Below are 55,800 nucleotides of genomic sequence, written 5' to 3'. Positions count from 1 at the left end.
CGCGATCCAGTCGGGGGCGGGCATCTCCAGCGGATGGCTTTCGGCCAGCAGGCGGCCGCCAAGGCGGAAATCCTCATCCGCAAGGATCACGCGCGCCCCGGTCCGCGCCGCCGTCAGCGCCGCCGCAAGGCCCGCCGCGCCGCCGCCGATCACCAGCAGGTCGCAATGCAGATAGCCCGCGTCATAGCTGTCGGGATCGGGTTGGTGGGTCAGGCTGCCCAGACCCGCGGCGCGGCGGATCATCGGCTCATACAGCTTTTCCCAGAAGGCTTTCGGCCACATGAAGGTCTTGTAATAGAAGCCCGCCGCGAAGAAGGGCGACATCAGGTCGTTCACCGCCAGAAGGTCGAAGCCAAGCGAGCCGACGCGGTTCTGGCTTTTCGCCTCGAGCCCGTCGAAAAGCTCGGTCACGGTGGCGCGGGTATTCGGTTCCTGCCGGGGGCCGCTGCCCAATTCGACCAGCGCGTTCGGCTCCTCGGAACCCGAGGAAAGGACGCCGCGCGGACGGTGATACTTGAAGCTGCGGCCCATCAGCCGCACGTCATTGGCCAGAAGCGCCGAGGCCAGCGTGTCGCCGGTATGGCCCTGATAGCTTTTGCCGTCGAAGGTGAAATTCAGGCTTTGCGAACGATCGACCAGCCCACCGGAAAGCCGCGTCATGCCGCACCGCCCTTCTTCGCGTCGCGGGCCAGTTCCGCACCCAGGATCTCATGCGTCAGGGTGTTGCGGGTCACGACCAGCCAGGACCGGTCGCCCTGTTCGTGGAACCACAACTCGCGGTGGATGCCTGCCGGGTTGTCCCGCAGATGGACATATTCATGGAAGCGCGCGGCCGCGTCCGCGGCCATGCCGTCGGGCCGGTTGAGCAGCGAGGCATCGCCCAGATAGCTGAATTCCGAAGAATCGCGCGGGCCGAGAAGGGGATGAGGGATCAGCATGTCGGGCTTCGGTCCAGGATGGCTTCAGTGCAGGTTGGGCGTGGCGCCCATGCCTTTTTCGTCGATGGGATAGCCGCGCTCGAACCGGTCGAGGCGCAGGAGGCGCGCGGTTTCGTGCGGGGTGTCGGTCGCCAGCAGATGCGCGAAGGCATAGCCGCTGGCCGGAGCCGCCTTGAAGCCGCCATAGCACCAGCCGGCATTCAGATAGAGGCCCTCGATCGGGGTCTTGTCGATGATCGGGCTGCCGTCCATCGACATGTCCATGATCCCGCCCCAGATGCGCAGCAGGCGCGCGCGGCCGATCATCGGCATCAATGCCATGCCGCCCTGAGCCACGTCCTCGACCACCGCCATGTTGCCGCGTTGGGCGTATGAGTTGTAGCCGTCGATGTCGCCCCCAAAGACCAGCCCGCCCTTGTCCGACTGGCTGACATAGAAATGGCCGGCGCCGAAGGTGATGACGCCGTCGATCGTGGGCTTCAGCCCCTCGGACACGAAGGCCTGCAACACGTGGCTTTCAATCGGCATCCGCATCCCGGCCAATGCCATGACGCGCCCGGTCGAACCGGCAACGGCGACGCCGACCTTGCCCGCCGCGATATGGCCGCGCGAGGTGTCGAGGCCAAGGATGCGCCCGTTCTCGATCCGCATTCCGGTGACTTCGCAATTCTGGATCAGGTCGACGCCCGCCCGGTCCGCGCCGCGCGCATAGCCCCAGGCCACACCGTCATGGCGCGCGGTTCCGGCGCGGCGCTGCATCAGCGCGCCCTTGATGGGGAAGCGGGCATTGTCGAAATTCAGCCAGGGATACATGGCGCGCACGCCGTCCTGGTCCAGAAGCTCGGCATCGGCGCCCGCCAGCCGCATTGCGTTCCCGCGCCGGCGATAGGCGTCGCGCTGCGCGTCGGTATGCAGCAGGTTCAGGATGCCGCGCTGGCTGACCATCGCGTTGAAGTTGAACTCCTGCTCCAGCCCTTCCCAGAGCTTCATTGAGAATTCATAGAAGGGCTCGTTCCCCGGCAGCAGGTAGTTCGAGCGGATGATCGTCGTGTTCCGCCCGATATTGCCCGAGCCGAGCCACCCCTTCTCCAGCACCGCAATGCGCGCCTTCCTGAAGGTGTGCGCCAGATAATATGCGGTCGCAAGACCATGCCCGCCGCCGCCCACGATCACGTAATCATAGGCGGGTTGCGGATCGGGATTGCGCCAGATCGGCTTCCAGCCCTTATGGCCGGTCAGCGCCTCCTTGATGACCCTAAGCCCCGAATATCGCACGGTTCCTGCTTTCTCGCGTCGTTGTTCCCGACCATCAGACTAGCCGCGGCAAAGGTGCTCCATTTGCCTTTGAGGGACAGGTTCTTGCCTGTTGCGGACGGGCCGGGATATATTTTCGCGAAGACGAGGTTTCGCCATGCCCACGCCCGCCCCGGCGCCCCTGCGCGTCGGCTTCGTCCTGACCCGGGATTACTCGCTGATGTCGCTGACCTCGGCGGTCGAGCCGCTGCGTGCGGCGAATCATCTGGCCGGGCATGAGCTTTACCGGCCCGGCTATTACTCGGTCGAAGGCGGCTTCTCGGCCTCGACCTCGGGCGGGGGGTTCCCGACCCTGCGGCTGGCCGAGGCCGGGCCGATGGATCTTGCCTTCGTCGTCGCCGGCGGCAACCCGCTGCGTTACGAGGATGCGGCGCTGGCCCGCGGCCTGCGGGCGCTGCAGGCCGGCAAGGTCCGGCTGGGCGGGATTTCGGGCGGGGCCGCGATCCTTGCGCGGCTGGGACTGATGGAGGGGCGGCGCTTCACCCTGCACTGGGCCCATATCGATGCGCTGGCCGAGGACATGCCCGATCTGCTGATCGACCGCGCGCTCTATGTCGTGGACCGCGACCGCTATACCTGCGCTGGCGGCGTCGCGGCGCTGGACATGATGTGCGCGCTGATCGCCCGCGACCACGGGGCCGAATTCGCGCGCAGCGTCGCGGACTGGTTCATCCACCCCCGCACCCGCGGCGCCGATGAACCGCAGCAATCGCCCGCCGCCGAACGGTTCGACCTGCGCCATCCGATGCTGGCGGCGGCGGTCGATTTGATGTTCAGCCACCTCGCCGACCCGCTGTCTCCCGGACAGCTGGCCGCGCAGGCCGGATGCAGCCCGCGCCAGTTGCAGCGCCTGTTCAACGACCAGCTTGGCTGCTCGATGATGCAGTTCTATCGCGAGATGCGGCTGAAAAAGGCCGATGAGCTGATCCAGCAAAGCGCGCTTTCGGTCCTCGACATCGCCATCATCACCGGATTCGTCAGCGCCGCGCATTTTTCGCGTTCTTTCACAGACAGATACGGGGTCAGCCCCAGCCAGCGCCGGCAGGCCGCGCGCCCGCGCCGCAAGCCCGCCTGACCGGCGGGAGAGACTGTCCCGACTGGCCTGCACAGGAAAATAATATTCCTGAGTGTAAGTTTTTCTTGCCTGACGGGGTCTTTCGGCCCAGCCTCCGCCAAGGGTGAGGCGCGACGAAATGACGCAGTGCGGCCGGGAAAACCGCTTGCCGTCGCCAAAGCCCCAGCGGGAACGACGGTCCGGGAAACGAGGCCGCGGCCCTGAAAACGATAACAATGGGGAACAAGTCTGATGGAGAGGGTGTCATGTCTTCGGTGTCTACCGAGACGTCTTCGGCCGTGGTGGAGGATCAGGGCTCACTGATCCGGTCGCTCAGCTGGAAAGGCGCGTTCTGGATCGCGGCGGGCGTGCCGCCGCTGGTCCTGTTTTCGATCGGAGGGATCGCCGGGACCACCGGCAAGGTCGCCTTCGTGGTGTGGACGGTGTCCATGTTGATGGGTTTCCTGCAATCCTTCACCTATGCCGAGATGGCGGGCATGTTCGGCAACAAGTCGGGCGGCACCTCGGTCTATGGCGCGACCGCGTGGCTGCGCTATTCCAAGCTGATCGCGCCCCTGTCGGTCTGGTGCAACTGGTTCGCCTGGTCGCCGGTCCTGTCGCTGGGTTGCGCCATCGCGGCGGGCTATGTGCTGAACGCGCTGTTCCCGGTGCCGCTCGCGACCTCGCAGCCGGTGCTGGACTGGGTCGCGGCCCATCTGGCCAGCCTGCCGCCGGGCAGCCCGCGCATCGCGGAATACCTTGCCGCCAATCCCGGCATCCCCGAGGCCGACGCGATCCGGTCGCTGCTGACCACGGATGCGGTCGCCGCGCTGACCCCCGCGATCCGAACCTGGTCGGCGCTGGAGCTGCCCATTCCTGGCCTCGGCTCGCTGCATCTGAACGCGACCTTCGTGATCGGGACGGTGCTGATGCTGCTGATCATCGCGATTCAGCATCGCGGGGTGGCCTCGACCGCGGCGGCGCAGAAATGGCTGGCGATCATCGTGCTGGTGCCCTTGCTGCTGGTCGGGCTGGTGCCGATCTTCACCGGGGCGATCGACTATTCGAACGTCACCGCGCTGGTCCCGCCGACCGCCGCCTATTCGGGCGAAAACGGAAGCTGGGACATCGGCGGCTGGACGCTGGTGCTGGGCGGGCTTTATATCGCGGCCTGGTCGACCTATGGGTTCGAGACGGCGGTTTGCTATACCCGCGAATTGCGTGATCCGCGGCGCGACACGTTCAAGGCGATCTTCTTCTCGGGTCTGCTCTGCTGCGTGTTCTTCATCCTGATCCCCTTCTCGTTTCAGGGCGTCCTGGGGCTGGAGGGTATGCTGGCGCCGGGCATCATCGACGGCACCGGCGTGGCCGAGGCGCTTGGCGGCATGATCGGGGCGGGGCCGGTGATCGCGCAGCTGTTCACCATCCTGATGATCCTGGCGCTGTTTCTGTCGATCATGACGGCCATGGCGGGATCGTCGCGCACGCTCTACCAAGGCTCGCGCGATGGCTGGCTGCCGCATTACCTTGGCCATGTGAACGAACAGGGCGCGCCGACCAGCGCGATGTGGACCGACTTTGGCTTCAACTTGTTCCTGCTGGCGCTGGCTTCGGATGCGAGCGGATATTTCTATGTCCTCGCGATTTCGAACGTCGGCTATATCATGTTCAACTTCCTGAACCTGAACGCCGGCTGGATCCATCGCATCGACAGCCCGCACCTGCCGCGTCCGTGGAAGGCGCCGGTGCTGCTGATCGGGCTGAACACGGTGCTGGCCTTTGTCAACGCGCTGTTTTTGGGCGCGGGTGCCAAGGTCTGGGGCTATTCCAACGCGCTGATCTCGGGGCTGATCTTTGCCGCGCTGATCATCCCGGTCTTTTGCTGGCGACATTACATCGTCGACAAGGGCCGCTTCCCGAAAGAGGCGATGGAGGATCTGGGTCTCGGCAATGACGATTCGAGCCTTGGACCGCGGCGCGCGGGCATCCTGCCCTATCTCGCGCTGATCGCCGGGGCCGTGCTGGTGGCCTGGGCGAACTGGTTCTTCGTGCTGCCCGCGTAGACGAAAGGGGCTGGCCGCAATGGCCAGCCCGCCCCATCCCGACACCGCCGGCTGTCTCAGTCCGGGTAGATGCCCGGAGAGGTCGGCGCCCCGTCATCGAAGCGCGACAGGTAGTCGACGATCATCGGGCGGTTCACCAGAAAGCCCTTGTAGGTCGCCAGATCCTCGGGCAGGTCGCGCAGCACGCGGTGGAGCCTGCGCCCCCATTTCGGCACCGTCACCAGATCCTGCAACGAAATCAGATAGCAGCGGATCGGAAATGCCAGCCCGTTCGAGCGCGGCAGCCGCCAGAAGGATTGCAGCTCGACCCGCAGATATTGCTTCTCACCAAGGTTGTCGGGCGTCAGGCTGCGCTTTTCCGGGCCCCATTCGGGATAGGTCTCGGGGCTGGTATCCAGCCGCGGGTTCACCGTCATGGTCCAGTTCAGCCGCCGCGCGGGCGTGTCCTGGCGAACGTTCAGCAGGAATTTCAGCGCCCGCTGAAAGATCCCCATCTCGGCGGCGCGCGGCACCGGGGCGTGCCATTCGAAGAAGTTCATGCCGATGTCGAAATCCAGGCTCCAATCCGCCTGGCTGGTGACCATGCCGGCATCCATCCACAGGTTGCCGTCGCGCTGGTCGAGGACCGCGAAATCGCCCTGGGTCTGGCGGGTGATGTATTCCATCGGGCCATGGGGCAGGGTGGCTTCGTCAAGGAAGGTGAAGGTCTCGTCGATCCCCAGCGGCCGGTTGATCCAGCGCCAGCGGTCGCCGTCGCGATGCAGCGCGAAATGCTCGGGGTAATCCTCGGCCTTGCTGGTCATGATCAGTTCCAGCAGATCCCAGCCCGCCAGCGTCATGTGCGGCAGCGACTGGCAGCGGCCCGGATCGCGCGTCAGGGTGATGGCGCGGTCCTCCATCTCGGCGACATAATGTTCGTCGACATCGAAGCGGGCCTGAAAGACGCTGCCGTCGGGGCCGCCCTTATGCGGCTCCATATTGACCGAATACATGTATTCGTCCCGGTCGAAGGGAAACGGAAAGCGTCGGATCGCAGCGGGAGAGTTGTAGTAGCTGTAATCGCCGCGGAAGGTTTCTTTGTTGAATTGCATGATCATCACGGGGGATTCCCTATCGGTCGATGGTCAGAAGCCTGCCCCGGAAGCGGGAAACGCAGGGCATGATCTTGCGCTGGCGTTCCTCGGGTTCCAGCCAGTGGTCGTGATGGTCGATCGCCCCGTCCGAGGCCAGGACGTCGGTTTCGCATTGCCCGCAGGCACCGCCACGGCACAGCCACGGCGCGTCGATCCCCGCCGCCTCAAGCGCCTCGAGCAGGCTTTGATGCGGGCCGACGGTCAGGGTCCGGTTCGACCGCGTGCAGGCGACCTCGAAAGGTTCGCCCGGCGCGGGGGCCAGGAATTCCTCGGCATGGAGCGCATCGCCCGGCCAGCCAAGCGCGGCGGCGGTGCCGAGCACCGTCTCGATCATCCGGGCCGAGCCGCAGACGTAAAGATGCGTGCCCAGCGGTTGCGAGGACAGGATCGCGTCAAGATCCATGCGCGAGCCTTCGACGCTGACATGCAGCCGCGTGGTATCGGGCAGCAGCGGCAGGGCGGCGGCCTCGTCCCGCGCACGGACCGCGTAATGCAGTTCATAGGCCGCGCCCAGACGCGCCAATTCCGGCAATTGCGCCAGGAAGGGCGTGATCCCGACCCCGCCCGCGATCAGCAGATGCTTGCGCGCGGCCAGGTTCAGCGCGAACAGGTTCACCGCCGGGCCGATCTGCATCAGCATTCCGGGCCGGGCGTCGCGATGCATGAACAGCGAACCGCCCCGGCCATGATCTTCGCGCTGGACGGCGATTTCATAGCCCGAGCAGTCCCGCGGGTCCGAGATCAGCGAATAGGCGTTGCGGCGCAGGACGGGGCCGTCCTGCATCTCGACCATGACATGGGCGCCGCCGGAAAAGACCGGCAGGGGCGCGCCTTCGGGATGTTCAAAGCGGAACCGGGTGATGCGGGGGGAAAGCGGTTCCTTGCGGGTCAGTTTCAAGGTCTGCATCAGAACCGGATCTCCACGGCTTCGGGGACTTCGCCTGGGGTTTCGGCATCGATGCAGACGCCCTGGAACGCCCCCAACCGCCGCGAGAAATGGTCGCGCACATAAAGCGCGCGCCCGCAGCCGGGGCAGGTATAGGGATCGGTGGTCACGTCTTCGGCCAGGGTCTTGCAATGGACGCATTGCATCCGCCGCGCGGCGGTGCCGCGATGCTCGGCCTGAATCGCGCCTAGCGGCACGCCCGCGGAAAGCAGTTGCGACTGGACCTGCGCGATCAACCCCTCGGCACCGGCCAGAAAAACCTGTAGCCCCATGCGGGCATCGCCAAGCAGCGTCGAAATCGCCGGGGAAAGCCCGGCGGTCGAGGCGGGCTGCAAAAGCCGCGCCGCCCCGCGCGCCTGCAGGGCAGGGGCGTGTTCGGCCGCACCGCACAAGACCACGCTGGCCTTGGGCATCAGTTCGGGCGCGTCATCGGCCAGCGCCAGCAGGGCGGCCGCGCCGGATTTGTCCGCGACCATCAGCGCGGCCCCGCAAGGCCGCGCCTGAAGGCGGGCATAGCGGGGCCGGCTGGCGATCGGTTCAGGTGGTGGTGGGGTGGCGCTCATTCCAGTCATCCCTGGCAGGTTGCAACAGGCTGCCGGAGGGAGTTGCGAACGCCCCCCGGCCAGGGGGGCCTATCCTTTGGCGGTGCGCCGCTTCTTCTCGGGGTCGAAAAAGGGCATGGTCCCGGTCGTCGCCGCGATCGGGCCATGGGTGGCGCAGTTCACGGTCAGTCTGGTTCCGTCATTCGCGCAATCGACCGGCAGGCGGGCAATGGCGACGGTCCAGTCGTTCAGCGGCGAATGCATGGCCTGGGTCACGACGCCGACCTGCTTGCCGTCGCGCATCACCGGGGCGCCGTTCCCCGGCACCTTGTCACCGTCGAGCTTCAGGCCCCAGATCTTGAAGCGCTCCTTGCCCTTCAGGCGGTAATGCTCATCGGCGCCGCGGAAACCCTGCTTGCCGGGCGAGACGGTGAAGTCCAGCCCCAGTTCCCACAGCGTGTCGCCACCGGGCTGATCCTCGAAGGGATACATCTCGGAATTGTCATAGGGGAAGAACAGCAGGTAGCTTTCGGTCCGAAGCATGTCGAGCGTGGTGAAGCGGCAGGGGATGATCCCCATCTCGGCCCCTTCCTCGAGGATGCGGTCCCAGATCATCGGCGCGTCCTGACCGCGCACGAACAGTTCATAGCCGCGCTCGCCCGTATAGCCGGTGCGCGAAATCATCGCGGGCTTGCCAAACAGCGAGGTCTGCAGATGCGCGAAATAGGGCAGGTCGCGGATGCCCGGCACATGCCTGGCCAGATAGTCGACGGCCAGCGGTCCCTGCAGCGACAGGTCGTGCAGGTTGTCGTCAAAGCGGATCGCGACATCGCGGCCATTCGCCGCCATGCTCAGCTGCTCGAACCCCTGTCCCGAGCCATGGACGACCATGAAGGCGTTCGGGCCGGTGCGATAGATGACGCAATCGTCGATGAACTTGCCCGCGTCATTCAGCATCGTGGCATAGACCGAACGGCCCGGCATCAGCTTTTCCATGTTCCGCGTGGTGGCGCGGTCGATCACATGGCTGGCGGCGGGGCCGGCGATATGGACCTTTTTCAGGCCCGAAACATCCATCAGCCCGGCCTTGGTGCGGATGGCCATGTATTCGGCATCGGGGTCGCCCTTGGCATAGGACCAGGCGGTTCCCATGCCGCTCCAGTCCTCAAGCTCGGACCCAAGCGCGCGGTGGCGGTCGGCAAGGGTCGAGAAGCGCCAGGATGCTGTCATGTTCTTTCCTCCGTGTTGTTTCCGACGCCGCGCCCGTCTCAGGACCGCGGCCGTTCCTTTTTCGGGTCATAATGCGGGAAGGCGGTGATGCGCGCAGGCAGGCGCTTTTGCTGGCCGTCCAGCTTGCCGACCTCGATCCCGCTGCCCTCGGCGGCATGGGTCAGGTCGACGCGGGCCAGCGCGATCTGGCAATCCAGCAGCGGCGACCACATGGCCGAGGTGATCTCGCCCACCTGCGCGCGCCCGACATGCAGGCAATCGCCGTGATGGGCGGGAATGCGGCTGTCGATGACCAGCCCGACCAGCTTGGTGCGGGGGTTTTCCTTGCGCCGGATCAGCGCCTCGCGCCCGACGAAATCGTCGGTCTTGGATTTCAGCGGCACGGTAAAGCCCACGCCCGCCTCGAACGGGTCGGTCTGGTCGGTGAATTCGTAATCGGCAAAGACCAGCCCGGCCTCGATCCTGAGCAGATCCAGCGCGGCAAGGCCCATGGGCTTGATCCCACGCGGCGCGCCCGCCTTGAAGACGGCGTCGAACAAGGCCGCCCCGTCCTTTGGATGGCAGAAGATCTCATAGCCCAGCTCGCCGGTATAGCCGGTGCGCGAGACGACGACCGGCGCGCCCTCGGGGCCGCCGATGCGGCCGGGGGTCCAGCGGAACCAGCCCAGCTCCGGGATCGCGGTCTGGTGCGGCGCGGTCCAGATCATCTCGTCCACAAGATCGCGGCTTTTCGGGCCTTGCACCGCGAGGTTGTGAAGCTGGTCGGTCGAGGCGCGGATCATCACGTTCAGCCCAAGCGCCTCGGCCTGTTCGCGCATCCATTCGCCGCCGTAATCGCTGCCGCCGATCCAGCGGAAGCGGTCAGGCCCCATGCGGAAGAGCGTGCCGTCGTCGATCATGCCGCCATGCGGATAGCACATCGCGGAATAGACCACCTGTCCATTGCCCAGCTTCTTCACGTCGCGCGTCAGCACCCATTGCATCAGCGCCTCGGAATCCGGGCCGGTCACCTCGAACTTGCGCAGCGCCGACAGGTCCATCGCCACCACGCCTTCGCGGCAGGCGCGGTATTCTTCCTCGGGGCTGGAATTCGGGAAGGTGCTGGGCAGCCAGAAGCCCTTGTATTCGACGAAATCGCGGGTCAGCGCGGCGAACTGGTCGTGAAAGGCGGTCTGGCGGGTCATGATGGGTTCGGAATCCGGCATGGGGCGCCAGGCGACGGCGCGTTGGAACCGCTCATTGGCGGCGTAGCTGCGGACATGGATGTCGCTCAGGTGCCAGCCATTGGCCGGCGAGGTGTCGTCAGGGCAGGCCGAGGACACGCAGACGATATCGGTCAGCGCCCGCATCAGGACATAATCGCCGGGCCGAGACCACGGTTCGTCCGTCATCAGCACGCCATGCGCGTCGATCCAGGTGTTGAAGAAGAAATTCGCGGCCATCCAGCCCTTGCGGGCATCGACGCCATAGGGCGCCAGCGCGGCGTTGAAGTTGTCCGAGCAGTTGGCGTGGCCCGGATAGCCGATATCGTCGTAATACTTGGCCGCGCAGGCCATGGCAAAGGCGTCATGCCGCCCGCAGGTGTCCTGCACGACCTCGATCAGCGGGGTCGTGTCCTGGTCGAAATATTTCGAATGCAGGCCCGGCATGGCATAGCTGTGGCCAAGGATGGTCCGGGTCGTGGTGACGTCCAGGGGGTGCTGGATGCCGCGATCCAGCTTCCTCGCGTCGAAGCACTGGAAATCGGTGCATTGGCGCCCGTCGACATCCAGGACCTGGATATATTCACCCGCCCGGACCAGATAGGCGCTGGCAGTCGCGGACTTGACGCGGATGTCGAGGATCGGGTCGGCCAGCGGGTCGGGCGGCTCGAACCCCTGCGCCGCGCGGGGCCGCGCGCGCCGGATCAGCAGCGTCAGGGGCGTCGCCGTCTCGCCGCTTTCGGGAACCATCGGTTCGGCCGGGGCGGCGACGATCAGCCAGCCGGGCTGGGTCGCCGTGAATTCGGCCCGGTCGCCTGCCGGGCTGTCGGCGCCGAAAAGCACCGTGGCGCAGGGCTTGCCAAGGTCGATCCCGCGCGCGGCGATGCCGCGGCGCAGCCGGGTCAGGCTGTCGTCACCCGAGGTCAGCGCGCGGCGCAACCCGTGGGGTTCACCCTGCGCGGGAACGCCCAGAACCGTGCCATCGGCGCGTCCGTCCATGCGGGCGGCGACGATCTCGGCCCGCTGGGCGCCTTCGGCATTGATGACGGTGATGTGGTCGCCCTCGGCCAATGCCAGAAGAAGCCCGCCGCCGCCGGAGACGGTGTGGCGTTCTTCCGCGGGGGCCTTGCCCACCGCCGATGCCACGCGCAGCCCACTGGGCTGCGGCGGACCGGGACGGAACAGGGGGGGATAGGTGACGCTGGTCATAGCACCATGCCTTGCAGAAAAAGAGAAGCGGTGGGGAACCTCCGCTCCAGTAAGGGATCAGTTGCGAAGATAGGCTTCCATCGAATCGTCCAGCGCATCCTTCCACGGGGTATGATGCGGGGGCGCCATCGTCCCGGTGATGACCGAGCGATAGGAATGGTTGCGGAAGCCCATGATGTCGTCGACCTTGTGATGCTTCCATTCATAGAAAGCCTCGCAGGCGCCATCGACGTCGAAACTGGGATAGTCGGTCTCGGCGATCAGTTCCTTGACGTAGTCGCCCTGATATTTGATCGCATATTTCACATCCTCCTCGGCTTCTTCGCGCGCCTCGCGCTCGGCCACGTCGGCGATCAGGGTCTGCTTGTCGGCCGGGATCTGGATCCGGTCCAGGATGATGTCGCGGACATACCAGGCCTGGGCGTCGAACATGTTGAAGGTGAACCACTGGTCCTGCATTCCCAGATAGAAGAGGCGCGGGTTGTGGACATAGACGACCCCTTTATAGAGATCCGCCGCGGCCAGCCGGTTCGCCGTCTTGAGCCGCAGGTCATCGGGCAGGAACGGGAAGTAATGGCGGTAGCCGGTGCACAGGATGATCGAATCGATCGCCTTGCTGCTGCCATCGGTGAAATGCGCGGTCTTGCCCTCGACCCGGACAAGCGCGGGCTTTTCTTCCCAGTTGTCGGGCCAGGCAAACCCCATCGGCGCCGAGCGATAGCATGAGGTCACCGATTTCGCGCCGTATTTCCAGCATTGCGAACCGATATCCTCGGCCGAATAGGACGAGCCGACGACCAGCACGTCCTGTCCCTCGAACTCGCGCGCGTCGCGGAAGTCATGGGCATGGGTGATGCGGCCATAGAATTGCGAGAAGCCGGGATATTCCGGCACGTTCGGGCTGGAGAAATGGCCCGAGGCGATGATGACGTTGTCGAAGCGTTCCTTGTAGACATGGTCGCTCGCCATATCGTGCAGGGTCATGGTGAAGTCGTCGCTCTCGGCGTCATATTCGACCCAGCGGACCACGGTGTTGAAGCGGATCCAGTCGCGGACGCCGGCCTTTTTGACCCGGCCCTCGATATAGTCGACCATGACGGCGCGCGGCGGATATGAGGCGATCTGCTTGCCGAAATGCTCTTCAAAGGAATAGTCGGCAAATTCCAGACCTTCCTTGGGGCCGTTCGTCCACAGATAGCGATACATCGAATTGTGGACCGGTTCGCCATGTTCGTCGGTGCCGGTGCGCCAGGTGTAATTCCACAGGCCGCCCCAATTGGCCTGTTTCTCGAAACAGACGATTTCGGGGATCTCGGCCCCTTTGCGGGCGGCCGACTGGAAAGCCCGGAGCTGGGCCAGACCAGAAGGCCCGGCGCCGATGACGGCGACGCGTTGCGACATTTCAATCTCCCCGACTTTTGGTTTGGACCAGTGTTCGATTCCGATCCATTTGGTGTAGTCCAATTGAGCGATCAATTTCCGCGTCGGTCAAGAATTTTTCCTTGGCAGAATAATTGATGCGTCAAATTTTGCCTTCCGGGACTATTCTTCGCGATCTAGGATCATGCGATGCGCATATCCCTTGCACAGCGTCTTTCGGTCAGCGGCAGCCTTCCGCGCGCCATGCGCAAGGCGCCGGCTGCGGTGCCCATCGGTTTTCTTGCGCCGCTGACCGGACCCTCGGCCCCATGGGGGCGTCCGGGGCTGGAAGGTTGCCAGCTTTGGGCGGATTGGGTGAATGAACATGGGGGCTTAGCGGTCGGGGGCCTGCGCCTGCCGGTCCATATCGTCGCCCGCGACGCCGCGATTTCCGATGCCGAAACGGTGATCGCCGCCCGCGAGCTGGTCGAGCAGGCAGGCGTGCGGCTGGTCCTTGCGCTTGGCGGCGACAGTCTGGCCCCGGCCTTGCCCTGGCTGATGGCGCGCCGCGTGCTGACGACCACGCTGCTGCCTTTCGACCTGTCGCCCCACACGCCCAGCCTGATCGCCCCGGCCGAGGTGCATCCGCTGTTCTCTGTCACCGGGGCCGAATGGCTGGCGGCGAATCGGCCCGGTTTTCGCCGGGTCGCGCTTTGCAGCCAGGAGGACATGATGGGCCTGCCCTCGCTTGCCACCTATCGCGCGGCCTTCGCTGCCGAGGGGATGTCGGTCGTGCGCGAGATCCGCTATCCCCCCGACTGGCGCGATGCGGGGGCGATGGTTCAGGCCATGCTGGCCGCTGATCCGCAAGTCCTGTGCTGGTGCTCGTCCGAGCCGCATATGGTCCATGCCCTGACCGAAGCCGCTTTCGCGGCGGGGTTCAACGGCCCGATCCTGTCCTGCACCGGGGACAATTACCGGCGGCTGGTCGATGTCACCTCGACCGCCTTCATGCAGGATTTCATCTTCCAGTTCCCGGATTTCGACGATCCGCTGCTGAACGGGACCGCCTTTTTCTTTCGGCAACCGCAGGCTTTCCATGCCGATTTCCGCCAGCGTTTTCCGGGGCATTGGTCGGCGGTCAGCTGGGAATACGCCTCGATCCTGGACCTGTGGCAATCCGCGGTCGAGATCTGCGGCCGGACCGAGCCGATGGCGGTGCTGGACGCGATGAAGCGCGGCGGGCAGATGATGCAGGCATTCGGTCCTGCGCGCTGGTATGGCGATGCTCTGTTCGGCATCGACAATGCGCTGATCGGGTCTTGGCCGGTGGTCAGGGTCGAAAACGGCATGGCGCGGATTCAGGAATTCCGCTCGGTCCTGGATTGGCTGGGGCGGCACGAGGCGCTGCTGTTGCGGGAAATGGCCGGGCTGGGGCTGCTGTGGCAGCAGCGCGCGCTCAGTCCTCCTGCATGAGCTGGCGCTGCTCGTCGATCAGGCCCTGCTGCACCAGATCCAGCGCGCGCGAGATGTCGCGATCGGAAACGGCCCCGGCAAGTGCCCCGTAATCCGCGCGCAAGCGGGCGATATTTTCGGGCGTCAGCCGCCGGCGCTGCAATCCGGCGCGATGGCGCTGGCGCCCGGCCTTGACCAGCAGGCCATAGCAGGCGAGCAGCAGCGGATTGCCGGTCCCTTCCGCCAGTTTCAGGCGGAATTCTTCTTCCAGACGGGCGAAGCGCGCGGGGTCGATGGCGGTTTCCATGCGCTGGACGATTTCGTTCAGCTGGTCGATGGCCGAAGGCGGCATGTGGATCAGGGCCAGCCGGATCATTTCAGGCTCAAGGATGCCGCGCATGACTTGCAGATGCAGGGGACCGGTAGCGGCGGCGATCGGCGCGGCCTCGTCCCAGGTGCCGGGATCGGCGACATAGGAGCCCGCCCCGGCGCGGCGGGTGATCAGGCCCTTGCGCGACAGAAGGTCCAGCGCCTCGCGCAGGGTATTGCGGGCGATGCCGAGACTGGCGGCAAGCGCGCGTTCCGCCGGCATCCGGCTTCCATGCGGATATTCGCCCGAGGCGATGCGCTGACCCAGGGTTTCGGCGACCATCTGGACGGTAGGGCCCGAGACGGGAGTGTCGACGAGGGCCGTTGGAACATTGCGCGGCAAAGAGGTCACATCGCCTCCGGGATGCTGGTCAGCCCGATTGAAACCGGACCGGACCTTTTGCGCAAGGGACGATGAACCAATTATACCAATTAAGTTCTCCGCCGTGGCTTCCGGGTCAGATATCCAGCGTGTTGTCACGTTCCCATTGCGACAGATGCGCGGAATAGGCGTCCCATTCCTTGGTCTTCAGCTTGACATAGGCGTTGGAGAAATCCTCGCCCATCGCCTGCTTCAACTCGGTATCCGCGTCAAAGACCCGGATCGCGTCCAGAAGGTTCAGCGGCAGCTTGGGCGCATCCTTGACCATGTGACCCTCGGCATACATGTCGATGTCCCAGCGCTTGCCGGGATCGGCCTTGGATTTCAGGCCGGAAAGCCCCGCCGCGATGATGACCGCCTGCAGAAGATAGGGGTTCACCGCGCCGTCGGGCAGGCGCAGCTCGAACCGGCCGGGGCCGGGGACGCGCACCATATGAGTGCGGTTGTTGCCCGTCCATGTGACCGAATTCGGCGCCCAGGTTGCGCCCGAGCTGGTGCGCGGGGCGTTGATGCGCTTGTAGCTGTTGACCGTCGGGTTGCAGATCGCCGCCAGCGCCGAGGCGTGCTTCATGATCCCGCCGAGGAAATGGCGGCCGCTGTCGGACAGGCGCAGTTCCTTGCTGTCATCGGCGAAGGCGTTCTGGCCGCCGGCGATGTCCCAGACCGAGATATGGGCATGGCAGCCATTGCCTGTCATGCCCATGATGGGCTTCGGCATGAAGGTCGCGCGCATCCCGTATTTCTCGGAAATGGCGCGCAGCATGAACTTGAAGAAGCTGTGCTTGTCGGCGGTCCTCATGGCCGAGTCGAACTTCCAGTTCATCTCGTACTGGCCGTTCGCGTCCTCATGGTCGCATTGATAGGGTTCCCAGCCCATCTCGAGCATGTAATCGGTCAGCTCGGCCATCATGTCGAAGCAGCGCAGCACGACTTGCTGGTCGTAGCAGGGCTTGACCGAGCAGTCCTTGCCGTCGAACAGCGCCTGGCCTTCGAGGGTCAGCAGAAAAAATTCGGGCTCGACGCCGGTTTTGACATCGAGCCCGAGATCTGCTGCCTGAGCCACCAGGCGGGAAAGCACGTTGCGTGGTGCCTGGCTGAGATCCTCGTCGTTCATGATGCAACGGGCGGGAACCCAGGCGACGTCTCGTTTCCAGGGCAACTGGACCGCGGCGGAGGGGTCTGGAACCGCCAGCATATCCGGGTGGGCGGGGGTCAGGTCCAGCCAGGTGGCGAAGCCCGCGAAGCCGGCCCCGTCCCTTTCCATGTCGGCGATGGCCTGGGCCGGCACGACCTTGGCGCGCTGTGCGCCCATCAGGTCGGTGAACGAGACCATGAAATACTTGATCCCGTTCTCGTGGGCGAAATTGGTCAGCCGGCTCGCCTTGCTCTTTCCATGATTGAATGTACTGAGGTCGGTCATCTCTAATCCTGTTGGGTTAGTGGAGACGGCTTTTTCGCCGTCTCTCATTCACATCAGAAGCCTGACTGACCGGGGATCCAGCTGGTCCCGGCAAGGGGTACGCCCGCCATGGCGGCCGCTTCGATCGTCAGGGCGCAAAGGTCTTCGGGTTCCAGATTGTGGACGTGGCTTTTGCCACAGGCGCGTGCGATGGTCTGACATTCCAGCGTCATCACGGCAAGATAGTTGCGCAGTCGGCGCGCCGCCTCGACCGGGTCGAGGCGCTTCATCAGCTCGGGATCCTGGGTGGTGATGCCGGCCGGATCCTTGCCTTCGTGCCAGTCGTCATAGGCGTCCGCGGTGGTGCCGAGCGCCTCGTATTCGGCGGCCCATTTCGGATCGTTTTCGCCCAGGGCGATCAGCGCCGCGGTGCCGATGGCGACCGCATCGGCGCCAAGCGCCAGCGCCTTGGCCACGTCCGCGCCAGAACGGATCCCGCCCGAGACGACCAGCTGCACCTTGCGGTGCATCCCGAGATCCTGAAGCGCCTTCACCGCGGGACGGATGCAGGCCAGGGTCGGCTGGCCGACATTCTCGATGAAGACGTCCTGGGTCGCTGCGGTTCCGCCCTGCATCCCGTCCAGCACCACGACATCCGCGCCCGCCTTGATCGCCAGCGCCGTGTCGTAATAGGGGCGTGCGCCGCCGATCTTGATATAGATCGGCTTTTCCCAATTGGTGATCTCGCGCAGCTCAAGGATCTTGATTTCCAGATCGTCCGGCCCGGTCCAGTCCGGGTGGCGGCAGGCCGAGCGCTGGTCGATCCCGACCGGCAGGTTGCGCATGTTGGCGACGCGCTGGGTGATCTTCTGACCCAGCAGCATCCCGCCGCCGCCCGGTTTCGCGCCCTGACCGACCACGATCTCGATCGCGTCGGCGCGGCGCAGGTCATCGGGGTTCATGCCGTAGCGGCTGGGAAGATATTGATAGACCAGCTTTTCGGAATGGCCGCGTTCCTCGTTCGTCATGCCGCCATCGCCGGTCGTGGTCGAGGTGCCGGCCAGCGTGGCGCCACGACCCAGCGCCTCTTTCGCGGGGCCGGACAGTGCGCCAAAGCTCATCCCCGCGATGGTGATCGGGATCTTCAGTTCGATCGGCTTCTTCGCGAAGCGGGTGCCGAGCACCACCGAGGTGTCGCATTTCTCACGATAGCCTTCCAGCGGATAGCGGCTGATCGAGGCCCCGAGAAACAGCAGGTCGTCGAAATGCGGAACCTTGCGCTTCGCGCCACCGCCACGGATGTCGTAGATCCCGGTATCGGCGGCGCGGCGGATTTCGGCATTGATGCCGGGGGAATAGGTCCAGCTGTCACGCGGCAGGGTCTGCGGGGGTTTGTCCATGATGTCTCTCATCAATAGGCTCCGGCGTGATCGACGTGGAAGTTGTAAAGCTTGCGGGCAGAACCGTAGCGCTTGAATTCCTCGGGCCTGGCGTCGGCGCCCGAACGCTCCAGCAGGTCGCGCAGGATCTCCAGATGTTCAGGCCGCATTTCCTTTTCGATGCAGTCCGAACCCAGCGACTTGACCGAGCCGCGCACGAACAGCCGCGCCTCGTAAAGCGAATCTCCCAACGCGTCTCCGGCATCGCCCAGCACCACCAGATTGCCCGATTGCGCCATGAAGGCCGACATGTGGCCGATATTGCCGAAGACGACGATGTCGATGCCCTTCATCGAGATCCCGCAGCGGGACGAGGCATTGCCCTTGATCACCAGCAGGCCGCCATGTCCGGTCGCCCCGGCATATTGGCTGGCATCGCCGTCGATGACCACGGTGCCCGACATCATGTTCTCGGCCACGCCCGGACCGGCCGAGCCGGTCACGCGGATCGTCGCCTGCTTGTTCATCCCGGCGCAGTAATAGCCGGTCGAACCCTTGACCGTCACCTCGATCGGGGCGTCAAGGCCGACGGCCAAAGCATGGGCGCCCTTGGGGTTCTCGATCACCCAGGCGGTCTGGTTGGTCGCGGCGGCCTGAGCCTGAAGGGCGCTGTTCAGTTCGCGCAGCGGCGTGTCCGCAAGATCGATGGTCTGCATCTCAGCGTTCCCAGAAATAGACGGTGGCGGGTTCGGGTTCCCAGACGCGGGCGGTCTCGATCCCCGGAAGATTGGCAAGCGCGCGGTATTCGGAACCGAAAGCGACGTAGTCGTCGGTTTCGGCCATGACGGCGGGCTTGCAGGCGATCGGGTCGCGCACCACGCCGAAGCCGTTCTTGGTGCCCACGACGAAGGTGAAGAACCCGTCCAGATCCTGCAGCGTGCCCTCCAGCGCCTCGCCCAGATTGGCGCCATCGGCCAGACGCGACGAGATATAGCAGGCCGCGACCTCGGTATCGTTCTGGGTCTGCGGGGCGAAGCCCTTTTGCGTCAGCTCCCGGCGCAGCTGGTTGTGGTTCGACAGCGAGCCGTTATGAACCAGGCACTGGTCCGCCCCGGTCGAGAAGGGGTGCGCGCCCAGCGTCGTCACCGCGCTTTCGGTCGCCATGCGGGTATGGCCGATGCCGTGGCTGCCGGCCATGTCGCGCAGGTGGAAGCGCGAGGCGACGTCCCTGGGCAGGCCGACCTCCTTAAAAATCTCCATCGAATGGCCGGCCCCCATCACGCGGATGCCTTTTTCGGCCATGAAGGCGCGGGCCTGGGCCTCGGTCCCTTCGGGCAGCGACAGGACGGCGTGGGTGTCGACGACCCGCATCGACACCGGCCCTTCGAGGGCGTGGGACAGCGCGGTGTCGAGACCGTGGAAGGTCTCGTCGGGCGTATCCGACTGGACGGTGATCTTCAGTTTGCCGCTGTGGTCGCCATAGATCGCGATCCCGGCGCTATCAGGGCCGCGATCGGTCATGGTGATCAGCATGTCGGTCAGAAGATCACCAAGCTTCGGGCGCAGATCTTCCTTTTTCAGGAAGAGGCCAACAATGCCGCACATCCTTGTCTCCAGTGTTGCGTTGCGTCTCTTCATATAACCGTTAAGAAAGTTAAATTCGCAACAGGAAAATTGAGATGGAGGAAGGCGCGGCTTCGAAAAGCCGGTTTGCCCGATTCCGCGCCAGCGCGACGCCCGATAGGGCGCAGACCGGGGACCGCGCCCGAAAGGGCAATTTCGCCAAGGAGTTCAGGAAGAGCGGGTGAGTGGACCGGGTTTTCCGGACCTGCGGGGGCATTGGCGCGGTTCAGCGATGCCCGGTCAGTGCGCATATGCCGTTCGCCCGCTTCGGTCCGGTAAGGGAGAGCGGGTTGCCGACTGACGGCGGTTCTTCAGATTGTCGAAACAGGGGTTGACCGCGTCACGCAGCGAGGACGGCGTCCAGCGCATTGGCGGACATGAAGGTGGCATCACCACGCTTTCCGCCGACCCGAACAGAGGCATGCGCTTTCCCGGCAGGAAGAAGCGGCCCCCAAAAGGGGCCGCGAAAGCAATCTCAGACCACCTTGACCGTGATGCTGTCCACGCCTTCGACAAGGCCTGTCATCACGTCGCCGCGGACCACGGCTCCGACGCCCGCCGGGGTGCCTGCAAAGATCACGTCTCCCGGCCGCAATTCGAACAGGCGCGACAGGTATGAGATCATTTCGGGCACTTTCCAAATCATTTGGTTCAGGTCGCCCTCCTGCCGCAGCTCTCCATTGACCTCGACGCGAATGGCCCCCTGCGCAGGATGACCCACTTCGGAAACCGGATGAATGGCCGAACAGGGAGCCGAGTGTTCGAATGACTTGCCGGTTTCCCACGGACGGCCCATCTTCTTGGCCTGACCCTGCAGGTCGCGCCGGGTCATGTCGAGCCCGACGCCATAGCCGAAGACGCAGTCCAGGGCCTTGTCCAGCGCGATGTCGGTGCCGCCGGATTTCAGCGCCACGACCAGTTCGATCTCGTGATGCACGTCACTGGTTTCGGTCGGATAGGGAAAATTGTCGCCGGGTGGAACGATCGAGTCGGGGTTCTTCTGGAAGAAGAAGGGCGGCTCCTTGTCGGGATCGTGGCCCATCTCGACGGCGTGGTCAGCGAAATTCCGGCCGACGCAGTAGATACGGCGCACGGGGAACAGCTTGTCGCTGCCTGCGACCGGGATGGTCGGGATGGGTTCCGGTACGAAGACGTAGTCTCTGGCCAGTTTGGTCATGTCGTTCATTATCTCGCTCCTGCGTAGTATTCGATGCGTTTTTCTGCGTTTTCCACGATCGCCGACAGCACCATTGCCGCGGCGAAGAGAACCATTGTGAGTGCCCAGAACCGTTCCATGTCGAAGCTGCGGGAATACAGTTCGAAGAGTTCGCCATAGCCGATCACGGCCACGAGGATCTGGCCGATGACCACGCCCTTGACCCCGCGGATAACCCCGATGCGGATGCCGGCAAGGATTTCGGGCAAAGCCGAGACAAGGATGATCTTGAGCATGATCGTGGTTTGCGAGGCGCCATAGGACCGCGCCATGTCGACCAAGGATGTCGGCACCTGCATAACACCTGCGCGGGCATCGAGGACGATGATCCAGACGGCGAACAGGAAGACGGTCACAACGATTGTCGCCTCGCCCATCCCGAACAGGATCATCAGCACCGGCACCAGTGCCGATAGCGGCGCGCTGACAAAGATGTTCACCCATAGCCCGAAGATGTTGTCGATGATCTTCACCCGACCCATCATCACGCCCAGCGGTACGCCGACGCCAATCGCGAGGGCCATGCCGATCACGAAGGACCGGACCGTGACCAGAGTGGCGTTCTGCCATGAGTTGGTCTGCACCAGGTCGAAGCCTGCGGCGATGATCGCGCTCATCGGCGGGATCAGGAAGATGATGTCGAGTCGGCCGACGATCTCCCATACCAGAGCCCAGAGGATCAGCGAGGCCATCATGGGGATGCGAAATCCGAACAGGGTCATGGCCGCTCACTCCGCATAATGGCGCAGGCCCTGCCAGATCTCCTCGACCACGTCGAGATAGCCGGGGTCGCGCCGGATGTCGTCGGGGTTGGCAGTGCGGTCGATCCTGGGGTCGATGATGTTCGACACCCGGCCCGGCCGGGGCGACAGCAGCACGATCCGATCGGAAACATAGACCGCCTCCTCGATCGAGTGGGTGACAAAGATGAAGGTCTTGCGCTCCATCTCAACCAATCGCAGCAGATCCTCCTGGAACTTGCGGCGGTTCTGCTCGTCCACGGCAGAGAAGGGCTCGTCCAGCAGCAACACATCGGCGTTCACCGCGAAGGCGCGGGCGATTCCGACCCGCTGTCGCATCCCGCCCGACAGCTCATGCGGATACTTGTCCTCGAAGCCCTGCAGCCCGACCTCCTCGATATAGCGCCGCGCAATGCGGTTGCGCTCGGCTGCGGCCATACCCTTCAATTCAAGCCCAAAGCCGACATTGCGCAGGACCGTCGCCCAGGGCATCAGCGCGAAATCCTGGAAGACAAAGGCGCGTTCCGGTCCGGGACCAGTGACGGCCCGGCCGTTCACGATGATCTGCCCCGAGGTCGCGGGCACCAGTCCGGCAATGATCTTCAGCAGCGTGGTCTTGCCGCAGCCCGAGGGGCCAAGCAGCGTCGTCAACTTGCCGCGCTCGAACTCCAGGTCGATGCTGCGCAACGCCTCGACGCTGCCATAGTGCTTGGAGATGGCCTCCACCCGGACGACCGGATCGTTGGTGACGATGCTGGCGGGATCGAAGTGTTCCTTCGCGAGTGTGTTGATGGACATTTCAGCTCCTCCTCTTTTCGGGGCGCATGATATTGGTCTCGAACCACTGCAGCAGGGCGAGCGTCACGGTGGACGCCGCGATAATGGCGGCGACGGCAGCATACATGTGGGCATAGTTCGCAACCGAGCGGTGATAGGTGATCAGGTCACCTATCCCGGTGGGGGTGATAAGCAGTTCGGCCAGCATGACGCCGATAAAGCCGGCAGCCACTCCCAGGCGCAGACCCGCGAACAGCACCGGAGACGCATCGGGGATGATGATTTTGAAGATCTGCTGGCGCCGAGTGCCCTGAAACGACCGGCACATGTCGACCAGCGAGGGGTTCACATGCCGCACCGCCTTGTATGAGTTCAGTACGATCACGGGCAAGGCCAGCATGATGACGGCCAGTGTCTTGGCGACCAGCCCGATGCCATAAACGAAGGTCACCAGCGGCACGAGCGCTGCCATCGGCGCAGCTTGCAGGACGATGAAGACCGGGGCCAGCAGCCATTCCATCCTGTCCGACAGCCCCATGAAGATGCCCAGCGTGATTCCCAGAAGTGCCGAGAAGGCAACACCCAATACCAGCGGTTGGAGCGTCAGGAAGAAGGCCCGGATCATCGTGCCGTCCGCGATCATCTCGAAAAACGCGGCAAGGGTGTCGAGGAAGGTCGGAAACGCGAAACTGATGGGGATGCGTCCCGCGATCTCCCAGGCGGTAAACAGGACCGCAAGCGAGAGGACGACCCAGAAGGACCGGCGCCGTTCCGCGAAAAGGCGCAACGCCTCTCGGGTGGTGGCCGCGGGGGCCTCCACTTTCACATCGTCTGACATGACGCTCATCTCACTGCGTCCCGATCTTGCCGAGCGCGCCATTCAAAACGGTCAGATCCCAGAAATCCTCGACCTTCAGATCGTCGGGATCACCCTCAAGCGCGCCCGAGGCGGTGTAGAAGGCAAAGTCGCCGCGCGCCGCTGCCTCGCCGCCGCCATTCAGCGGCAGGGCGTCCTTCATCCCGGCATAGTAGGGTTCGATATCGGCCAGCATCTCGGGCGTCGCGTCGGGCAGCAGGTTATACTGTTCGCGCAGCTTCACCACGATGGAGGGATCGGCGGCAATCTCGCGCCATGTCGTCACGATAGCCTCCACGAGTTTTGCAACCTCCTCGGGATTTTTGGCGAGATATTCTGTATTGGCAAACATCGCCTCGTCGGTGGCCTCAACACCGTCGAGGGGCAGAAAGGCAAATTTGTCGGGCGCCTTGGCCTCAAGAATTCGTTTGCCCGACGAATCCACGATGGTGGCCTTGACGTTGCCCTGCAGCAGCGCACCGGTCCGCACCTCGGCTCCCGGGACATAGGCGACGCTGGAATATTTGATGCCGTGCTTGTCGGCCATCATCTGCATGATCGCCTCGGTTCCCGAGCCGCGCGAATGGACGGCGATCTCCTGACCGTCCAGATCCGCCCAGTCGTTATAGAACTCGGTATTGACGACCGGATACATCTGCAATTCGCTCAATTGCAGAAATATCCTGATCGGCGCCTTGACTTTCTGCAGCAGCGCGTAAGGCCCGCCGATACCGATATCCGCCTGGCCGCTGACCACGGCCTGCGCGGCGATGTCCTCGCTTTTCAGAAAGGTCGGCTCAATCTCGACGCCCTGTTCTTTCGCCCGCTCCATCGCGATGAGCAGCCCGAGGGTTTCAACGGTGGCAATATCCCCGAAGGCGACCCGGAGTGGATCGGCAGACGCTGCAGCCGGCAAGGCCAGGGCCAAAGCCAGAGCAGAAGCAACGATCCGCGGGCGCATTCCGTCAGCAAGCAATCCCATCTTCTCTCCTCCCCCACAATGGGCTCCTCCAAGCCCAATATGAACCAATACTCGCATTGATTCGGGGATTGGGTCAACAAATTTGCCCGTCCGTCGCTTTGATTTCAGATTTATCATTATATGTCAGTAGTTTGAAAAATAATCTAACAACCCGCCTATGGTTGACAATCCGATCTATCTAATAAATTATGAACCAATGAAAGAATTGGTTTGATCATGCAGCACATTCATTTGACTCCTCTCGAGAAGCTGCGCGCCTATCTCGAGACTGCCGATCTTGGCGAGGACGGCCGCCTGCCCTCTGAACGAGAACTGGCCGAAACGCTCGATATGGGCCGCACGGTCCTGCGTAAGGCGCTTGCGACCCTGCAGGGTGAGGGGGTCGTCTGGCGCCATGTCGGCAAGGGCACGTTCGTGGGCGAGCGGCCCATTGAAAGCATAAGCGATATCAATGCACTCGTGTTGCGAACCAATCCCACTGAGGTCATGGCGGCACGCCTTGCCTTTGAACCGGAAATCGCGCGTCTTGCTGCCGTGAATGCCACGGGCTCACAGATAAACGACCTGCGCGCCTGCGCCCAGAAATGCCGGCAGGCAGCGACCTGGCGGCAATACGAGCATTACGACAACCGCCTGCACCGTATCATCGGCGAGGCGACCCAAAACTCCCTGCTGCTGGGCCTGCTCGATACAATGACGACTGTTCGCCGTGCCGTGACCTGGGGGCGTCCCCGCAACAATCCCGGCCGCCCGCCGCGTGACCACCACAGCTTCGAACAACACGACCGCATCGTGGAAGCCATTGCAGCCCGCGACGGTCAAGCGGCGGCAGATGCGATGAGAGCGCACCTGCGGACCGTAGAGCAGAACCTGCGGAACAGCCTTGGATATTGAAGCCCTCTCGGTAAAAACGCGAACCGCAGTGGGCGACCCGATCCGAAAGGACGAAACGCAAGCGGAACCGCGCCGGGTTTGCCGGGGGCTGATTTTGGTTAGTTCCGCTCTTCCGCGCCCCGAGGTCGGGGGATCGGAGTTCGGGTGACTGCGATCGGTCGCTCAGACCATCAAAGGCGCCGCGCGGTCCGGGCGTTCGATCGCGATATCCGCCGATCCGCAAACCCGTTCAATATGCCCGGCCGACTTCGAGATATAGGCGACAGCCTCCTCGAACCCGTAGCTTTGCTGCTGATAGGATGGGTAGCCATAGTTGCGCGACTCGTAGGCTGCCCATGCCTCGATCTCTCCGCTGGCGATGCGCGCCTCGTAACGGTCCACCATTGCCATGTAGGCTTCGTATTCCTCGGGCGTCAGATCGGGATGTGCGGCGCGCCAGACCGGGTCGTCGATCTGGATGCATTGGCGGGGGGCCGGGATGCGGGGCTTTTCAACGCATGATGCCGCAATCTCCAGCGACAGGTTAAGCGCCGGGTTGGCCCTTGCAAGGATCGGCAGGATTGCCGCGAAATCCACGACGCCTTCGCCGCAGGGGCGGCCCTGAAAGTCCAGACCGCCGCGGGCGCGGGCGACATAGGCGTCTTTGATGTGGGTCTGGCGGACATGGGGCGCGAGGCGACGGGCGGCCCAGACGGGATGTTCGCCCCGCTGCAAGCCGTTGGCAGTGTCGAAGACCGCTCCGGTCACATCCTCGCCGACGGCCTCGATCAGGCGCAGGATCTCGAACGAGGTGATCTCGTCATGCGTTTCCATGTTCATGTGCGAACCATGCGCGCGCAGGGCAGGAGCGATACGGTGCATCACCTTTTCCATCGCGGCCAGCTGGTCGGACCAGTCGATGTCCGTGCGGAAACGGTCATTCGCCAGCCGGCCGGGGAACTGACCTTTGAAGTTGCCCGGAGAGATCCAAAGTTCGTGACAGCCTATAGCCGCCGCACATTCCACCATGCGTGTCAGTCCCGCGATGATGTCTCCGTTGCCTGCGGAGCGAAGCTCGGGCGCTTCGGCGCTGCAATACGGGTTGATCTTGCCAAGGCCCGCCTCGAGATACAGGCCCAGATCGTCCGCCTTGGCGCGGATATCGCGCAGCAGGCCCATGTCCAGCGACGCGCTCATGTCGAGGACGGTGGGGAAGAAAATGCCCGCCAGTCCCAGTTCGCGCACATGGTCAATGCTGGCCAGCGGCCCTCGCTTTGTCGCCTCAGGCAGCTTCTGCCAGTCTATACCCAGCTTCACAATCGTCTCCTTCAGATGCACCACCGCCGACGACCTGTTGCCAGCGGATTGTCAATCCGGCACGAGGTCAGCATCGCTGTGAAAGGCCTCTCCATCGTGGTCCCCGGTCGTGTGGCATGTTTCCACGAGGCTTAACGGCATCGAGTATGTTCGCAAGTTATTGCGAAAGTTTGTTTTCAAAAATCTGATGCCGAGACGAATTTGCGGTCCCGTTAGATCGGAACCGCATTGGATTGGTAAAAATTTGGGCGGGTTACAAACGCAGCGGGAGAATCACACCCTGGCTGTCATCCGCTCCAGAATGGCGAGAAAGTCGTCTTCGTCATTCGCAGCCCCGTCAAAGGAGATGCTGGCCTCGATATCGTCCAGATGCACGGCCATCGCCTTGCTTGCCGCCGCGAAGTCGCCGCCCTTCAACTGCGTCAGGATCGCTTCGTGATGCGGCGTGCCGCAGGAACAGCCCGAAGACTTTTCGTAGAGCGAGTTGACAAGCGAAAGCCGCGTCAGGATGTTTTCCAGAACCGCGCGAAGCACCTCGTTTCCGGCGAACTCGGCCAGAAGATAGTGGAAATTACCCGCGATCCGCTTCTTCTCGGTGGTGTCGCTGCCGGAATGCACCTGTTTCTCGCGCTTTATGGCCTGCGCCAGCCGGTCCAGATCCTTTGCCCCGACATGGCCAGGCAAGGTGTCCATCACCGCCATCTCCAGCACGCGCCGCGTCGCCAGAAGGTTTCGTGCCTCATTCGGCGTCGGGGTGGCAACGAAGGAGCCATGGTTGCGGCGCCGTTCGGCGAGGCTTTGCTGCGCCAGCATCGACAGTGCCCCCCGCACCACCGTGCGCGAAGTCCCGAAATGCTTGGCCAGGATATCCTCTTTCAACTTGTCGCCGGGCTTCAGGGCGCCTTCGAAGATAGCTGCCCGCAGCGTTGCGCAAATGATTTCGGAAATATCGTCGGTCTGGACAGTGTCTTCTTTCATGGCGGTTCGCTTTGGGATGATACCCTCACATCTATGCGATCCTGAAAAAACGAACGCAAGCCCGCGTTGCTGTTCAGCCCTTCTGAGATGCATTTGCCGTACATATGCACATCAAATGCGCATAAAGTTCGTCAGAAATATTTCGAAGATACATTCGCATTGATTTGCGAAATTCGCAGCGCCATCCCTCGAATCGAGGAAACCGCACCCGACAGGACACAAGAATGGCGCAGACCGGACTGCAGATCAGCCACGTCGATCACAGTTATGAAGGCAAACAGGTTCTTCATGATGTGACCTTCGACGTGCCGGATGGCAAGGTCGTCGCGCTCCTTGGCCCCAGTGGCTGCGGTAAGTCCACAATCCTGCGCGCCATCGCCGGGCTGATCGTGCCGGAAAGTGGAACGATATCGCTGAGGGGGCGCGACCTGACGCGGATGTCGGTGCGACATCGCGGCCTTGGCATGGTGTTCCAGAATTTCGCCCTGTTTTCGCACATGACCGTGGCCGAGAACGTCGCCTATGGCCTGTCTCATCTGCCGCGCGATGACCGCAAGGCACGGGTCGCGCGGTTTCTGGATCTGGTGCGCCTGACGCCTTTCGCGAACCGTTTCCCGCACAGCATGTCGGGTGGGCAGCAGCAGCGGGTAGCGGTGGCGCGCGCGCTGGCGACCGATCCCTCGGCGCTTTTGATGGACGAGCCCTTTGGCGCGCTGGACCGCGCCCTACGGGCCGAGCTTCAGGCCGAACTGGTGCGGATGCAGGAAGATGTGGGCATCACCACCATCATGGTCACCCACGATCAGGAGGAGGCGCAGGCCGTCGCCGGACAGCTTGTCGTCATGAACGAGGGGCGCGTCGAACAGGTCGGCACGCCCGAGGAAATCTACGACAATCCCGCCACCCTGTTCGTCAACGGTTTCATCGGGCATGCGAACAGCATCCCCGCCGCCGTTACGGGCGCGAGTAGCCTTAAGACGCAGGACGGGACGGAAATCTTTCTGCCCGTGAACTTCATCGCGGGCAGCAATGTCATCCTGACCTGTCGCCCGGAGACGCTGACGCTGTCGCTGATCCCCGTTCCGGGCGCCTTCGCCGCGCGGTTCGACCGCGCGGTCGTCATGGGGCGCTTCCTGATGATCGACGCCACTCTGGCCGACGGGACTGCCTTCAAGGCGCAGATTCCGCGGGATGGTTCGGCGCGTCCCGAACGGGGGCGGGCCATCTGGCTGGTCCCCGACACCTCCTGTTTTCACGTTTTCCCCTCCAGCAAGATCGGACACTGACATGGCAAACCTGTCCCGCCGAGCCTTCACCTTGACCGCGCTTTCCGCGCTGGCGACGCCCGCGCTGATCCGTCCCGCGCGCGCCGCCTCCGGCACCGTCGTTGCCGCAGCCTTCCCCGGCAGCTGGGAGGACGCCTATCGCAACATCGTCGCGCCCGCATCGGGTGTGAGCGTCACCGTCGCGCCTGCCTTGGCGCAGGACCAGATCGCCAAGCTGATGGCAAGCCCGGGCCGGCCGCCCTATGACGCGCTGCTGGTGTCGCCCGGCCAGACGGCCACGCTGATCGAGGCGGGTCTGATCGAGAAGATCGACCCCTCGAAGCTGAAGAACTGGGACAAACTCAGCCCGATCGCCCAGAACGAATGGGGCCCGTTTGTGACGATCGAGGTGAACGGCATCGCTTACAACCCCGAGGTCGTGGACAAGCCCGCTGGCTACAAGACCCTGTTCGAGGATCCGCAATATGACGGGCAGGTCGCCTATATCGGCTTTGGCTCGAACACCGCCACGATGGCATGGACCGAGATCAACAAGATCTACGGCGGCACCTATGAAGACATGGGGCCGGTGTTCGACCTGATCAAATCGCACCTGTCGAGGATCGGGGCCATTGCCACGTCCGGCTCGAACCAGATGACCATGTATCAGCAAGGAGAGGTTGCGGTATTCATGGCCTCGACAGGTAATGTCGCCAAGCTGCGCGAGCTGGGGATGCCCTGCGATTTCGCGCATCCTGAAAGTGGTTCGCCTTCGGTTCCTGTCGCGATCCATCTGGTGAAGGGCGCACAAGACCCCGATGCCGTCTACGCCTATATGGACGCCGCGATTTCCGCCGCCGCGCAGGCGCAACTGGCCGAGGCGCCGACGGCAATGCTTCCGACCAATACTGACGTCCCCTATTCGGCGGTTCTCTCGGAATATGTCACGCCCGAGCAGGTAGCCGCCGCCGTCTATCCCGACTGGATCGCTATCAACAAGCATCGCGCGGACTGGACGAACACCTTCGACCGCATTGTCGTCGGCGGCTGACGCGGGAAGGGCGCAATGATACGCAAGGACACCCTGCTGGCATGGCCCATGATTTTGTTTATGGTGCTGTTCTTTCTGTCGCCGCTGCTGGTGCTGTTCGGCGTCAGCCTGCGCGAGGGCGAGAATGGCTGGGGCCTTGGCAACTTCGCGGCCTTCCTGTCCGATCCCTTCGCGCGGGGAGTGCTGACGCGCACCCTGATGCTGGGGCTGCAGGTCACCTTCTGGGTCAGCGTCCTGTCGCTGCCACTGGTCATGCTGTATTGGCATGGCGGCCGGCGGCTGCGCGGGTTTATCCTGATCTGCACGCTGCTACCGATGCTAACCTCGAACGTCGTACGCACCTTCGCGTGGGTGGTGATCCTTGGCCGCAACGGGCCGATCAGCCAGTCGTTGCTGGCACTGGGGCTGACGGAACGCCCCTTTTCCCTGCTTTTCACCGAAACCGGGCTGATCATGGCACTGGTGCAGATCGAGCTTCCGCTGCTGCTGCTGCCGGTCTTTTCCGTCCTGAACCGCGCCGACCGCAAGACACTGGAAGCCGCCGAGGTTCTGGGAGCGGGCCGCTGGCGTGCATGGTTCAGCGCCATCTTTCCGCAGATCGTGCCAGCGGTGCTGGCGGGCTGGGTGCTGGTCTTCGCCTCTGCCACCACCTCATATGTCACCCACACGGTTATCGGCGGGGCACGGCTGATCTTTCTGCCCCAGTTCGTCTATCGCGAGGTCGGAGTGCTGTTCCAATGGCCGATGGCGGCGGCAATCTCGATCATGCTGCTGGCCTCTACCGGCATCATCATGCTGGGCCTGACGATGCTGGCCCGTCATGAAAGGCTGCAAGGTCATGGCTGATATCCGCACGGCGCTTTACTGGGCCTTCGTCTGGGTCGGCGGGTTTGCCGTCCTTGGCTACATGATCGGGCCGATCCTGCTGGCATTGCTCATGTCGTTCAACGACGGGGCCACGCTGGCCTTTCCGCCCAAGGGGCTCTCGCTGCGCTGGTATCAGGCGCTGCTGGATCCGGTGCAATCCGAACCGATCCACACCGCCGCCCGCAACTCGTTCGAAACCGCGCTGGCCACGGTGGTGGTCGTCACGCTGATCACCGCGCCAGCAGCCTTTGCGCTGGCCCGAGCGCCCCGCCGCTTTGCCGGAACGGTGGAGCCGGTCCTGCTGGCGCCGCTGGTGCTGCCGAGCCTTGTCTATGCTCTGGCCGCGCTTCTGGCGCTCAGCCTGCTGGGGCTGGGGCCTTCGTTCTGGGCGGTGCTGATCGGGCACAGCGCGGTCTTTGCACCGCTGATGTTCCGCACCGTCCTTGGGTTGGCGCAGCGCATGAACCCCGCGCTGGAGGAGGCCTCATCGACCTTGGGCGCATCCCGCCTGCGAACGTTTCTTCGCGTCAGCCTGCCCGGCATTGCACCGGGCATCGTCGCGGGCGCGTTTCTCGTGTTCATGCAGTCTCTGGATAACGTCTCGGTCACGTTGTTTCTGGGCGAACCCGGGCGGACGATGCTGCCCCTGCGCCTGTTTTCCATGCTGGAGGAAAGCCTCGACGGGCGCGTGGCCGCCGTGTCCGGCCTTCTGATCCTCGCGGCCGCCCTCCTTCTTGTCACCATCCAACGTTTTGCCGGCCGAAAGGATCTCCGATGAACGCCCATACCGCAGCCCGCGCCCCGATAGAGCGTCTTCTGGGTGACTTCCAACCGGATTTCGATTTCCGGCCCGCCATGCCGATCCCGCCGTCCGAATATGGCGAACGCATGCGCAAGCTGAAGCGCGAGGCGGTTTCGGCGGGCCTCGATGCCGTGGTGGTGCATTGCGACAGCGTGGGTTGGTTCCATGCGGCACATCCCTATCTGCGTTATCTGTGCGACTGGATGCGCGAGGGGGTGCTGATCATCCCGATGGACGAAGGCAAGGAGCCGGTGCTGCTGTCCTTCTTCACCCAATCCGTCATCCTGCCCCCCGGAGGGGAACCCGTCGGCATTGACCGCATCCTTCAGATCGGGGCGGTGGGCCGCGAATATGCCGACATCCCCGGTGACAGCGCCGCAAAGACCGTCGAGGCCACCGTCGCCCGTCTGACCGAAATTGGCGCCTTGCGCGGCAGCATCGGATTCATCGGCGACAAACGCTCTGCCGCGTTCCGGGCGGCGCTTGTGACCGCGATGCCCGCAGCGCGGTTCTCGGACCGGCACGGCATTCTGGAACGGATGCAGCGCAACCGCACCGTGGCCGAAATCGCCCAGTTCCGCACCGCCGCCCAGCTGATCAGCGTGGCCACGCAGGCCGCCTATCACGTCGCCCGCCCCGGCGTCACGGATTACGAGATCTATGCCGCTTTCACGATGGCCCAGATGGCACGCGGGGGCGAAACCGGCGACGGATACCAGATCGGCGCGAACGAATGGGGCACCCATTGCGGCAAGCCCTATGGTCGCGTGATGCGCAAGGGGGATCTCGCCAATCTCTACGTTTCGAACGTGACCTATCAGGGATATACCGCGCAAACGGCCCGCATGTTCGCCTTCGGTGATCTGACTGCGCGGCAGGAGCTGGTGCTGGAGACCTGCATCCGCGGTGTGAAGGCGGCGGAAAAGCTGATCCGCCCCGGCACGCTGATCCGCGACCTGAACAACGCGGCCTTCGACAGCTATGTCGAGGCGGGCCTGCTGAAGGACGCCGAGGCGCGCACCATGCCCTATAACTGGGCCAGCGGCGAAGATGGCGGGCCGCGAGAGATCACGCGCCAATACGTCCCCGACCCGGATTATGAAGCGCAGGGCCGCCAGCTTATGCACCTCTATCCCGCGACCTTCGGGCCGCATAACCCCAATCTTGGCCATTCGGTCGGGATGGCGGGCGGGCAGAACGCCTTCAATATCGCATCCCACAATTACGACCGGCTGGAGGAAGGCATGGTCTTCGTGCTGCACACCCAATGGCTCGAGCCGCAAAGCGCCGGCTGCAATATCGGCGACATGTATGTCGTGACCGAAGACGGGTTCGAGAACCTGTCGCGCCACACCCCCCTTGAGACACACAGGATCGCCGCATGAACAGCCTGTCCTTTGACTTTGCCGCCCTGACCCCGAAAGAGCGTTACAAGCTGCTGATCGGCACGGTCATCCCGCGCCCGATCGCGCTGATCACCACGGTGTCGCAGGACGGCATCCCGAACGCGGGATCATTCAGCTTTTTCAACATCCTGACACATGATCCAGCGATCATGGCGGTGGGCATTGAATACAAGCCCTGCGGCAGGCCCAAGGATACGGCGGCCAACATCCTTGCGACCGGCGAATTTACCGTCCACATCTCTGACCACGCTCTGGTGGAACAGATGGAGATCTGCTCGATCAAGTTCGCGCCGGACGTGGACGAGTTGAAGATCGCCGGCCTGAAAACCGCGCCGGGCGAGACGGTGCGCAGTCCGCGCATCCTGGCCGCCCCCGCAGCGTTCGAGTGCCGTTTGCTGCAAACCGTTCCGCTGACCCCCGCGCGCGTGATCGTTCTGGGCGAGGTGAAGCGCATGTTCGTGCGCGAGACGCTGATTGATCCCGCCACGCTGCATGTCGATCAGATTGGCATCGACGCCGTGGGGCGCCTTGGCGGGCACCTCTATGCGCGTCAGTTGGACCAGTTTGAACGTGTCACCCCCACGGTCGAGGAGTTCATGGCAAGGAACAGCGCTTGCCTGACCACGCGATAGTGAGGAAAGCACCGGGGATGCCGGACCTCGCCGCCGACCGTGTCGGTGCTGCGGCGCTTTCGCGGCTACGGCCACCACCAACCCCGAGGAAAGCGTGCCGCAACCGCCTCGGTCATCCGAGCCGGGCCGCAGGAGGGTCGCGCAAGAACATCGCGGCAAGGGCAGGGCGCTGCCATGACGTCGCTCTTGATCTTGTCGTGGTAATCGGCAGGTTGCCAGTCAGCCCGACCATGACGGGCAGCCTGACCAAGGAGCCACCATGACCGAATGCGCACCCGATCCCGTCCTTCTTGCCCGGCTTGCCGATGTTGCGGTGCGGGTCGGCCTCAATCTGCAGCCGGGCCAGGATCTGGTCCTGACCGCGCCGGTCGAGGCGCTGCCCTTGGTCCGCGAAATCGCTGCGAGTGCCTATCGTGCGGGGGCCGGTCTCGTTACGCCGCTCTTGTCGGATGACGACATTGCCCGCGCCCGGTTCCGACATGGTCAGGATGCAAGCTTCGAGCGCGCGCCGGACTGGCTTTACCGCAGCATGGCGCAGGCTTTCGAGGGCGGCGCGGCGCGCATGGCGATCGCCGGCGCCGATCCGATGGCGCTTGCCGCCGAAGATCCGGCCAAGGTCTCGCGCGCCAACAAGGCAAATTCGATGGCCTATAAGCCCGCGCTCGAGAAGATCGCGAATTTCGCGATCAACTGGACCATTGCCGCCTATCCGACGGTCGGCTGGGCCCGGCAGGTCTTTCCCGATCTGCCCGAAGACGAGGCCGTGCTGAAGCTGGCCGAGGCAATCTTCGCGGCCTCGCGCGTGACGAATGACGATCCGGTCGCGGCCTGGGCGGCGCATAACGCTGCCTTGCGGGCGCGGTCGGCCTGGCTGAACGACGAACGCTTCGACGCGCTGCATTTCACCGGGCCGGGCACCGACCTGATGGTCGGGCTGGCAGATGGCCATGAATGGCATGGCGGCGCCTCGGTCGCGCAGAATGGCGTCACCTGCAATCCGAATATCCCGACCGAAGAGGTCTTCACCACGCCGCATGCCCATCGCGTCAGTGGCACCGTGCGGGCAACCAAGCCCCTCTCCTATAACGGCGCGCTGATCGAGGATATCGAGATGCGCTTCGAGGCCGGCCGCGCGGTCGAGGCGCGTTCGAGCAAGGGCGAGACAGTGCTTCTCAACATGATCGACAGCGACGAGGGCGGCCGTCGCCTGGGCGAGGTCGCGCTGGTCCCCTTCAGTTCGCCGATCTCGCGGACGGGGCTGCTGTTCTACAACACATTGTTCGACGAAAATGCGGCCTGCCACATCGCGATGGGGCAATGCTATTCCAAGTGCTTCCTCGAGGGTGCCTCGCTTTCGCCCGAACAGATCGCAGCGCAAGGCGGCAACAGTTCGATGATCCATGTCGACTGGATGATCGGTGGACCCGACACCGATATCGACGGCATCCACGCCGATGGCACCCGCGTCCCGGTCTTCCGCAAGGGCGAATGGGCGCGGTGACGCGCCTTGCAGCAACGGCTCGACCGGGATGACCTAGTTGCCGCGGCAGTGTTCAGCGAGCGAACGGCCGGGGGTGTGTCAAAACCGTCTGGCGAGTGCCGTTTGATCGCAGAGCCAGAACGTTCAGGGCCATTTCGGCGCGCATGTTTTCCCATCCAGACCTTGATCGTGCCGAAGGGGTGCTCGACCGTGCAGCGGCGAAGCGTCATCGGATCGGTGTCCCGACTCCGAGCGACTTGCTGTGGGGTAAAGATGAGAGCCTCGTTCGAGTCTCGCGTGGATGCCACTCTGCCGGGTTGAGATCCGTCTCTGCATTGCCTATCTTATCCGTCGGGTGACGGCAGGGGTCGTCGCCCGGACAACGGAGACTGGATGTCAGAGCTTGTGTGATAAGGCTCTCTGAATTTCAGAGAGCCGCGTGAAACCGAAGCCGCCGGGTGCATTTGCGCAAGGGCGTTTTTTCACGTCTAACACACGAGACTTCCATGAATATCTCAAGAAATGAACAACGTGCGCTGCACGTTCTGGCTCTTGGTGGCCGTATCCTGCACGAGCGCGAGGATGGTCCCAAGATCACCGCTGTTACCTGTATCACGCGCGAAGGGATGATCCTTTCCGATTTCGACATGGCCATCTTCAGCAAGTTGCGGCGCAAGCGGCTGATCGAATCCCGGTCCGGTGGTCCCTATCACATATCGAAACGCGGACGCCTTTCGGTTCGCGCGCAACTCGACAATCAGGGAGCATAACATGCTGATCCGAAATGAAATCGGCAGCGATCGCTCTGCGATCCGCAAGGTCGTGACCGAGGCCATGAAGCTGCTGCCACAGGCCACCGGAACCGAGGCAACCATCGTTGACAGGCTGAGGGCGGACAATGCCCTTAGCCTGTCCCTGGTGGCCGAAGACGGGGGCGAGCTGATCGGCTATCTGGCCGCGTCGAATGCCCGGATCGGGGCCGTGCCGGGCTGGGGACTGATCGGTCCGCTTGCCGTTCTGCCCTCGCGGCACGGTCAGGGGATCGGCAGCGCCCTCATGGCCGAGGCGCTTCTTCGGTTGCGGGAAAGCTGCAAGGGGGCGGCATTGGTCGGTGAACCCGGATATTATGGCCGGTTCGGGTTCAGGGCCTTTCCGCAATTGCGGGTGGGTGACTGCCCGCCCCAGTTCGTTCTGGCCCTTCCGTTCGATGCAAGCGAACCCGCGGGAGAGCTGATCCATCATGCCGCCTTCGATTTGAAGCAGCAGGTTTGACGTAAGCCCTGGGCCGCACAACCGATTGTGAGGGCCCGGGCAATCCCGCTTGCCGGATGATCCCACCCCATGTTGGGGCGTTGTTGTAAGTCCACAGCCGCTCGGTGGCGATGTTCTGCACCTCCTCTATGGCTTCAGAGATGTATCGGTCCAGCCACCCCGTTGTTCTTCTTTCTCGAAGGACGGGGCTCGAGACCCACCAAATTTCAGATGTCCCTTCGGCAGACTTGATCCAGGCGGAGAAAGGATATACATTTCATTGATGTATATCCTTTGTGGGGGCAGTGAATCATGCAGATCGCGAAATGGGGAAACTCGCTGGCTGTCCGGCTGCCCGCGGAGCTTGTGCGCGAACTGGGGCTGAAGGCCGGTGATGAGGTCGAGTTGCATCCGGCGGAGAAAGGCTTTGTTGTGCATCGTAGACCTTCGGCCGAGGATGTTCTGGCTGATCTGCGCCGATTTCGCGGACGGCTGCCTGCCTCGGAGAGAATGAGCCGCGACGACGCGAATGCGCGCTGATTTCTTCGATACCAACATCATCCTCTACCTGCTCGATGACGGTCCGAAAGCCGAGATGGCCGCCGGTTTACTGGCGGAAGGGGGTGTGATCAGCGTCCAGGTGCTGAATGAGGCCCTGGTCAATTGCATCAGGAAGGCCCGGATGTCCTGGCAGGAGGCAGCCGATTTCCTTGCGGGTGTGCGTGACCTGTGCGAGGTGATCGACCTCTCGGTCAGGATTCATGATGTCGGTCTGGCTATCGGTGAACGATACGGATTCTCGGTATATGACGCGATGATCGTATCAGCGGCACTGACCAGCGGGTGCGAACGGCTTTACACGGAAGATCTGCAACACGGCCAGCTGATCGAAGGCAGGCTTCGGATCGTCAATCCCTTCCGGGCGTGATCTTGCGCCGCGATCCCGGACTGGGAGTTGATTTTCTCTACCGCGCAAGGGTTCAAGGAGCAGGCGGCTCCATGCGAACTCCGCCGAAGCGCCCAATCTCCATACCCAACAACAACTTCGCAGCGCAGCCTTTCGGGCGGGTCTAGCGCCCGCCTCAGCCCAGCCAGCGCCGCAGGTTAGGCAGAAAGCGATCGAGGAAGCGCGTCGTCGCGGGCATGAAATGGCTGCCATGATGATAGACCGGATCAAGCGAGGTCACCAGAATGCGCCCGGGCGTCGAGACCTCGTCGATATAGAGAAGCGCAAGCCCGTCGCGGTCGCGCAGAAGGACCTCGCAGCCCTCGGGTGGGTCGAAATGGCCGTGCAGATGCCAGGTGACGTCCTGCTTTTCCAGCCCGGCCATCAGCGGATGGTGGCGGTTTTCGATCTGGACACCAAGATCCGCGCCGGCCTCCAGCCACCACCACCAGTTCGTCGGGCGCGGCGTGAAGCGCAGGCCGGGCAGCCATGTTTCGGAGCCGCTTTCGCCCATCGCGATCACCGTGCCGCCAAGGGCGAGATGCCGGGCGATCGCCGGGGCTTGCGGGATCATCCTCTGCGCGGGCGAGCGGCAGGGCACGAATAGGCAATCGCCGGGTTCCAGCCGCAGGCCGATCTCTTCGGGGCGGATGATCTCGTCGAAACAGGCGGCATAGCGCGGCCCCTCGAGCGTTTCGATATGGTAATAGGTTCCGCAGGAGGTCGCGATCAGGCGCATAGGCAAGGCCCTCCGCCCGCCCAGTCGATGATGCGCCCTTGCAGCAAGGGGCCGAGGTTCCATTCGCGGCCCAACTGGTCAAGGTCATTGCCGGCATGGGAAAACACCCGGCCACCGCCCGGCCGTGCCCAGACCCAATCGACGGGAACCAGCGCCTCGCCTAGCCCGGTCACGGGAATTGCGCCTTCGGGCAAGGGGTTGCAGCCCCGACCATAGAATCCCGCGACGCCCTTGTTCGTCTCGAGTTGGGCAATCTCGATCCCGGCGAAGATCGGATGCGGGGCCAGCCTTGTCTGCGACAGATCGGCGCGGCGGGGTTGCCGGATCGGGCGGAAGGGTTTGATACCCGCGATCATGGGGCGCAGGAAATGCCCGTTGAAGAACCAGCGCCCGCCGCGATCCAGAAACGCCTCGAGCGCCGGACGCAGCACCAGCATCGCATCCTGATCGAGCAGGGTGCCGCTGACCAGACCCGAGACCGCGCCAAGATCCCCGGCTGTCAGCCGGAACTGGTCGACGACCCGGACGCGCGGATGGGTCGGGATCACAGGCGACAGAGGCTCGGCGCCGCAGTTCAGCCAGATAACATCCACGAGAACCTCGAGAGATCGCGGGGGCCTCACGAAACCTCATGGCTGGCCCCCTATACCACAGTGTTTGAATCAACTACTTGGGGGCATGAATGATTCCAAGCGATTCTCCCTCGCGGTCCTGGTCTTTGCCGGATTGTTCGGCCTCTGGGCGGGTTCCTCGGCCATGGGTCTGGTCAGCCCCTTCCTGCTGCCATCCCCGCTTGACGTCTGGAAAGGCTTCGTGGGGCTGGTCGGCAATGGCAAGCTGGCGGACCATACCGGCATCTCGATCCTGCGGGTGCTGATGGGCTATGCCCTCGCGATCGTCCTCGCGCTGGCGCTCAGCCTGATGATGGCCGCCTCGCGCGTGTTCGCGGCGCTGGCGGATCCGCCGCTCGAGTTCCTGCGCCAGATCCCGCCGCTGGCTTTGATGCCGCTGATCATGCTGTGGTTGGGCATAGGCGAGGCGCAGAAGGTCGGCATCATCGTCCTTGCCTGCTTCTTTCCGATCTTCCTCGGCTTTCGCGGCGGCTTTGCCCAGGTCGATCCCCGGCTGATCGAGGTCGGTCATGCCGCGGGCTTCCCCCGCCGCGAGCTTTTGCGCCGCATCGCCCTGCCCGCCGCCCTGCCGGCCATCGTCATCGGCCTGCGACTGGGTCTTGGCCATGGCTGGCGCGCGCTGGTCGGGGCAGAGCTGATCGCCTCCTCGGCCGGGCTTGGCTACATGATCCTCGACGCGCAGGATCTGGCGCGCACCGATATCGTCATGGTCGGTATTCTGGTGATCGGCGCGATCGGCCTTGCCGCCGATGCCGGGCTGAAGGCCCTGGTCCGCTGGCGCATGCCGTGGATCAGGCAGGATCTGGAGCTTCGCAATGGCTGAGCTGCGCCGGATCACCCATGGCTACCCGCTGCCCGATGGCAGCCGGAAAACCGTCCTGCAGGATGTGGACCTGACCCTGTCCCAAGGCGGGTTTCATGTGATCCTCGGCCGGTCGGGCTGCGGCAAGTCGACCCTGCTGCGCCTGATCGCCGGGCTGGAGACGCCGGATCACGGCAGGATCGACCTTACCGGCGACAAGGTCGGGGTCGTTTTTCAGGAACCGCGCCTGATGCCCTGGCTCTCGGTCGAGGAGAATGTGGGCTTTCTCATCAAGGGGCGCGTGGCGGCGGATGAACTGGCCGCGCGCGTCGCGGCCATGCTTCGGACGGTGGGTCTTGCGCGGGTGGCAAGGGCATGGCCGGACCAATTGTCGGGCGGGATGGCGCAGCGCGTGGCGATCGCCCGGGCGCTGGTCAGCCGCCCCGGCCTCTTGCTGATGGACGAGCCGTTCGGCGCCCTCGACGCCTTCACCCGCAAGCAGATGCAGGACGAGCTGGTGCAGATCTGGAGAGAGACCGGCACCACCATCGTCTTCGTCACCCATGACATCGAAGAGGCCCTGCGCCTTGGACAATCCATTCTGGTGCTGGAAGAGGGGCGGTTCGCCCTGAAATTCGCACTGGAGGCCAGTTATCCCCGCGACGGGGCCGAGCCAGCCGTCAACGCAGCCCGCCAAAGGCTGCTGGATCAATTATTTGCCCGCACCGCCTTGCCGGATCGGGTGGCTACCCTGAAAAGGACGACAGCATGAAAATCCTCACCTCCCTCGCAGTCGCGCTTTCGGTCGCGCTGGGAACGATGGCCGCCGCGCCGGCCATGGCCGATACGAAGAAGGTCGCGATCTCCTATGTGACCTCGCCCTTCAACGTGCCCTCGATCGTGATGCGCAAGAAGGGCTTTCTGGACGAGGCCTTCGCGGCCAAGGGCGTGACCCTGACCCATCCCGAGATCACCTCGGGCGCGGCCCAGACGCAGGCCATCGCGGCGGGCGAGTTGCAGATCGCCTCGGTCCTTGGCGGAACCTCGGCCATCCTAGCCCGTGCGAATGGCGCGGATGTGACGGTGATCGGGGCCTATGCGCGCTCGCCCAAGGCCTATTTCATCATGACCGGCAAGGACGGGGTCGAGGATGTGAAATCGCTGAAGGGCAAGAAGGTCGCGGGGCCGAAGGGCACCGTGCTGAACCAGCTTCTTGCCGCGAGCCTCGCCGCCGAGGGCATGACGCTTGACGATATCGAATACCTGAACATGGACCTGCCGACCGCCCGCGCGGCGCTGCTGGCCGGTCAGGTCGATGCGGCGACGCTGGCCGGGGCGAATGCCATTCAGGTCGAGGCCGCCGGCGGCCGCGCGATCATCGACGGCGAGGGGCTGATCGCCCCCACCACCGTCATCGGCTCCAGCAAGGCCTTTGCCGAGCAGAACCCGGACCTGATCGCCGCCTATTTCGAGGCCCACCTGAAGGCGCTGGACTTCATCCGCGACCATGAGGACGAGGCCCTGCAACTCGCCGCCGAGGATCAGGGCATCTCGATCGAGGAGGCGCGCAAGCAATTCGCGCTTTACGACTTCACCCCGGCCATGACGCAGCAGGATATCGACAACCTCGCCGCCGACCAGGACTTCATGATCGAGGCCGGGATGCTGGAAGCCGGTCGCAAGATCGACATCAAGGACGATCTGATCCTGCCCTCGGCCTTCGACATCAAGTGAACCCATCCGGGCGGGGCCGCAAAGTCGGCCCTGCCACCAAGGCATGCCATGAAACTTTCGCTTCTCGATCAGCTTCTCATCGCGCCGGGGCAGGACAGCCGGCAATCCATGGCCGAGACCATCGGCCTGTCCCGCCATCTGGAGGCTCTGGGCTTCGCGCGGCACTGGATCGTCGAGCATCACGCCGTCCCCTATGAGGTCTGCGCCGACCCGATGCTGGTCGCGCTGATGCTGGCGCGCGAGACGAGCCGCATCCGTATCGGCGTCGGGGGCGTGCTTCTGAACAATTACAGTCCCTACAAGATCGCCGAGACCGCCAAGACCCTGTCGCTGCTGGCGCCGGACCGGATCGACATTGGTATTGGCCAGTCGGTCTCGGGCGTGCTGCCGGACCTTGCGCTTCAGGCGGACCGCACCCGGAAGCCTGCGCATGATCAGGCGGAAAAGACCGAGGAATTGCTGGGCCACCTCTATTCCGACCTCCCCGACAGCTATGCTTTCGCCGGCCTCAAGGTGATGCCCGATGTGGCGCCGCCGCTGCCTTGGATCATGGCGGTCGGCGCGGCGTCCGCGGCGCGTGCCGGCGCCCTGGGATTGCCGCTGGCCCTTTCCGCATTCCACCGCCCGGAGGAGGCGGTGGCGTCTGCGGCCGCCTATCGCCATGCGTTCCGCCCCTCGCCGCGCGCGGGGCTGCCTGACGCGCCAAAGGTGTTTCTGGCCCTGCGCCTCAGCACGGCCGAAACCATGGCCGAGGCCGAGGCGCGCGCGATGCCGCTGCGATGGGCCTTCGACCAGCGACGGCGTCTGGCGACCATGCCCGAGGCCCTGCCTGACATCCCGCAAGCGATCCGCATGGCAGGCGGCGTATGGCCGGCCGAAACCGGGGACTGGCCGATGTATGTGATCACACCCCTCGCCGCGCTGCGATCACGCCTGCTCTCGATGGCCGAAGCCGTCGGCGCGGACGAGATCATGCTGCAGGACGCGCTGCCCGATCCGGCGATGCGCCGCGAACATTATGCCGCCATCGCCGGGGAGTTTGCCAAGGGCTAGCGCGGGGGCGCACCCGGCTCGCCGAAGCCGGGGATCTCCGGTCGAGTCCGGTCAGCGCCTTTCCCTTGTCAGCCGCGCCCGACCAATCCGTTCAGGGCGGTATAGGATGGCGGCTTCACGGGCAGGCTCGCGCCGCGTCGGAGCAGGAGGCGGTCGGATTGCGGGCGGGCGATCAACTGCTCAAGACGCCAGGCCTCGAAGATCATCAGGTCCGCCCGGCCCCCCTTCCTGATACCACCCGCATCAAAGCCCGTGATCGCGGCCGGGGCCGGACCCGCAAGGGAAGGCGCATCGCCGAAGGGATGGTCGAGATGCAGGATGCGAACGGCCTCGCGCCAGGTGTCCAGCATGTCATGGTCGCCATAGGCGTAGAAGGGATCGCGGCAATTGTCGCCCGCGACCGCGACCGGCACGCCTGCCGCGCGCAGCTCATGCAGCGGCATCACGCCGCGCCAGCGCGGAGTTCGGCCCGGCTGGCGGTCCTGCAGATACATGTTGACCGTGGGCAGGGTGATCAGGCGCAGCCCAGCCTCGGCGATCAGGGCGATGGTCGCGTCCAACTCCGCCTCGGGGAGAAGCGCCAGCGAACAGCAATGCCCACAGGTCACGCGGCCCTGATAGCCGTGACGGATCGTGGCGCGGGCGACATGGGGCAGCGCGCCGGCCTGGGCTGCCTCGTCGACATGCAGGTCGATGTCCAGATCACGTTCCTTGGCGAGTGTGAACAGGCGATCGAGCAGTTCGTCCAGATCGTCGAGCCCGCCGCCATGAGTTCCGCCCGAGGCGCGGGTGACGCCACCCATCAGGCCGCCATGCGTGGCAACCAGATCGGCCAGTTTAGCGCCGTAATCGGTGCGATAGACATCGACCGGGACCAGCGCCACGGCCTGCAGCCCGATCCTTCCGGCCCATGCGGCGCGGGTCTCGGCAAAAGCGGCCCAGCTTTCCTCGCCCTGACCTTCATGGCTGTCGAGATGGGTGCGGATGGCGGCAACGCCATGCGCTTCGGCACAGCGCAGGCCGAAATCCATGCGCGCCAGCAGGTCGTCGCGCCGCCAATGGGCGATGCGGTCCCGCGTGGTAGCCTCGCGCGCGCCGGCATGGGTTCCGCCCGAATCCGGGGCGCGGCCGGTGACATGGCCCTTGTCGAGATGGGTATGCGCATCGACCAGCATCGGCCAGAGATGCCGCCCGTCCAGATCAATCGCGGGCGCGCCCGCAGAGATTTGCCCCGCGGCAGAGATGCCGGCGACGGTTTCGTTCTCGATCAGCAGGTCGATCAGCGCGGCATCGTCGCCATCCGGCATCGCCCCGGGGGGCGCCCCGTCCAGCAGCAGCGATTGCGGCACGCGGGCATTCTTCAATGTCACCCGACTTTGGCCGTCAAGGCGGCGGATCTGCGCCGCGAGGGGAATCGACTGGTCATCCATCAGCTTGGTCTTTCCGTGAAAATCATCTGCCGGATCAGCTCCGGTCCGGGTCCGAGGCGAACATGCGTTGCGCCATCTGCAAGAAGCGGCTTCCCGCCGGGGAAAGCTGGCCACGGGCGCGATGCGCCAGGATCAGCCGCTGCCGCCCCGCCGCCGCTTCCAGCGGAAGGAAGGCGAGGTCTCCGTCGCGCAGCTCCTGATCCACATCCACCCGGTTGAGGATTGTGACATGAGGCGGGCGGCGGACAAGGCGTTTCATCATCTCGGTCGAGTTGGTCTCGACCACGGGTTTCAGCGTCACACCGGCGGGCGCGAGATTCTGCACGACCTCGCGCAGTGAGAGGCTGGGATCGGCCAGAACCAGCGGATACATCAGGCAATCCGACAGCCGGACCGAGGATTTGATCGTCAGCGGATGGTTGCGGGCCACGACCGCCCCCAGCGCGTGGCGGAACTCGGCCGCCAGATGCAGGCGCGCATCCTGCGGCAGGTTATAGGCCAGCGCCAACTCTGCCTGACCCGAGGCGATCCAATTGATCACCTCGGGCCGGTTGCCCACCATGACGCAAAGGTTGATCTGGGGATGGGCGTCGCGGAAATCCGCCACGACCTCGGCCAGGCGCCCCGCGGCCAGCGTCTGCATCGTGGCGATGGTGACCTCGCCCCGGCCCAGTCCCTTCAGCGCCTTGATCTGCGCCCGCATCCGGTCATGGGCGCGCAGCGTCTCGCGGATATGCGTGACCAGCATCTCGCCAGAGGTGGTCAGCTTCAGACCTTTCGGCAGCCGCTCGAAGATCGGCGCGCCGAGATCCGCTTCCATTTCCAGGACAAAACGGTTCACCGCCGAGGGCGAGACATTCAGCACCCGCGCCGCCTTGCGGATCGAGCCCTGACGCGCGACCTCGTCGATATAGCGCAGGGCGCGTCCATGCAGCATCAGCCTTCCGGGGTCGGTGGCGGGGGTCGCCCTGACGATGTCACCCGGAAGGCCCATTCTCAATGCCTCACTTCCTGATCGCGGCGAAGTTCGCGTTGATCCGCATGGTGAGGTAGTCGCCCGCGGTCATCGGCTCGTATTTGCCCAAGGGGCCGACCATCAGCGCATCGCGGTTGGCTTGGCAGAAGAAGGGCAGCGACAGGCGGCGGCCCATATATTCACCCTCGCGCGGCATACGGACGCGGTGCAGGGTCGATTGCAGCTGGTCATCCGACCAGCGCATCAGCATGTCGCCGATATTGCAGGTGATATAACCCTTGCGCGGAGCAACGTCGGTCCATTGGCCGGTCGCGGCATCCTTGCCCGGGCAGACCTGCAGCCCACCTTCACCCTCTTTCTGGTGCAGGATGGTCAGACAGTCGAAATCGGAATGCGCGCCGGCGCGCCATGCCTTGAAATCCTCGGGCTGGGCATTCTCCATCGACATGTAATGGATCATCCGCAGGGTGGACTGATACTGGTCCGAGGCCGGGTCATGCGCCTTCGTGAAGAAATCCTCGGCAAAGCCCATCTTCAGGGCAAAGCAGGACAGAATTCGCATTCCCAGTTCCCAGTTCTGCCGCTCGAAACGCAGAGCGCGCTCGCGGAAGGCGGGCAGCTCCGCCTCGGTCGGCCATTTGCCTCCCATCAGCGGGCGGGTGACCTGATAGCTTTCCTTGTTGTCGGGTGTCCCGGTCGAGGGGCGGACCTGGGCCTTGAACTCCCAACCCGCATTGGTGCCCTTGGGCATCGGGTATTGCGCCTTGACCTCATGCGGCAGCTCGAAGAACGCCCATGCGTTGTCGAAGGCCGCGTCGATGTCTTCCTGCGCGATGCCATGGTTATAGACCTGGAAGAAGCCGATATCGGTCGAGGCGGTCCAGAGGGCATCCGCGATCTCGTGCTTGCGGTTCTCGAAATCCGACAGGTCGATCACCGGGATCGCGCGTTCGACGGTGGTGCCTTCGCCGCCGATCGTGGTTTCCTTGTTCAGCTCGGCCAGAGCGTAGTTTGCATTGGACATTGCAGTCTCCTTGAATGCCCTTGCGGGCGGTTGGGGAGCAATTTCCCGACCCCAGGGGCCTGAACGCTTCTACTCCGGGTAAAAATCAATGTTCCGACTTGGGCAGGCTCCAGGGGAAGACGCGCTTCTGGACCTGCACCACGACCTGGAACAGCAAGAGCGACATTGCGGCCAGAACGATCAGCCCGGCCCATGCCTGCGGCAACTTGAACATGGAGGTCGAAAACTGGATGAAATAGCCCACCCCCGCCTCGGAGGCGACGAATTCGGCCACCACCGCGCCGATGACGGCCAACGTGATCGAGATCTTCAGCGCCGAAAAAATATAGGGCACGGCATAGGGCAGGCGGATCTGCGTCATCTCGCGCCATGCCGGGGCGCGCAGGCTGCGCGACAGCTCGATCAGTTCCGGCGGCGTCGCGGCAAGGCCGGTCGCGGTCGAGACGACCAGCGGGAAGAAGGTGATCAGCGTGGTGATGACCACGCGGGGCAGGTCGCCCGCGCCAAGCGCCACGATGATGATTGGCGCAATGGCGACAACGGGCGTCGACTGCACGATGACCAGCAGCGGATAGAGCGTCCTCGACAGCAGTGCCGAGCGCATCATCACCATGGCCAGCGGGACCGAGACCACGATGGCCAGCCCGAAGCCCAGCAGCGCGACGCGCAGGGTTGACCAGACATGCAGCATCCAGCGCGAGAAGCCGATCGCGGCGAAGGAGTTCAGGATCGCGCTGGGGGCGGGCAGCAAATAGGATGGGATCGCGAAAATCCGCACGGCGATTTCCCATAGCAGCACCGTCCCGATCAGCGTGGCGCCGGTGGTCACGCCGGGCAGGTCGACCAGACGTGGCAGCAGCGGGCGACTGTCCTGCGACATGGGGGCTGTGCTGGCCGCAGCCACCGGGCGCGCGGGCGCGGGGCGGACGGGGGCAGGGCGGGATGCCTTGGCGGGGACGGTCTGGCTTTGGGTCATGGCATCCTTCATTTCAGGCCACCTCGCGCATCATCAGCCGGTCGCGCAGATCGGCGGTCAGGTCCAGAAGGGCCGCGTCCTTCATGCTTTCGGGTCCGCGCGGGCGGTCGACCGGCACGAGATGCTCGCTGGCGACCATGCCGGGACGCCCCGACATCACCAGCACGCGATCGGCCAGAAGCGCGGCCTCGCTGACCGAATGGGTGATGAACACGACGGTCTTGGGCTTCCGGGCAAAAATGCCCAGCAAGTCGAAGCCCATAACCTCGCGCGTCAGCGCATCCAGCGCCGAGAACGGCTCGTCCATCAACAGGATGTCGGGGTCCATATGCAGGGCGCGGGCAATTCCCACGCGCTGCTGCATGCCCCCCGACAGCTCGTCCGGCAGCCGCTTGCCGAAACCCTCAAGCCCCACCATCGCCAGCAATTCCTGCGCCCGGTCGCGGTCGCGAGGCGTGACGCGACCGGTCTTGTGGCGCACCGGGAAAACGATGTTATCCTCGACAGTGGCCCATGGCAGCAAGGTGGGCTTCTGGAACACGATTCCGATATCGTCGCGTGGTCCGGTGACGGGCATGCCGAAGACCTCGACCTGCCCGCTGGTGGGTTTCAGCAGCCCCGCGATCATCCGCAGCAATGTGGACTTGCCGCAGCCCGAAGGGCCAAGGATGGCAAGGAACTCATGATGCGCCACGTCAAAGTTGACATCGCGCAGGGCCTCGGTCCGGCCCGAGCGGGTCTGGAAGACCTGCCCAAGACGATCAAAGCGGATGGCGGGGGGCTGCTGGATCATCATTTCGCCGCAATCATCTCGCGGGTGACGGTCGATTCCGCGTCATAGCTGGCCGGGTCGATGCCTTGCGCCGCGGCGACGCGGGCCCAGGTCTCGGCCAGACGGCCCGGCTCGAAAACGCCCAGCCCGTCCTTTTCGGTGACTTCGTTATAGACCAGCTTCATCGCGTCATTCAGCGAGCCTTCGACATCCTCCGAGGCCAGTTCGGCGACGATGTTCTTCACCGATCTGGCAGCGGCCTCGGGGTTTTCCTTGGCAAATTCGATCGACTGCTTGAAGGCGGCGACAAAGCGGCGCGCGACATCGGGGCGGTCCTTCAGGAAGGCGTCATTGGCGATGAGCGAGGCCGAATACAGGTTCAGGCCCGCCGCCGACCATGGCAGCGCCTGAATTTCCTTGCCGGCTTCCTTGCCCTGATTGGTATAGCGGGTATCGTCGGTCAGCCATGCGATGATGCCATCGACCTGACCCGTCATTAGCATCGGACCGAGCGCACCCGGCTCGGCCTTGATGACGGTGACCTCGTTCTCGGCGATACCGGCATCCTTCAGCACCAGCGGCAGAAAGACATTCGACGAGGTGAAGGGCGAGGTCGCGATCTTCTTGCCCCTGACGTCGCCCACCGCCTCGAAGCCCGAGCCCTTGACGGTGTAGAAGGCATGCGGGCCCTTGTTGAAAATCGACATCACGGCCGTCACGCCGACCTTCTCCAGCGCCCGGGCGGCCATCAGCGCGCCGATATCCGAGACGCCGATATCGGCCGAACCGGCGGCAAGGCGCGAAATTGCGTCGGTCGAGCCGCGGCCCGGGGCGATCTCGATCTCAAGGCCGGCATCCTTGCAGAAACCCTGGTCGATGCAGACATAGATCGGCGCCTTGTCACCGCCGGGCAGCCAATCAAGCTGGTAGGTGACCTTGTCGGCGGCCAGGGCGGGGCTGGCCAGCAGGGCGAATATCGTGGCGATTGCGGTCGCAAGGCGGCGGGTCGGGCGGGCGGAGCTTGTTTTCGTCATTGCGTTCTTCTCTCTGTTGGTCATTGGGGAAGGCCGTTGTCCTGACGCAATTCTACGATCCGCCCCGGCCGACATGCGGGCGCAGTCGCGTTCTCGGGATTGCTGCGCAGCGGGCAGTCAAGGCAGCGATGCCCCCTTTCGAAGACGGGTAGGGGAAGGGCGGCAGTTTGTGGGAATTTCGGATGCATCCAAGACTCGCTTCGACAGTTTGACCGCCGAGCAATGTCCAGGTTCCACACCAGACCGCTTCTACTCGCTTGCTGTCATGCTGCGTCCGCTGTCCCGATTTCGGCAACAACAATCAGCGTTTTTAGCCGCCGATTGACGGGGGCCTATCCTTTGCGCAGCACGCTGCCGCGTTTCAGGGCAATTTGATAATATTTTGAAAATAATCAAACTCATGGAGAGACGGCAGAATGGTCATAAGATTTCGTCGTCTATTGACCGAGGCCGTGCGCGTGCCTGTTCGAATAATACGTACGGTGTCGCCCCGACGCGCGCCCCGCGCTGCCGCTGTTCTCGCACCGCGCCTTATGACTCTTGTCACGCCACCAGCGGCTGAAAGAACGGTTGAGGCGCGGCAACGTAGCGTTCGCGCATCACCGCGGCGCGTTCCTCGACCTTGCTTGCCGAGGCATGGATATGGCCGCGCAGCGCCAGTTCGGTGCCCATCTCGTCCCTTGCCAGGATATGTCGGAAGATGCGGATATGCTCGTTCATGAACGGCTCGTATTCGGGCATCTCGATGCGGACGCCCATGATCTGCTTGCTGAGGGTCAGCAGGCAATGGGTGCGGCGCAGAACCTTGACGAAAGTGGTGTTCGGGCAATGCTCGAGGCAGCGGACATGCAGATCAAGCTCAAGCTCATATAGCTCGCCCGCCGTCACGGCGGGATAGCGCCGCAAAGCGGTTTCATGGCGCCGGATCATGTCCTCGACTGCGTCCCGGGGAATGTGGCGCACCGTCTCGCGCAGCGCGACGGGCTCCAGCAAATCGCGCAACTGATAAAGCTCGGTGATGCGCTGCTTGTCCAGCGGCACCACCATCCAGCGAAAGCTTGCATCCTTTTCGACCAGCCCGAGGGGTTCCAGGTTCATCAGGGCATCGCGCGCGGTCGAGCGGCTGACATCGTAATGCCGCGCCAGCTCGACCTCGTTGATGCGGATCGCGCCGAAGAAGGCCTGATAGACGATCTTGGCTTCGAGATCGTCGATGAAGGTTTGCCACGAGAAGGCGACGTGGTTCGACGGCGGCCCAATGGTCGAGATCACCCGTTCCAGCAAATCGCGATCCGGGGGCGTGCCGGGCGGACCGACGACAAGGCCCCGCCCCTCGAAGCGATGTGCAAGACCTTCGGCCTCGATCATGGACAGGGCCTGTCGGACCGGCGCGCGGCTGAAATGCATCCGCTCGGCGACCGGCCCTTCCAGGATCACCGTCCCCGGAGGAAACGTCCGGTCCAGGATCGCCCGCGTCAGCGTTTCATGGACGACTTCATAAAGGTTCTTCTTCACCGTTTCCCGGCTTTCATGGCAGTACCCCTGCTCCAGAGATGTTTGGGCCAGGGAGTGCATTCTTCAAGATCATTTCGCGGGAGCTGGAAATCTCGCGAACTCCGTTCCCATGCCTCTATGCCACGGCAGCCGGGATAAGCGTCGCGCCGGTCAGAGATCGCGGACGGCCAGTTCATCCACGGTTTGGGGCGCGTCGACCGCGATGGCATTGCGCAGCGCCAGGCCGAAGCCGGGAGCCTCGATCTCGAACACGTCACCTTCCTCTGGACGGATCCCGTCGCCAAAGGACAGGGTCGCCGTGCCGAACATGTGGATGTGGATGTCACCCGGCTGGCGGAACAGCGGATACTTGAAGTGGTGATGCTCAAGATTGGCGAAGCTGTGGGACATGTTGTCCTCGCCCGACAGGAAGGGCTTTTCCCACAGGACCACGCCGTCACGCAGGATGCGGCTGGTGCCGCGAATGTCGGCGGGCGGCGATCCCAGCCGGATTTCCGGCCCGACCGAGGCAGGGCGCAGCTTGGAATGGGCCAGATACAGATAGTTCTGACGCTCGGTCACGTGGTCGGAAAACTCGTTCGAGACGGCGAAACCCAGGCGGAAAGGCTGGCCCAGATCGTTGATGACATAGATCCCCGCCATCTCGGGTTCCTCGCCATGGTCCAGCGCGAAAGCGGGCGAAACCAACGGCTGGAACGGCGCGGCAAGGGCATGGCCGTTCCCCTTGTAGAACCATTCCGGCTGGACGCCGGGCTGGCCCGGCCGGGGCTTGCCGCCTTCGATGCCCATGCGGAACATCTTCATCGTGTCGGTCGCGCCGACCTCGAGCTGCTTTTCCTCGGCATGCATCCCGTCGCGGGTCGCGGCCGAGCCGAGATGGGTCAGCCCGGTTCCGGTCAAATGAAGATGCGCCGGGTCGGGATGTGTGATCGGCGCGATGTAGCGGCCCTGCCGGGCCAGATCCGCTGGATCATGCGTCTCGCCAAACCCGTGTGCGGCGATGACATCGACCAGCCGGACGCCGGAATTCGCGGCGGCAAGCGCCAATGCATGGACGCTGCCGGCGTTCTTGACCTCGCGCGCCGGTTGTCCATCCTCGCGGGCAAGGACGGTGATCGCGCCATCGGCGCCGATGATTTGGGAAAGCAGCATGGTCAGGCCCTTTGCGGAAAAGGTGCCCCGGACAAGGGGGAGGCCCGTCCGGGGGGAGGAAAGGTCAGTTGGCCGGGCGGAATTCGGCGGGCAGGTCGATGCCGAAATGGCGGCTATAGATCGTGTTCAGCTCGTCGGAGGCGATCTTGCCCTTGACCCATTCGTCAAGCCACGCCTTCAGCTCCGGTTCGTCCTTGCGGATGCCGATGGCATAGGGCGCCGCGCTCATCACGAATTTGATCTCGAGATCGCGGGCGGGATTGGCCACATTGACCTGGCTGATGACCGAGGCGGCGGCCGCGATCAGATCCTGCTGGCCGGTAGCGACGGCGGTATTGGTGGTTGCGTCGTCCTCGTAACGCACGATCCGCAACCCATCCACTCCGTCCGCACCCTTGGACAGGGCCTGGTCCGAGGTCGTGCCGCGTGTCACCGCCACGGCCTTTCCGGCGAGTGCGGCGAAATCCGGCGCCTTGACCGATTTCGGCGCCCCGATCACCGTCGGCACGACGCCATAAGGCTCGGAATAATCAATGACCTTCTTGCGTTCCTCGGTGATCGAGAACGAGGCCATCACGATATCGGCCTTGTCGGTCAGCAGGAAAGGCACCCGGTTCGGGCCGGTGACCGGCACGATTTGCAGGGTGACGCCCAGATCCTTGGCGAGTTCCGTCGCGGCCTCGACATCCGAGCCGGCGGGCTTGGCCGACGCGTCAAGCTGGCCATAGGGCGGCGCGCCAAGGTCGATCGCCACGCGGATCGTGCCCCGCTCCTTGATGTCAGCCAGGCTGTCGGCATGGGCGATGCCGGTGAAAAGGGCGGTGGCCGTGAACAGGGCCGCGGTCAGGGTAAGTTTCATTCGTCTCTCCTCCTTGGAATGAAGCCGGTCGGGAACTACAGGCCATTCCCCACGAAATTGCGCAATTCTGGGGTCTTGGGATCGTCGAACATCGATCCGTCGCCGGTTTCCCAGACTACCCCGTGATGCATGAACACGATCTGGTTCGCGACGCGCTTGGCGAATGACATCTCGTGGGTGACGAGGATCATGCTCATGCCTTGCCGGGCCAGCGCCTCGATGGTCTTGAGCACCTCGCCGGTCAGCTCGGGGTCAAGCGCCGATGTCACCTCGTCGAACAGCATCAACTCGGGTTCCATCGCCAGCGAGCGGGCAATCGCCACGCGCTGTTGCTGGCCGCCCGAAAGCTGTTCGGGATAGGCATTGGCCTTTTCAGACAGGCCGACCTGCGCCAGAACGAGCTGAGCGACCTCCTTGGCCTGCGCTTTGGACAGTCCCTTGGTCAGCCGCGGCGACAGGGTGATGTTTTCCTCGACCGTCTTGTGGGGGAAGAGGTTATAGGACTGGAAAACGATGCCGACATCCTTGCGCAGCGAACGCAGATCGGTGCCCGGCTCGTGCAGGCGGCGGCCGCAGACATGCAGTTCGCCGCCCTGTATGGTCTCCAGCCCGTTCACGCAGCGCAGCGCAGTGGACTTGCCCGAGCCGGATCGGCCGATCAGCGCAACGACGCTGCCCTTGGGCACGGAAAGCGAGACATCCTTCAGCACTTCCACCTGGCCGTAGGATTTGCGGACATTGCGGAATTCGACGATGTTGGTCATGGCTTGCATCCTCTCAGGCCCGCTTGAGCTTGCGCTCTAGGCGGCGGGCATAATGCGACAGCGGATAGCAGAGGGCGAAATACAGGGCCGCCGCGATGCTGAAGACGATGAACGGCTTGAAGGTCGAGTTGTTGATCAGCCGCGCCGTATAGGTCAGTTCGGCAAAACCGATGACCACGGCATAGGAGGTGTTCTTCACGATCTGGACCAGAAAGCCGATGGTCGGCGGGATCGAGATCTTGACCGCTTGGGGCAGGATCACATGGGTCATGCGCTGGAATCGGGTCAGGGCCAGGCACTCGGCCGCTTCCCATTGGGCGTTCGGAACGGATTGCAGCGAGCCGCGCCAGATCTCGGCCAGATAGGCGCTGGCATAAGCGGTCATCGCAAGGCCCGCGGCCACCAGCGCCGGCAGGTTGAAGCCCATGACCGAGATCCCGAAATAGCACAGGAACATCAGGATAGGCAGCGGGATGCCCTGGATCAGCGCGATATAGGCCGCCAGAGATCGGCGCAGCAGCGCGCTCTTGGATATCCGGCCAAGGGCGATGGGCAGGCCCACGATCGTGCCGCCGACGAAGCCCATCAAGGAAAGGATGATGGTCCAGCCCGCGCCCTGCAGGATCAGCAGGTAATGGGCGAGAGAAAGAGAAGTGTTCATGCCTACCTCCTCCGGGTCAAAGCGGGGTGCCGAGGCGCCGGCGCCGGGTGAAGGCGGCGCGGGCCACCATCTCCATCGCCAGACGCATCAGGACCGACAGGAGCAGATAGATGACCGCGACGACGATATAGATCTCGAAGCCCCGGAAGGTGATCGACTGGATGCCGTAGGCGGCGCCGGTCAATTCCTCGACCGAGATCTGCGACATGATCGAGCTTGCCAGCATCATCAGGATGAACTGGCTGATCAGCGCGGGATAGACACGCTCGATCGCCTGCGGCAACTCCACATGGAACAGCACCTGCGTTCGGCTGAGCGCGAGGCAATCCGCGGCCTCGTGCTGCCCCTTCGGAATGGATTCCATGCCCGCTCGGATGATTTCGGCGGTATAGGCCGAGACATTGATGACAAGCGTGATGATGGCGGCCTGAAAGGCCGGGACATGCAACCCGAGCGCGGCCAGTCCGAAAAACAGCCAGAAGGCCTGCACGACCAGCGGGGTATTGCGGATAATTTCGACATAACCAGCGGCTAACGCTGACATAGTTCGTTTTCCATGTACGCGGGCGACGGCCAGCGCCGTGCCAACCACAAACCCGGACAGGATGGCGGCCGACGACAGTAATACGGTTTCCCCCGCGCCTCGCGCCAGCTCTGGCCAGAAATCGGCCAGAAAGCTGAAGTCGAAGTCATAACGCAAAGCAGATCCTCCCTCGATCGCTGCCGCCGATTCTTGATTGCGATCCGGCGGTGGCCAATGAATCAGCCTTGACGATCGGAGCTAACATGAGTGAATAGTGCATGCAATAGTCATTTGAAGGGCAAGCCATGTCGCTAGATGAACATCCCGCCATATTGCTGAATCCCGCCGATAGCGTGGGTGTGGCGCGACGTATGGTGAAAGCCGGGGAAGAGATCGGAATCGCCGGCGTTGCCGCCACCGAGACGGTTCCGCGCGGTCACAAGATTGCCCTGCGCACCATCGCCGAGGGTGAGGAGGTCCGCAAATTCGGCCAGGTGATCGGGATCGCCAGCCGGCCCATCGCCCCCGGCCAGCATGTGCATCTGCAGAACCTCGCCATGGTGGACAGCAAGCAGACGCATCAGTTCTGCGTGGAGAATCAGGGGCCGGGCCTGCTGCCCGAGGGTGAGCGCGCCACCTTCATGGGCTATGATCGTGGCTTGGGCGGAGTCGGGACGCGCAACTATATCGGCATCATCTCGACCGTGAACTGTTCGGCCACGGTGTCGCGCTATATCGCCGAACATTTCAACCGGCTGGGCGGGCTGGACGGCTTCGACAATGTCGACGGCGTCGTTGCGCTGACGCATGGCGGCGGCTGCGCGATCAACACCAAGGGCGAGGGTTACGAATACCTGACCCGGGTGATCAAGGGCTATGCGACGCATCCGAATTTCGGCGGCATCCTGATGATCGGGCTGGGTTGCGAGACCAACCAGATCCGCCCGATCATGGAGCATTATCGGCTGGAAGAGGGTAACCGTTTCCGCACCATGACCATCCAGCAGCTTGGTGGCACCCGAAAGACTATCGAGGCCGCCTGCGCGATGATCCGCGAGATGCTGCCCGAGGTGAACGCTGCGACCCGCACATCGCAGCCATTGTCGAAACTGAAGATCGCGCTCGAATGCGGCGGATCGGATGGCTATTCCGGTATTACCGCGAACCCGGCGCTGGGGGTGGCATCGGATCTGCTGGTGCGGAATGGTGCGACCACCGTTCTCTCCGAGACGCCCGAGATCTATGGCGCCGAGCATCTGCTGACCCGGCGCGCAAAATCGCCCGAGGTGGCCGAGAAGCTGCTGGAACGGATCGAATGGTGGCGCGACTATACCGCGCGCAATAACGCCGAGCTGAACAACAACCCCTCGCATGGCAACAAGGAGGGCGGATTGACCACCATCCTCGAAAAATCGCTGGGCGCCGTGGCCAAGGGCGGATCAATGCCGCTGAATGCGGTCTATGAATATGCCGAGCCGGTGACAGAGCAGGGTTTTGTCTTCATGGATACGCCCGGCTACGATCCCGTCGCGGTGACGGGGCAGGTGGCCGGGGGATGCAACATCGTCTGCTTTACCACCGGTCGTGGTTCGGTCTCGGGCTGGAAGCCGTCGCCGACGATCAAGATCGCCACGAACACCGTCATGTTCGAGCATATGCAGGAGGACATGGACATCAATTGCGGGGACATTGCCCGCGGCACCGACACGATCGAGGCGGCGGGACAGCGTATCTACGACATGATCCTGGCTGTCGCATCGGGTGCGCGAACGCTGTCCGAACAGTTCGACTATGGCGACAACGAATTCGTGCCATGGCAGGTCGGCGCAGTCACCTGAGGCGATACGCATTGTTTGGCGTGGCTGGATGCGCGAGCTGACGGCCGCTCCGGCGGCGGCGTTTCCGGCAATGGCCAGATGCGGGTCGCATCTGGCCGAGATTTCGGCTTTGAAGAGAGCGGCGGCTTTTTTCGCGCGCGAGGTGATAGGAGGTTGAAGGAGGGGCTGGCCTGATACGGCACGCTGCCACCGACCGGTGAAAGCCGCCGCCTGACATGAAACCCGCGCTAGAGCTTGGCTGAGCGTTCAAACTCCCAGACCGTCATCGGACGAAGCGCCG

At 63.9% G+C, this 55,800-nt stretch carries 55 protein-coding genes (1 of these 55 only partly in view); 20 read left to right on the top strand and 35 right to left on the bottom strand.

The features are described from left to right. The 3 genes in view from VNQ78_RS16735 to VNQ78_RS16725 are tightly spaced (at most 24 nt apart) and all read right to left on the bottom strand, a layout consistent with a single transcriptional unit that may run on beyond the window. A protein-coding gene (locus VNQ78_RS16735) for a sarcosine oxidase subunit alpha family protein (RefSeq protein ID WP_325691861.1) crosses the window boundary here: on the bottom strand, positions 1-660 show its start. It extends 2,271 nt beyond the left edge of the window; 660 of the gene's 2,931 nt are visible here — the first part of the coding sequence; the start codon lies at positions 658-660; its stop codon lies off the left edge, out of view. Beyond that, positions 657-938: a sarcosine oxidase subunit delta gene (locus VNQ78_RS16730; protein ID WP_325691859.1), complete on the bottom strand. Its 282-nt coding sequence runs from the start codon at positions 936-938 to the stop codon at positions 657-659. The genes VNQ78_RS16735 and VNQ78_RS16730 overlap by 4 nt, the downstream gene beginning before the upstream one ends. A 24-nt stretch (positions 939-962) precedes the next feature. Further along, positions 963-2,213, bottom strand: coding sequence for a sarcosine oxidase subunit beta family protein (locus tag VNQ78_RS16725; protein ID WP_325691857.1), 1,251 nt, complete (start codon positions 2,211-2,213; stop codon positions 963-965). A gap of 136 nt (positions 2,214-2,349) precedes the next feature. Here VNQ78_RS16725 and VNQ78_RS16720 point away from each other — a divergent pair, with 136 nt between their 5' ends. Together VNQ78_RS16720 and VNQ78_RS16715 are read left to right on the top strand one after the other, a co-directional pair. Next, complete coding sequence (locus VNQ78_RS16720; RefSeq protein WP_325691855.1) at positions 2,350-3,327, top strand: GlxA family transcriptional regulator; 978 nt, start codon at positions 2,350-2,352, stop codon at positions 3,325-3,327. 245 nt (positions 3,328-3,572) lie between these two features. Beyond that, positions 3,573-5,369, top strand: a complete 1,797-nt coding sequence (locus VNQ78_RS16715; protein WP_325691853.1) for an APC family permease — start codon at positions 3,573-3,575, stop codon at positions 5,367-5,369. A 56-nt stretch (positions 5,370-5,425) separates the two neighbouring features. On the opposite strand, the gene VNQ78_RS16710 is transcribed toward VNQ78_RS16715, so the two are convergent. The 6 genes from VNQ78_RS16710 to VNQ78_RS16685 all read right to left on the bottom strand — a co-directional run bounded on the left by VNQ78_RS16710 (position 5,426) and on the right by VNQ78_RS16685 (position 13,032). Next, positions 5,426-6,466 carry a DUF3445 domain-containing protein gene (locus VNQ78_RS16710; RefSeq protein WP_325691851.1) on the bottom strand — a complete coding sequence of 347 codons (1,041 nt, stop codon included), beginning with the start codon at positions 6,464-6,466 and terminating at the stop codon, positions 5,426-5,428. A gap of 13 nt (positions 6,467-6,479) precedes the next feature. Next, complete coding sequence (locus VNQ78_RS16705) at positions 6,480-7,409, bottom strand: PDR/VanB family oxidoreductase (protein WP_325691849.1); 930 nt, start codon at positions 7,407-7,409, stop codon at positions 6,480-6,482. Further along, positions 7,409-8,011, bottom strand: a complete 603-nt coding sequence (locus VNQ78_RS16700) for a dimethylamine monooxygenase subunit DmmA family protein (protein WP_325691847.1) — start codon at positions 8,009-8,011, stop codon at positions 7,409-7,411. The genes VNQ78_RS16705 and VNQ78_RS16700 overlap by 1 nt, the downstream gene beginning before the upstream one ends. Before the next feature lie 69 nt (positions 8,012-8,080). After that, positions 8,081-9,220: an aminomethyltransferase family protein gene (locus tag VNQ78_RS16695; RefSeq protein WP_325691845.1), complete on the bottom strand. Its 1,140-nt coding sequence runs from the start codon at positions 9,218-9,220 to the stop codon at positions 8,081-8,083. A 38-nt stretch (positions 9,221-9,258) separates the two neighbouring features. Continuing rightward, the gene (locus tag VNQ78_RS16690; RefSeq protein WP_325691843.1) at positions 9,259-11,631 is read right to left on the bottom strand and encodes a DUF1989 domain-containing protein; all 2,373 of its coding nucleotides are present in this window, start codon (positions 11,629-11,631) and stop codon (positions 9,259-9,261) included. 57 nt (positions 11,632-11,688) lie between these two features. Continuing rightward, a complete protein-coding gene (locus tag VNQ78_RS16685; protein ID WP_325691841.1) occupies positions 11,689-13,032 on the bottom strand; it encodes an NAD(P)/FAD-dependent oxidoreductase in 1,344 nt (447 codons plus the stop codon). Positions 13,033-13,200: 168 nt separating this feature from the next. Between VNQ78_RS16685 and VNQ78_RS16680 the strand changes: the two genes are divergently transcribed. Further along, positions 13,201-14,466, top strand: coding sequence for an ABC transporter substrate-binding protein (locus VNQ78_RS16680; protein WP_325691839.1), 1,266 nt, complete (start codon positions 13,201-13,203; stop codon positions 14,464-14,466). On the opposite strand, the gene VNQ78_RS16675 is transcribed toward VNQ78_RS16680, so the two are convergent. The 10 genes from VNQ78_RS16675 to VNQ78_RS16630 form a co-directional block, all read right to left on the bottom strand. Next, positions 14,450-15,097 carry a FadR/GntR family transcriptional regulator gene (locus VNQ78_RS16675; RefSeq protein ID WP_325691837.1) on the bottom strand — a complete coding sequence of 216 codons (648 nt, stop codon included), beginning with the start codon at positions 15,095-15,097 and terminating at the stop codon, positions 14,450-14,452. The genes VNQ78_RS16680 and VNQ78_RS16675 overlap by 17 nt on opposite strands. 175 nt (positions 15,098-15,272) lie before the next feature. Next, entirely contained in the window at positions 15,273-16,616 is a 1,344-nt protein-coding gene (glnT, locus tag VNQ78_RS16670) for a type III glutamate--ammonia ligase (RefSeq protein WP_325691835.1), read from the bottom strand. A gap of 53 nt (positions 16,617-16,669) precedes the next feature. Further along, complete coding sequence (locus VNQ78_RS16665; RefSeq protein WP_325691830.1) at positions 16,670-17,995, bottom strand: FMN-binding glutamate synthase family protein; 1,326 nt, start codon at positions 17,993-17,995, stop codon at positions 16,670-16,672. An 11-nt stretch (positions 17,996-18,006) separates the two neighbouring features. Then, complete coding sequence (locus tag VNQ78_RS16660) at positions 18,007-18,690, bottom strand: protein GlxC (protein WP_325691828.1); 684 nt, start codon at positions 18,688-18,690, stop codon at positions 18,007-18,009. A gap of 1 nt (position 18,691) precedes the next feature. Continuing rightward, the gene (locus VNQ78_RS16655; RefSeq protein WP_325691826.1) at positions 18,692-19,579 is read right to left on the bottom strand and encodes a glutamine amidotransferase family protein; all 888 of its coding nucleotides are present in this window, start codon (positions 19,577-19,579) and stop codon (positions 18,692-18,694) included. 493 nt (positions 19,580-20,072) lie between these two features. Beyond that, positions 20,073-20,783: a fumarylacetoacetate hydrolase family protein gene (locus VNQ78_RS16650; RefSeq protein ID WP_325691824.1), complete on the bottom strand. Its 711-nt coding sequence runs from the start codon at positions 20,781-20,783 to the stop codon at positions 20,073-20,075. Beyond that, positions 20,783-21,535: an ABC transporter permease gene (locus VNQ78_RS16645; protein ID WP_325691822.1), complete on the bottom strand. Its 753-nt coding sequence runs from the start codon at positions 21,533-21,535 to the stop codon at positions 20,783-20,785. The genes VNQ78_RS16650 and VNQ78_RS16645 overlap by 1 nt, the downstream gene beginning before the upstream one ends. Before the next feature lie 6 nt (positions 21,536-21,541). Beyond that, positions 21,542-22,351 carry an ABC transporter ATP-binding protein gene (locus VNQ78_RS16640; RefSeq protein ID WP_325691820.1) on the bottom strand — a complete coding sequence of 270 codons (810 nt, stop codon included), beginning with the start codon at positions 22,349-22,351 and terminating at the stop codon, positions 21,542-21,544. 1 nt (position 22,352) lies between these two features. Further along, the gene (locus tag VNQ78_RS16635; protein WP_325691818.1) at positions 22,353-23,177 is read right to left on the bottom strand and encodes an ABC transporter permease; all 825 of its coding nucleotides are present in this window, start codon (positions 23,175-23,177) and stop codon (positions 22,353-22,355) included. A 1-nt stretch (position 23,178) separates the two neighbouring features. Then, complete coding sequence (locus VNQ78_RS16630; protein WP_325691816.1) at positions 23,179-24,285, bottom strand: ABC transporter substrate-binding protein; 1,107 nt, start codon at positions 24,283-24,285, stop codon at positions 23,179-23,181. A 99-nt stretch (positions 24,286-24,384) separates the two neighbouring features. On the opposite strand from VNQ78_RS16630, the gene VNQ78_RS16625 reads away from it, so the two are divergent. Continuing rightward, positions 24,385-25,062, top strand: a complete 678-nt coding sequence (locus tag VNQ78_RS16625; protein WP_325691867.1) for a FadR/GntR family transcriptional regulator — start codon at positions 24,385-24,387, stop codon at positions 25,060-25,062. A 162-nt stretch (positions 25,063-25,224) separates the two neighbouring features. Here the strand turns inward: VNQ78_RS16625 and VNQ78_RS16620 are convergent, their stop codons facing one another. Together VNQ78_RS16620 and VNQ78_RS16615 are read right to left on the bottom strand one after the other, a co-directional pair. After that, positions 25,225-26,358 carry a sugar phosphate isomerase/epimerase family protein gene (locus VNQ78_RS16620; RefSeq protein ID WP_325691814.1) on the bottom strand — a complete coding sequence of 378 codons (1,134 nt, stop codon included), beginning with the start codon at positions 26,356-26,358 and terminating at the stop codon, positions 25,225-25,227. A 273-nt stretch (positions 26,359-26,631) separates the two neighbouring features. Beyond that, a complete protein-coding gene (locus VNQ78_RS16615; RefSeq protein ID WP_325691812.1) occupies positions 26,632-27,429 on the bottom strand; it encodes a GntR family transcriptional regulator in 798 nt (265 codons plus the stop codon). A gap of 131 nt (positions 27,430-27,560) precedes the next feature. On the opposite strand from VNQ78_RS16615, the gene VNQ78_RS16610 reads away from it, so the two are divergent. The 11 genes from VNQ78_RS16610 (at position 27,561) to VNQ78_RS16555 (ending at position 37,018) form a co-directional block, all read left to right on the top strand. Continuing rightward, positions 27,561-28,622 (top strand): ABC transporter ATP-binding protein, encoded by a 1,062-nt coding sequence (locus VNQ78_RS16610; protein ID WP_325691810.1) that lies wholly within the window; start codon positions 27,561-27,563, stop codon positions 28,620-28,622. A 1-nt stretch (position 28,623) separates the two neighbouring features. Continuing rightward, a complete protein-coding gene (locus VNQ78_RS16605) occupies positions 28,624-29,652 on the top strand; it encodes an ABC transporter substrate-binding protein (protein WP_325691807.1) in 1,029 nt (342 codons plus the stop codon). Between the two features lie 15 nt (positions 29,653-29,667). Further along, complete coding sequence (locus VNQ78_RS16600; protein ID WP_325691805.1) at positions 29,668-30,498, top strand: ABC transporter permease; 831 nt, start codon at positions 29,668-29,670, stop codon at positions 30,496-30,498. Beyond that, on the top strand, positions 30,491-31,297 hold the full coding sequence (locus VNQ78_RS16595) for an ABC transporter permease (RefSeq protein WP_325691803.1): 807 nt from the start codon (positions 30,491-30,493) through the stop codon (positions 31,295-31,297). Before VNQ78_RS16600 ends, VNQ78_RS16595 begins: the two co-directional genes overlap by 8 nt. Next, positions 31,294-32,706, top strand: coding sequence for a Xaa-Pro peptidase family protein (locus VNQ78_RS16590; protein ID WP_325691801.1), 1,413 nt, complete (start codon positions 31,294-31,296; stop codon positions 32,704-32,706). Before VNQ78_RS16595 ends, VNQ78_RS16590 begins: the two co-directional genes overlap by 4 nt. Next, entirely contained in the window at positions 32,703-33,359 is a 657-nt protein-coding gene (locus VNQ78_RS16585; protein ID WP_325691799.1) for a flavin reductase family protein, read from the top strand. Before VNQ78_RS16590 ends, VNQ78_RS16585 begins: the two co-directional genes overlap by 4 nt. Before the next feature lie 259 nt (positions 33,360-33,618). Next, entirely contained in the window at positions 33,619-34,860 is a 1,242-nt protein-coding gene (locus tag VNQ78_RS16580) for an aminopeptidase (RefSeq protein WP_325691797.1), read from the top strand. Positions 34,861-35,345: 485 nt separating this feature from the next. Continuing rightward, positions 35,346-35,609, top strand: a complete 264-nt coding sequence (locus VNQ78_RS16575; protein ID WP_325691795.1) for a YjhX family toxin — start codon at positions 35,346-35,348, stop codon at positions 35,607-35,609. 1 nt (position 35,610) lies between these two features. Then, positions 35,611-36,111, top strand: a complete 501-nt coding sequence (locus VNQ78_RS16570) for an N-acetyltransferase (protein ID WP_325691793.1) — start codon at positions 35,611-35,613, stop codon at positions 36,109-36,111. A gap of 291 nt (positions 36,112-36,402) precedes the next feature. Then, positions 36,403-36,630: an AbrB/MazE/SpoVT family DNA-binding domain-containing protein gene (locus tag VNQ78_RS16560; protein ID WP_325691791.1), complete on the top strand. Its 228-nt coding sequence runs from the start codon at positions 36,403-36,405 to the stop codon at positions 36,628-36,630. Beyond that, entirely contained in the window at positions 36,620-37,018 is a 399-nt protein-coding gene (locus VNQ78_RS16555; protein ID WP_325691789.1) for a PIN domain-containing protein, read from the top strand. The genes VNQ78_RS16560 and VNQ78_RS16555 overlap by 11 nt, the downstream gene beginning before the upstream one ends. Before the next feature lie 154 nt (positions 37,019-37,172). Here the strand turns inward: VNQ78_RS16555 and VNQ78_RS16550 are convergent, their stop codons facing one another. After that, positions 37,173-37,775 carry a hypothetical protein gene (locus VNQ78_RS16550; protein WP_325691787.1) on the bottom strand — a complete coding sequence of 201 codons (603 nt, stop codon included), beginning with the start codon at positions 37,773-37,775 and terminating at the stop codon, positions 37,173-37,175. Further along, positions 37,766-38,368, bottom strand: a complete 603-nt coding sequence (locus VNQ78_RS16545) for a hypothetical protein (RefSeq protein WP_325691785.1) — start codon at positions 38,366-38,368, stop codon at positions 37,766-37,768. Before VNQ78_RS16545 ends, VNQ78_RS16550 begins: the two co-directional genes overlap by 10 nt. A gap of 85 nt (positions 38,369-38,453) precedes the next feature. On the opposite strand from VNQ78_RS16545, the gene VNQ78_RS16540 reads away from it, so the two are divergent. The 4 genes from VNQ78_RS16540 to VNQ78_RS16525 are packed head-to-tail and all read left to right on the top strand — an operon-like array spanning position 38,454 to position 41,996. After that, a complete protein-coding gene (locus VNQ78_RS16540) occupies positions 38,454-39,230 on the top strand; it encodes an ABC transporter permease (RefSeq protein WP_325691783.1) in 777 nt (258 codons plus the stop codon). Continuing rightward, positions 39,223-39,981, top strand: coding sequence for an ABC transporter ATP-binding protein (locus VNQ78_RS16535; RefSeq protein WP_325691781.1), 759 nt, complete (start codon positions 39,223-39,225; stop codon positions 39,979-39,981). The genes VNQ78_RS16540 and VNQ78_RS16535 overlap by 8 nt, the downstream gene beginning before the upstream one ends. After that, positions 39,978-40,943, top strand: coding sequence for an NrtA/SsuA/CpmA family ABC transporter substrate-binding protein (locus tag VNQ78_RS16530; RefSeq protein WP_325691779.1), 966 nt, complete (start codon positions 39,978-39,980; stop codon positions 40,941-40,943). The genes VNQ78_RS16535 and VNQ78_RS16530 overlap by 4 nt, the downstream gene beginning before the upstream one ends. Before the next feature lie 48 nt (positions 40,944-40,991). After that, positions 40,992-41,996, top strand: coding sequence for an MsnO8 family LLM class oxidoreductase (locus VNQ78_RS16525; protein ID WP_325691777.1), 1,005 nt, complete (start codon positions 40,992-40,994; stop codon positions 41,994-41,996). 68 nt (positions 41,997-42,064) lie between these two features. Here the strand turns inward: VNQ78_RS16525 and VNQ78_RS16520 are convergent, their stop codons facing one another. From VNQ78_RS16520 to VNQ78_RS16465, 12 genes are all read right to left on the bottom strand, one after another. Then, entirely contained in the window at positions 42,065-43,426 is a 1,362-nt protein-coding gene (locus tag VNQ78_RS16520; protein ID WP_325691775.1) for a cytosine deaminase, read from the bottom strand. A gap of 34 nt (positions 43,427-43,460) precedes the next feature. Next, a complete protein-coding gene (locus tag VNQ78_RS16515) occupies positions 43,461-44,420 on the bottom strand; it encodes a LysR family transcriptional regulator (RefSeq protein WP_325691772.1) in 960 nt (319 codons plus the stop codon). Between the two features lie 10 nt (positions 44,421-44,430). Then, positions 44,431-45,426 carry an isopenicillin N synthase family dioxygenase gene (locus tag VNQ78_RS16510; RefSeq protein ID WP_325691769.1) on the bottom strand — a complete coding sequence of 332 codons (996 nt, stop codon included), beginning with the start codon at positions 45,424-45,426 and terminating at the stop codon, positions 44,431-44,433. An 85-nt stretch (positions 45,427-45,511) separates the two neighbouring features. Then, on the bottom strand, positions 45,512-46,402 hold the full coding sequence (locus VNQ78_RS16505; RefSeq protein WP_325691766.1) for an ABC transporter permease: 891 nt from the start codon (positions 46,400-46,402) through the stop codon (positions 45,512-45,514). Positions 46,403-46,415: 13 nt separating this feature from the next. Beyond that, complete coding sequence (locus tag VNQ78_RS16500; protein ID WP_325691763.1) at positions 46,416-47,195, bottom strand: ABC transporter ATP-binding protein; 780 nt, start codon at positions 47,193-47,195, stop codon at positions 46,416-46,418. Beyond that, entirely contained in the window at positions 47,195-48,208 is a 1,014-nt protein-coding gene (locus tag VNQ78_RS16495; protein WP_325691761.1) for an ABC transporter substrate-binding protein, read from the bottom strand. Before VNQ78_RS16495 ends, VNQ78_RS16500 begins: the two co-directional genes overlap by 1 nt. A gap of 543 nt (positions 48,209-48,751) precedes the next feature. After that, complete coding sequence (locus tag VNQ78_RS16490; RefSeq protein WP_325691759.1) at positions 48,752-49,723, bottom strand: GntR family transcriptional regulator; 972 nt, start codon at positions 49,721-49,723, stop codon at positions 48,752-48,754. 150 nt (positions 49,724-49,873) lie between these two features. After that, positions 49,874-50,875, bottom strand: a complete 1,002-nt coding sequence (gene araD1 / locus VNQ78_RS16485) for an AraD1 family protein (RefSeq protein WP_325691756.1) — start codon at positions 50,873-50,875, stop codon at positions 49,874-49,876. Between the two features lie 64 nt (positions 50,876-50,939). Next, positions 50,940-51,734, bottom strand: coding sequence for a transporter substrate-binding domain-containing protein (locus VNQ78_RS16480; RefSeq protein WP_325691754.1), 795 nt, complete (start codon positions 51,732-51,734; stop codon positions 50,940-50,942). 35 nt (positions 51,735-51,769) lie between these two features. After that, positions 51,770-52,498: an amino acid ABC transporter ATP-binding protein gene (locus tag VNQ78_RS16475; RefSeq protein WP_325691752.1), complete on the bottom strand. Its 729-nt coding sequence runs from the start codon at positions 52,496-52,498 to the stop codon at positions 51,770-51,772. 13 nt (positions 52,499-52,511) lie between these two features. After that, a complete protein-coding gene (locus VNQ78_RS16470) occupies positions 52,512-53,159 on the bottom strand; it encodes an amino acid ABC transporter permease (RefSeq protein ID WP_325691750.1) in 648 nt (215 codons plus the stop codon). 16 nt (positions 53,160-53,175) lie between these two features. Beyond that, a complete protein-coding gene (locus VNQ78_RS16465; protein WP_325691748.1) occupies positions 53,176-53,859 on the bottom strand; it encodes an amino acid ABC transporter permease in 684 nt (227 codons plus the stop codon). Between the two features lie 128 nt (positions 53,860-53,987). Between VNQ78_RS16465 and VNQ78_RS16460 the strand changes: the two genes are divergently transcribed. Next, complete coding sequence (locus tag VNQ78_RS16460; RefSeq protein ID WP_325691746.1) at positions 53,988-55,520, top strand: altronate dehydratase family protein; 1,533 nt, start codon at positions 53,988-53,990, stop codon at positions 55,518-55,520. Positions 55,521-55,800 lie beyond the last annotated feature (280 nt).

Source organism: Paracoccus sp. (in: a-proteobacteria), assembly GCF_035556475.1.
Lineage (GTDB): Bacteria > Pseudomonadota > Alphaproteobacteria > Rhodobacterales > Rhodobacteraceae > Paracoccus.
The sequence above is the reverse complement of the archived record's forward strand: the minus strand, read 5'-3'. Positions and strand labels throughout refer to the sequence as shown.

Excerpts from the sequence above, each read along its gene's own strand:
- VNQ78_RS16730 (WP_325691859.1), bottom strand. The coding sequence starts at position 938 with ATGCTGATCCCTCATCCCCTTCTCGGCCCGCGCGATTCTTCGGAATTC.
- VNQ78_RS16720 (WP_325691855.1), top strand. The coding sequence starts at position 2,350 with ATGCCCACGCCCGCCCCGGCGCCCCTGCGCGTCGGCTTCGTCCTGACC.
- VNQ78_RS16715 (WP_325691853.1), top strand. The coding sequence starts at position 3,573 with ATGTCTTCGGTGTCTACCGAGACGTCTTCGGCCGTGGTGGAGGATCAG.
- VNQ78_RS16710 (WP_325691851.1), bottom strand. The coding sequence starts at position 6,466 with ATGATCATGCAATTCAACAAAGAAACCTTCCGCGGCGATTACAGCTAC.
- VNQ78_RS16705 (WP_325691849.1), bottom strand. The coding sequence starts at position 7,409 with ATGCAGACCTTGAAACTGACCCGCAAGGAACCGCTTTCCCCCCGCATC.
- VNQ78_RS16700 (WP_325691847.1), bottom strand. The coding sequence starts at position 8,011 with ATGAGCGCCACCCCACCACCACCTGAACCGATCGCCAGCCGGCCCCGC.
- VNQ78_RS16695 (WP_325691845.1), bottom strand. The coding sequence starts at position 9,220 with ATGACAGCATCCTGGCGCTTCTCGACCCTTGCCGACCGCCACCGCGCG.
- VNQ78_RS16690 (WP_325691843.1), bottom strand. The coding sequence starts at position 11,631 with ATGACCAGCGTCACCTATCCCCCCCTGTTCCGTCCCGGTCCGCCGCAG.
- VNQ78_RS16685 (WP_325691841.1), bottom strand. The coding sequence starts at position 13,032 with ATGTCGCAACGCGTCGCCGTCATCGGCGCCGGGCCTTCTGGTCTGGCC.
- VNQ78_RS16680 (WP_325691839.1), top strand. The coding sequence starts at position 13,201 with ATGCGCATATCCCTTGCACAGCGTCTTTCGGTCAGCGGCAGCCTTCCG.
- VNQ78_RS16675 (WP_325691837.1), bottom strand. The coding sequence starts at position 15,097 with ATGGTCGCCGAAACCCTGGGTCAGCGCATCGCCTCGGGCGAATATCCG.
- glnT (WP_325691835.1), bottom strand. The coding sequence starts at position 16,616 with ATGACCGACCTCAGTACATTCAATCATGGAAAGAGCAAGGCGAGCCGG.
- VNQ78_RS16665 (WP_325691830.1), bottom strand. The coding sequence starts at position 17,995 with ATGGACAAACCCCCGCAGACCCTGCCGCGTGACAGCTGGACCTATTCC.
- VNQ78_RS16660 (WP_325691828.1), bottom strand. The coding sequence starts at position 18,690 with ATGCAGACCATCGATCTTGCGGACACGCCGCTGCGCGAACTGAACAGC.
- VNQ78_RS16655 (WP_325691826.1), bottom strand. The coding sequence starts at position 19,579 with ATGTGCGGCATTGTTGGCCTCTTCCTGAAAAAGGAAGATCTGCGCCCG.
- VNQ78_RS16650 (WP_325691824.1), bottom strand. The coding sequence starts at position 20,783 with ATGAACGACATGACCAAACTGGCCAGAGACTACGTCTTCGTACCGGAA.
- VNQ78_RS16645 (WP_325691822.1), bottom strand. The coding sequence starts at position 21,535 with ATGACCCTGTTCGGATTTCGCATCCCCATGATGGCCTCGCTGATCCTC.
- VNQ78_RS16640 (WP_325691820.1), bottom strand. The coding sequence starts at position 22,351 with ATGTCCATCAACACACTCGCGAAGGAACACTTCGATCCCGCCAGCATC.
- VNQ78_RS16635 (WP_325691818.1), bottom strand. The coding sequence starts at position 23,177 with ATGAGCGTCATGTCAGACGATGTGAAAGTGGAGGCCCCCGCGGCCACC.
- VNQ78_RS16630 (WP_325691816.1), bottom strand. The coding sequence starts at position 24,285 with ATGATAAATCTGAAATCAAAGCGACGGACGGGCAAATTTGTTGACCCA.
- VNQ78_RS16625 (WP_325691867.1), top strand. The coding sequence starts at position 24,385 with ATGCAGCACATTCATTTGACTCCTCTCGAGAAGCTGCGCGCCTATCTC.
- VNQ78_RS16615 (WP_325691812.1), bottom strand. The coding sequence starts at position 27,429 with ATGCATCTCAGAAGGGCTGAACAGCAACGCGGGCTTGCGTTCGTTTTT.
- VNQ78_RS16610 (WP_325691810.1), top strand. The coding sequence starts at position 27,561 with ATGGCGCAGACCGGACTGCAGATCAGCCACGTCGATCACAGTTATGAA.
- VNQ78_RS16605 (WP_325691807.1), top strand. The coding sequence starts at position 28,624 with ATGGCAAACCTGTCCCGCCGAGCCTTCACCTTGACCGCGCTTTCCGCG.
- VNQ78_RS16600 (WP_325691805.1), top strand. The coding sequence starts at position 29,668 with ATGATACGCAAGGACACCCTGCTGGCATGGCCCATGATTTTGTTTATG.
- VNQ78_RS16595 (WP_325691803.1), top strand. The coding sequence starts at position 30,491 with ATGGCTGATATCCGCACGGCGCTTTACTGGGCCTTCGTCTGGGTCGGC.
- VNQ78_RS16590 (WP_325691801.1), top strand. The coding sequence starts at position 31,294 with ATGAACGCCCATACCGCAGCCCGCGCCCCGATAGAGCGTCTTCTGGGT.
- VNQ78_RS16585 (WP_325691799.1), top strand. The coding sequence starts at position 32,703 with ATGAACAGCCTGTCCTTTGACTTTGCCGCCCTGACCCCGAAAGAGCGT.
- VNQ78_RS16580 (WP_325691797.1), top strand. The coding sequence starts at position 33,619 with ATGACCGAATGCGCACCCGATCCCGTCCTTCTTGCCCGGCTTGCCGAT.
- VNQ78_RS16575 (WP_325691795.1), top strand. The coding sequence starts at position 35,346 with ATGAATATCTCAAGAAATGAACAACGTGCGCTGCACGTTCTGGCTCTT.
- VNQ78_RS16570 (WP_325691793.1), top strand. The coding sequence starts at position 35,611 with ATGCTGATCCGAAATGAAATCGGCAGCGATCGCTCTGCGATCCGCAAG.
- VNQ78_RS16560 (WP_325691791.1), top strand. The coding sequence starts at position 36,403 with ATGCAGATCGCGAAATGGGGAAACTCGCTGGCTGTCCGGCTGCCCGCG.
- VNQ78_RS16555 (WP_325691789.1), top strand. The coding sequence starts at position 36,620 with ATGCGCGCTGATTTCTTCGATACCAACATCATCCTCTACCTGCTCGAT.
- VNQ78_RS16550 (WP_325691787.1), bottom strand. The coding sequence starts at position 37,775 with ATGCGCCTGATCGCGACCTCCTGCGGAACCTATTACCATATCGAAACG.
- VNQ78_RS16540 (WP_325691783.1), top strand. The coding sequence starts at position 38,454 with ATGAATGATTCCAAGCGATTCTCCCTCGCGGTCCTGGTCTTTGCCGGA.
- VNQ78_RS16535 (WP_325691781.1), top strand. The coding sequence starts at position 39,223 with ATGGCTGAGCTGCGCCGGATCACCCATGGCTACCCGCTGCCCGATGGC.
- VNQ78_RS16530 (WP_325691779.1), top strand. The coding sequence starts at position 39,978 with ATGAAAATCCTCACCTCCCTCGCAGTCGCGCTTTCGGTCGCGCTGGGA.
- VNQ78_RS16525 (WP_325691777.1), top strand. The coding sequence starts at position 40,992 with ATGAAACTTTCGCTTCTCGATCAGCTTCTCATCGCGCCGGGGCAGGAC.
- VNQ78_RS16520 (WP_325691775.1), bottom strand. The coding sequence starts at position 43,426 with ATGGATGACCAGTCGATTCCCCTCGCGGCGCAGATCCGCCGCCTTGAC.
- VNQ78_RS16515 (WP_325691772.1), bottom strand. The coding sequence starts at position 44,420 with ATGGGCCTTCCGGGTGACATCGTCAGGGCGACCCCCGCCACCGACCCC.
- VNQ78_RS16510 (WP_325691769.1), bottom strand. The coding sequence starts at position 45,426 with ATGTCCAATGCAAACTACGCTCTGGCCGAGCTGAACAAGGAAACCACG.
- VNQ78_RS16505 (WP_325691766.1), bottom strand. The coding sequence starts at position 46,402 with ATGACCCAAAGCCAGACCGTCCCCGCCAAGGCATCCCGCCCTGCCCCC.
- VNQ78_RS16500 (WP_325691763.1), bottom strand. The coding sequence starts at position 47,195 with ATGATCCAGCAGCCCCCCGCCATCCGCTTTGATCGTCTTGGGCAGGTC.
- VNQ78_RS16495 (WP_325691761.1), bottom strand. The coding sequence starts at position 48,208 with ATGACGAAAACAAGCTCCGCCCGCCCGACCCGCCGCCTTGCGACCGCA.
- araD1 (WP_325691756.1), bottom strand. The coding sequence starts at position 50,875 with ATGCTGCTTTCCCAAATCATCGGCGCCGATGGCGCGATCACCGTCCTT.
- VNQ78_RS16480 (WP_325691754.1), bottom strand. The coding sequence starts at position 51,734 with ATGAAACTTACCCTGACCGCGGCCCTGTTCACGGCCACCGCCCTTTTC.
- VNQ78_RS16475 (WP_325691752.1), bottom strand. The coding sequence starts at position 52,498 with ATGACCAACATCGTCGAATTCCGCAATGTCCGCAAATCCTACGGCCAG.
- VNQ78_RS16470 (WP_325691750.1), bottom strand. The coding sequence starts at position 53,159 with ATGAACACTTCTCTTTCTCTCGCCCATTACCTGCTGATCCTGCAGGGC.
- VNQ78_RS16460 (WP_325691746.1), top strand. The coding sequence starts at position 53,988 with ATGTCGCTAGATGAACATCCCGCCATATTGCTGAATCCCGCCGATAGC.